Origin of the sequence: Streptomyces sp. GQFP, assembly GCF_021545335.1 — a bacterium.
In the GTDB taxonomy this organism is placed as follows: Bacteria; Actinomycetota; Actinomycetes; order Streptomycetales; family Streptomycetaceae; genus Streptomyces.
This window is the reverse complement of the sequence record NZ_CP089312.1, coordinates 8,232,082-8,288,992: the sequence shown is the minus strand read 5'-3', so window position 1 is coordinate 8,288,992 and position 56,911 is coordinate 8,232,082. Positions and strand designations below refer to the sequence as shown.

Genomic DNA, 56,911 nt, shown 5'->3' with positions numbered 1-56,911 from the left:
GACTCGCTCGCCGATCTGCTCGACGACTTCGACGACGAGATCGACGGGGACGGCGAGGAGCTGGGCTACGCGGCCGACGAGGCGTACGAGCAGCTCACCGGCACCGTCACCCCGGACCTGGGTATTCCGCCCGCGCCCGCGGAGCCCGAGGGCACGCCGATCGACCTGGCGGACGAAGGGGCGCTCGCCGACCGGTTCCCCAAGCTGTGGCAGCGCTTCAAGGGCGGCTGACCCGCCCACGGGCCCCGTTCGTCATACGGCCGTGCGCCTACGGGTCAGGTCCGACGGGATGTACGCCTGCTGCGTCTGGTCGGCCCGTACCGCGTGGTGCATGGGGGCCGCGTTGGCCTGGTCGAGGGCGGAGGCCGTGACCGCCGCCGGGCCCAGGACGACCGTCGCCACCGCGCAGAGCACGGTCCACGGACCCCGCGCTCCCCCGGTCCAGCCGCCGGAAGACCTCTTGCCGTCGGCCCGCTCCAGCGGGTTCGTACGACTGCTGCTGCTCATGATCCCCACCTCCAGTCAGTGCGTACGACGAAGGTAGGACCGGGAGTTGGGGCGCCCCGTTGAGTGCGCTGTGACGTACCTGTGAGCCCGAGCCGGCCCACTTCCGGCTTCCGCCTCAACGCCTGCCCTGCAGTCGCGCCGCCGTCTGTCTGATCGCCGGGAGGCGGGCCGTGAGGGCGGCGCCGGGGCAGCTCGTCATGTAGCCCTCCGTGTGGCCCGCCAGGGCGGGCAGGGAGACCTTGGTGCCAGAGCGGTACCGGCTCAGGCTGTTGCTGGAGACCAGAGGTACGCGGGTGCGCGGGTCGGTGCCCGAGAGGCCGAGTTTCCAGGCGGCGAGGGCGGCGATCGCGTCGGTCATGGCCTGCGGTACCGGCACGCCCGCCGTGAAGGTGCCGAGGGCGGCGATGCCGGTGGTTCGGTGGTTGAAGCCCTGGGTGTGGGCGCCGGTGACGGGGCGGTCTACGCCTCCCGCGCGGCCCTCGTAGATCGTGCCGCAGCGGTCGACGACGAAGTTGTAGCCGATGTCGTCCCAGTCCCGGCTGCCGGTCTGGCCCGCGTACAGGTAGCGGATGATGCGGGGCGCGTCGGCGCAGTCGTAGCCGTTGGGCGAGTCGGTGTGGTGGATGAACACGGCGACGACCCGGTCGTCGTAGCGCGGCGGCGGCTGGCTGCGTTCGGCGTCCGCGATCCAGGCGGTACGGGGCACGATGCGCGGCTTGGCGGCGGGGTGGGCGACGGCCGGGCGGGCCGCGACGGGGTGGGCGGGGCGCGCGGTCGTCCGGTCGATGCCCGCCGCGCAGAGGACCAGGCCGACGGCGGCGGCGATTCCGGGCAGGCAGGCGAGCACCGCGCGGGCGGCGCCCGGCACGCGGCGGACACGCGAGTCACCCATGGACCCCTTGGAACCCATGGGCCCAACTGTGGGTCGGTTCCGTTCCGCCCGCGATGTGTGGTGTGCCACTTGGTGGAACCAACGTCCCGGTCCGGGACGTTTTTAGAGGTCCGGGGATCTGAAGCGCCTGTGGGAGTGAGCGGCGGCTGATCACCGGACCCGTCCCGCGCGTACTACCGCATGCAAACCGCATGTACAGGGGGACCAAGGGGTCCAGGAGAAAGGCGGCCGGAGTGGACCTGCTCGACATCCTGCTGTTGCTGGTGATCCTCGGCTATGCCGCGTCCGGTTACCGGCGTGGTCTGGTGGCGGGCTGTGTCTCACTGGCCGGGTTCGTGGGCGGCGCCGTCATCGGGGTGTGGGTGCTGCCGTGGATCATGGAGCTGGTCGAGGCCGGGACGCCCGGCGCCACGGTGACGGCCGTGCTCACGGTGCTGGTGCCGGCCGTGGTGGGTCATGAGCTGATGGGCAGACTCGCGCTGAAGCTGCGCCGCGAGCTGGACCAGGGGCCGCTGCGGGTCGCCGACGGGGTCGGCGGGGCCGCGGCCAACGCGGTCGCCGTGCTGCTGGTGGCCTGGGTGGCCGCGAGCGTCCTGGGCGCCTCCTCCTCGCCGCTGGTCACGACGGCGATCCGGGACTCGGCGCTGCTGGGCGCGGTGCAGAACGCGATGCCGGAGACCACCCCGACCTGGTTCTCCCGGGCCACGTCCGCGCTCACCCAGGCGGGCTTCCCGCAGGTCTTCAACCCCTTCGAGAACGAACCGGCGACGAGTGTCGCCAAGCCCACCGGGGACAGCGTCACGGCGAGCGCGACGAACGCGGCCAAGATGAGCACGGTCAAGGTCGAGGGCGTCGCGGGCAACCAGGGCCGCGAGGGCAGCGGCTTCGTCTACTCCGCCCGCCATGTGATGACCAACGCCCATGTGGTGGCGGGCATCGACGAGCCGACCGTCCGGGTGGGCGGCGTCGGGACGGCGTACGAGGCGCGGGTGGTGCTCTTCGACCCCGACAAGGACGTGGCGGTGCTGTACGTCCCGGATCTGCGCGCCCCTGTCCTGCGCTTCGACGACAGCGCGAAGCGGGGCGACTCGGCGGTGGTCGCGGGCTATCCGCAGGACGGCGACCTGAATCTGCAGGCGGCGACGGTCGCCGACAAGGTGCGGGCGCGGGGCCAGAACATCTACAACGACGAGACGGTGACCCGCGAGATCTACTCGATCCGCTCGACCGTCCGCCCCGGCAACTCCGGCGGCCCGCTCCTCACCACGGACGGCAAGGTGTACGGCGTGGTCTTCGCCCGCTCCACGTCCGACGACGAGACGGGCTACGTCCTGACGGTGGACGAGGTCTCCGGCGACGCCGAACGCGCGGCGGCCTCGACGACACCGGTGGACACGGGCGACCTGGTCACGTCGTAAGCGTCCTGGCGGCTCCTTGGTGCCTCCTTGGCGCCTCCTTGGTGACTACAGCTCCCGGCCCATGAGTACGTCGTCCACGAACTCCCCGTCCAGCAGGAACTCCCGGGGCTGTATGCCCTCGACGACGAAGCCCTCCGACTCGTACAGCCTGCGGGCCGGGGTGTTGTGTCCGAGGACGCGCAGCGAGAGGCGCAGGGCGCCCCGGCTGCGGGCCTCGGCCACGGCGGCCCGGATCAGCAGCCGCCCCACGCCCATGCCGCGTGCCTCGTCGGCGACGGCGAGCCCCTGGATCTGCCGGACATGCGCGTTCGACGCGAGCGGGGTGGGCCGGGCGAGCCGCACATAGCCCACTGTCCGGCCGTCCCCGGTCACGGCGACCAGATGGTCGCGCGGGTCGGAGTTCTCCTGGAAGAAGGGCGTGTACGGCGGTCTGGCCCGGGGTGTGACGGAGTGCAGGGTGGACCAGGTGGCGCGGTCGAGCCGGCCGAGGACGTCCTCGTCGTCGGGCAGGGCGAGGCGCACGAACGGCTCGCCGCTCTCGTACGCGTCGTTCCGCTGGTGTGATCGCTGTGAGTCGGGCGGCATGGAGATCACTGTAGAGCGGGGGTACGACAACGGGTCAGGGGCCGGTGGCGCAGGATAGGACCATGGAACGCTCGCGAATCGTGGTGGCCGGTGCGTCCGGTCTCATCGGTACGGCGCTGGTGCGGTCCCTGACCGCCGACGGGCACGAGGTGCGCCGGCTGGTACGGCGTGCGCCCCGGACGAAGGACGAGGTCCGCTGGGACCCCGCAGGACGGACGGTCGACCCGGCCGGGCTCGTGGGCTGCGACGCCGTGGTGAACCTGGCCGGGGCGGGGGTCGGGGACCGGCGCTGGACGGACTCGTACAAGCGGACGATCCGGGAGAGCCGCCTCCTGGGGACGGCGACGCTCGCCGAGGCGGTCGCCTCGCTGGACGAGCCGCCGCGGGTCTTCGTGAACGGCAGCGCGATGGGCTACTACGGGGAGACCGGCGAGCGGTCCGTGGACGAGGACGCCCCCGCGGGGGACGGTTTCCTGCCGTCGCTGTGCGTGGAGTGGGAGGCGGCCACGGGCCCGGCCCAGGAGGCGGGCGTCCGGACGGCCTTCGCGCGGACCGGGCTGGTGGTGGCGCGCGGGGGCGGGGCCTGGGGAAAGCTGTTCCCCCTGTTCAAGGCGGGCCTCGGCGGGCGGATGGGCGACGGACGACAGTACTGGTCGTTCGTCTCGCTGCACGACGAGGTGGCCGCGATCCGGCATCTCATCGACACCGACGGGCTGTCCGGACCGTTCAACCTGACGGCACCCCAGCCGCTCACCAATCGCGAGATCACGGCGGCGATGGGGCGTGTGCTGCACCGGCCGACGCTCTTCACGGTGCCGTCGCCCGTGCTGCGGCTGGTGCTGGGCGAGATGTCCGGGGATGTGCTCGGCAGCGCGCGCGTGCTGCCGAAGCGGCTCCTTGAGTCCGGGTTCACGTTCGCGTTCCCGGAGATCGACGACGCGATCCGGGCGGCACTGGCCTGATCCCTGCCTGATCCCCCCTCCGCGCCCCGGGACCACACCCGGTTGACCGTGTGCGACCGCATGCGACCGCTGTGCGACCGTGCCCTGTTCATGCGCGACTTCCGCCTGCCGCGAGCCGCCCTACTCTCGGTCCGAACGGTCCGAACGACCGAACTCGCTTATCCCGTAAGCCTGTTGGGGCAGCGGAGCCCCGGCCGGCCGCGTCACACCGCGATCGAGGGAGGGCACGTGCTTGAGCCCACGTACCAGGCGGACGTCGTCATCGTGGGGGCCGGGGTCGCCGGACTCGCGGCCGCCCATCGGCTGACCAGCGCAGGAGTAACGACCGCTGTCCTGGAGGCCGCCCCTTACGTCGGGGGCCGGATGGCGACCGAGAAGGTCGACGGTTTCCGGCTCGACCGGATCGGGCAGCTGCTGTCCACGTCGTATCCCGAACTGCGGCTGACCCCGGGCCTCGACGCGCTCGTCCTGCGTCCCTTCGCACCCGGTGTCCTGGTGCACAGCGACGGACGCAGGCACCGCGCGGGCGCTCCGCTGAGCGGCGGGGGCGCACGGGGCGCACTCGGTGCGGTACGCGCCCTGGCAGGCGCCCCCAGGCCGGCGCGGGCGGCCAGGTCCCCCCGGCCGGTGGCATCGGTGGGGGCGCGCACCGGCGCACCGCTCGCCGGTGCGGTCGGCGGCGCGGTCGACCAGGCCCGGCTGGGCGCCGCACTGGGCCGGCTCGCCGCCGTCCCCGTACAGCGCCTGCTGGCCCGCCCCGAGCTGCCGGCCGCCCGCGCCCTGGCCAACCGCGGCCTGCCCGCACGGACGATCGAGGGCTTCCTGCGCCCGCTGCTCGCCGCGCTGCTCTGCGACCCCGAGCTGACCACGTCGAGCCGGTGCGCGGATCTCGCGCTGCGGGCGTTCGCGAGCGGCCGGCTGTGCGTGCCGGAGGGCGGCGCGGAGACCCTGCCGGAGCTGCTGGCGCGGACACTGCCGCCAGGCACGGTGCACACCGGGGTGCGGGTCACGTCCATCGCCACGAACCTCGTGACCACCGCCGACCACGGCGAACTGCGCTGCCGTGCCCTCCTGGTGGCGACCGACGCCCGCGCCGCCGCCGACCTGCTGCCCGGCCTGCGCGTACCCGACTTCCACCCGGTGACCGTCGTCCACCACACGACCGACGAGCCCCCGGAGACCGGCGCGTTCCTGCTCCTGGACGCGGACCGCCGGGGCCCGGTCGCACACACGTCGGTGATCAGCCGCGTGGACCCGTCCCGCTCCCCCGCAGGCCGCCCGCTGATCTCGTCAACGGTGCTGGGCACTCCTCCACAGGACGTGGACAAGGCGGCACGAGCCCACCTGTCCCGCCTCTACGGCATGTCGACCACCCACTGGGAGACCCTCGCCGTCCACCACACCACCGAGGCGGTACCGGCAATGCGCCCACCCCACGACCTACGCCGCCCGGTACGCCTCCTGGCAGGCCTGTACGTATGCGGCGACCACCGCGACACCAGCACAGTCCAGGGCGCCCTGCACTCGGGCCACCGAGCCGCGTCCGCCATCCTGACGGACCTGGGCGCGGAGCCAGTACACGCACCTGAGCCGTTGCCGACGTGCACGCCGGCAACGGCGGAGGCGGCGTAGCGGGGCCCAGACGGGCGTGAGCGTGATAGCGACGGTTCGACCGCGCCCCTTCAGGGGCGCGGGGAACTGCGCGACCAGCCACAACGGCGCAGCACCGAACCGACGACACCAAGCGGCACCCCCGCCTACCCGAGCGCAGCAACCTTGTCCCGGTACCCCCTGACAGGCGCCGCATCCCGATACGGCTCCAACCGCCGTTCAAAGTCCCGCACATACTCCGTCGCCCGCACAGACCGCATCTCCGCCGCCGCCCCCGCCGCCTCGGCCCCCAACTGACAGGCCTGGTCCAACTCGCCCAGTCCCAGCCGGGCCGAGGCAAGCACAACCCGGCAGAAGAGCCGACTGCGCGCGAACGCAGGCGCGCGCAACTGCAGCGAACGCTCCGCATGCTGGGCAGCGGCCCGGAACTGCTGCAGATCGCGATGACAGTGCCCGAACTCGTCGGCAAGCTGCGCCTCGTCGAAGAACCGCGCCCAGTGCGGCACCTCGTCACCGGGCCGCGCCGCTTCGAGCGCGCGTTCGGCCCGTACGAGCGAGGCTGTACAGGCCCGAACCTCACCGAGCACCCCGTGGGCGCGCGCCTCGCACGCGTGCAGCAGCGACTGCACGACGGGCGGCGCGGTCGTACCGACACCCTGCTGGGCCACCCGCGCGAGCTGCACGGCCTCCCGCCCGTGCCCGAGGTAGACGGCCTGCCGGCTCATGGTGGCCAGCACGTACGAGCCGTACGCCCGGTCCCCCGCCGCCTGCGCGAGCCGCAGCGCCTGCACGAAGTAGCGCTGGGCGAGTCCGTGCGCGGCGATGTCGTACGACGTCCAGCCCGCGAGCCGGGTGAGATCGGAGGCCGCCGCGAACAGGCGGCGGCCCGTCTGCTCGCCGTACGTGCCGCGCAGCATGGGCTCGGTCTCGTGTTCGAGGTAGCGGACGAGCGCCTGTCTGGCGTGGCCGCCGCCATAGGCGTCGTCGAGGGTGCGGAACAGCTCGCCGACCGAACGGAGGGCGGCGATGTCGCCTCCGGTGACCTTCTGCCCGGGCCCGCGCTCGGCCTGCCCGCGCTGCCGGGGCACGCCGGGCCGCCCCTGCACGGGCACCCGGACGGCGGCCGACTGCTCACCACGCCCCACCCGGTCGTCGGGCCGTCCGATCAACCAGTCCCGGCTGGGCACGACGAGCCCCGCCGGGGTGAAGGCGATCTTGCGCAGCTCGGCATGGCTGCCGGAGTCCTTGCGCCACAGCCCGCTGACGATGTCGACGGCCTCCTCGGGGGTGGCCGCGAACTCCAGCCCCGCGTAGACAGGGGCGCAGGCGTCGAGCCCGAGGTCCTGGGCGGTGAGGCGTCGCCCCAGGCGCCGGGTGAACACCTCGGCGATGAGGGCGGGGGTGGTGCCGCGCGGCTGCTGTCCGCGCAGCCATCGGGTCACCGATGTCTTGTCGTATCTGAGATCGAGTCCGTGTTCAAGGCCGAGCTGGTCGACCCGACGGGCCAGACCCGCGTTGGAGAATCCCGCTTCTGCGATGAGCGCGGCGAGCTGTCGATTGGGAGTGCGCTGCGCGGGTCGTTCCGTCATCTGCGGTGCGGTCTCCTGCCTTCGGGCCCTCTGATGTGCCCGGTTTGCTGGTGAGCAGCCCTTATGGCCTGGCGAACGGCGCGAATGTAGCGGAGCGTAAGCAGCCGATCGCACATTTCGCCGTACATTCATCCGATCGTGTGAGGATTGGGCGCCGGACTGACGGGCAGCGGCCGGACGTACAGTGGCTTGGGCGCGTTATGTGCCTGACGGAACCAGGGAGCCAGGTAGCCGGGGAGGCGCTTGCCGTGAGTGAGTTGCGGTTCGTCCGTATGGGGTTCGGTGCGGAGGGCGTCGATGGCACCGATGCCGCCGCCGGCGTCGAGTACGTCGACTACCAGGAGGCCTGGGACGAGCAGCGCCGGGTGCACGCGGCCCGCTTCGCGGACGAGATCCCCGACACGTGCCTGCTTCTCGTGCACCCCCCGGTCTACACGGCCGGACGGCGTACCGACCCGAGCGAGCGCCCCCTCGACGGCACGCCGGTCATCGACGTGGACCGCGGCGGCAAGATCACCTGGCACGGGCCCGGCCAGCTGGTGGGCTACCCCATCCAGAAGCTGCCGCGTCCGGTGGACGTCGTGGCGCATGTGCGGCGGCTGGAGGAGGCGCTGATCCGGACGTGCGCGGAGTTCGGGGTCGAGACGTCTCGGGTGGAGGGACGGAGTGGGGTGTGGGTGCTGGGCGACCCGGTGGAGTCCCGCCCCGCGGCAACGCTCGGCGGCCTCTCCCTGGACCTGGACCCGCGTCTGACGGACGACGAGTTCGACCCTCGGCTGAACGGGCCCGAGTACGCGCCGTCCAACGCCGGGCAGCGCCGCGAGGACCGGAAGCTGGCGGCGATCGGGATCCGGGTGGCGAAGGGGGTCACGATGCACGGCTTCTCGTTGAACGTGAACCCGGACAACGTGTGGTTCGACCGGATCATCCCGTGCGGGATTCGCGATGCGGGGGTTACGTCGCTCGCGAACGAGTTGGGGCGGGATGTGACGGTGGGGGAGGTGCTGCCGGTGGTGGAGCGGCGGTTGCGGGAGGTTTTGGAGGGGGCGGAGTTGCGGGCGCGGGTTGTGGAGGGCGCGTCGGCGTAAGGGCTTTTCTTCGCCCCCGCCGCCCCTACCCGTCCCATCCCTCGGGGGCTCCGCCCCCGAACCCCCTTGTCCTCAAACGCCGGACGGGCTGACAAACCAGCCCGTCCGGCGTTTGAGGACGAGGCCGTTCAGGCCGACAGCGGGGGTCTGGGGGCGCAGCCCCCAGGGATGGGACGGGTAGGGGCGGCGGGGGCGAGAAAAACCGCCCCCGGGAATGCACCCCCCGTCCCGAAGGTTGCCCGTCTCGTAGGGCGGGAAGCGCACGGGCGTACCCTGGTGTACGCCGAAGAATCGAAGCTACAGGGAGCCATCGTGTCCGCAGTCGCACCCGACGGACGCAAGATGCTGCGCCTGGAGGTCCGGAACGCCCAGACCCCCATCGAGCGCAAGCCCGAGTGGATCAAGACCCGGGCGAAAATGGGTCCCGAGTACACGAAGATGCAGAACCTCGTGAAGAGCGAGGGCCTGCACACCGTCTGCCAGGAAGCCGGCTGCCCCAACATCTACGAGTGCTGGGAGGACCGCGAGGCGACCTTCCTCATCGGCGGCGACCAGTGCACCCGCCGCTGCGACTTCTGCCAGATCGACACCGGCAAGCCCGAGGCCCTCGACCGCGACGAACCCCGCCGCGTCGGGGAGTCCGTGGTGACGATGGATCTGAACTACGCCACCATCACCGGCGTCGCCCGCGACGACCTCGAAGACGGCGGGGCATGGCTGTACGCCGAGACCGTCCGCCAGATCCACGAGCAGACGGCGGCCCGCGAGGCCGGCCGGACCAAGGTCGAGCTGCTCGCGCCCGACTTCAACGCCGTACCGGAGCTGCTGGCCGAGGTCTTCTCCTCCCGCCCCGAGGTCTTCGCGCACAACGTCGAGACGGTCCCCCGCATCTTCAAGCGCATCCGCCCCGGCTTCCGCTACGACCGTTCGCTCAAGGTCATCACCGACGCCCGCGACTACGGTCTGGTCACGAAGTCCAACCTCATCCTCGGCATGGGCGAGACCCGCGAGGAGGTCAGCGAGTCGCTCCGGCAGTTGCACGAGGCCGGGTGCGAGCTGATCACCATCACGCAGTACCTGCGTCCGACCGTCCGGCACCACCCCGTCGAACGCTGGGTGAAGCCGCACGAGTTCGTCGAGCTGAAGGAGGAGGCCGAGCAGATCGGCTTCTCCGGGGTCATGTCCGGCCCGCTGGTGCGTTCCTCGTACCGCGCCGGCCGCCTCTACCAGATGGCGATCGAGAAGCGGGGGGCCTACGTCGCCTCCCAAGCGGTCTGACCCGGCCTGACACACCGTCACCCACCTTGCCCAGCAAGGGCGCAGCAGACGTGTGAATTCGCGCACAAGTAACTACCCGCCAGTAACGGCCGATTCCATGCGGTCCTGACCGTCCTCCCAGTTGAGGGCATACGTCAGGGCCGCATCGGCGTTTTCGCCTTCCGTATCAAGGCTTCATCGGTGTTTGACCGGCAGGTCACGCCCTGGTAACACCAATCAGTGACCCTGTCTTTACACGATGTGCACCCTTACCCAGAGCCGTTCCGAGGGGGGACCACCACCATGCAGGCCGCGCCCGTCCGCGCCACACCCATTCCGTCGTTCACCGACGCACTGCGTGCCGTCGAGTCGCTGCTGATGAGCAGCGGCCAGCGCACCGCCCGGCAGAACGCCTGGACCTCCGTCCTGGAGGACCGCCGTCGCGCCAAGGACCGGGTCGAGGCGCAGCGCGTCCTCGAACAGGCCCTGGCCACCCGTCACTGAGCACCGCTCCCCCGCCTCCCGACGGCACCGCCGTCGTCGGCGCTTCCAAGGCCACGTAGACTTCACGGCATGGCGAGGAAGGAAACTGCGGCGGACGCCGCGAACCCCGGGCGACTCAAGCAGATCGCTCTGACGTACAAGATGACCCGCAAGGCCGACAAGAAGATCGGTCTTGTACTCGCGGCTGTCGGAATCTTCACCTTCGGTGTCTTCCTCGCGATCGGCTTCCTGATCGGTCACCCGATCTATCTCGGAATTCTCGGGCTCCTGCTCGCCTTCCTCGCGACGGCGATCGTGTTCGGGCGCCGGGCCGAGCGGGCCGCGTTCGGACAGATGGAGGGTCAGCCGGGTGCCGCGGCAGCCGTGCTGGACAACATCGGCCGGGGCTGGACGACAACTCCGGCGGTGGCGATGAACCGCAGCCAGGACGTGGTGCACCGCGCGGTCGGCAAGGCCGGCATCGTGCTGGTCGCCGAGGGCAACCCGAACCGGGTGAAGGGCCTGCTGGCCGCCGAGAAGAAGAAGATGGCCCGCATCGTCGCGGACGTGCCGGTGCACGACCTGCTGGTCGGCACGGGCGAGGGCCAGATCGAGCTGAAGAAGCTCCGTACGACGATGCTCAAGCTGCCGCGCGTTCTCGCCGGCCCCCAGGTGACCGCCACCAACGACCGGCTGCGGGCGATGGGCGACCTGATGAGCAACATGCCACTGCCCAAGGGCCCGATGCCCAAGGGGATGCGCATGCCGCGCGGCGGCAAGATGCGCTGACGCCGACATTCCCGTTGTACGACGATGGGGCGCCCGGAGCAATCTGCTCCGGGCGCCCCATCGTCGTACCGCACGGAAGCGCTAGATCCGTACTTCCACCGTGCGCGCCAGGCGGTCGTGCAGTCCTCGGCCGTCGCGGTCCCAGATCAGGGGCGGGAGGGCGAGGAAGAACAGGATCGTCCGGAGTGCGGCGCGCAGCGGGCTGACGCGGCCGGTGTCCAGGGCGACGACCCGCAGGCCGAAGAGCCGCTTGCCCGGGGTGAAGCCGAGTGTGCCCAGGGTGAGCAGGAGCAGGGCGAGGAGGATGAGTGGCGCCCAGACCTGCGCGGCCTCGTTATAGCTGTCCGTGACCAGGCCGTATGCGATCAAGAGGCACAGGCCCCAGTCGACGGCCAGGGCGCCGAGGCGGCGGCCCGGGCGGGCGATCGAGCCGGGGCCCTCCTCGGGCAGACCGAGCTGTTCGCCCCGGTATCCGAAGTCGACACCGGCTTCCTCCGCGGCTGCGCGCGGTCCGGAGAGCCACGAGCCGATTGCGTCCCTGTTGTCCACCCGACCACCGTACTGCGCCCGATTTTCGATACCTACAGGTGGGTCGCCCGGCCGGAGTCCGGTTAACTTGGTCGAAACAAATGGGTCATGCCTGAGAAATCACCTGTCCCTAAGGTCGGATCCAACGTGTGCCACCGCACTGGCCGCACGAACGAACTACCACCCCGGCACGGACGGCCGGGAGTAGGAGGAGCTGGATGTTCCAGAACGCCGACGAGGCCAAGAAGTTCATCGCGGACGAGGACGTCAAGTTCGTCGACGTCCGATTCTGCGATCTGCCGGGTGTGATGCAGCACTTCACGCTGCCGGCGACGGCCTTCGACCCGGACGAGGAACTTGCCTTCGACGGCTCCTCGATCCGCGGCTTCCAGGCCATCCACGAGTCCGACATGGCGCTCCGCGCCGACCTGTCCACCGCACGTGTCGACCCGTTCCGCAAGGACAAGACGGTCAACATCAACTTCTTCATCCACGACCCGATCACGGGTGAGCAGTACTCCCGTGACCCGCGGAACGTGGCGAAGAAGGCGGAGGCGTACCTGGCGTCGACAGGCATCGCCGACACTGCGTACTTCGGCCCTGAGGCGGAGTTCTACGTCTTCGACTCCGTCCGCTTCGCGACCCGCGAGAACGAGTCCTTCTACCACATCGACTCCGAGGCGGGCGCCTGGAACACCGGTGCGCTGGAGGACAACCGCGGCTACAAGGTCCGCTACAAGGGCGGTTACTTCCCGACCCCGCCGGTCGACCACTTCGCCGACCTGCGTGCGGAGATCTCCCTGGAGCTGGCCAACTCCGGCCTCCAGGTCGAGCGCCAGCACCACGAGGTGGGCACCGCCGGCCAGGCCGAGATCAACTACAAGTTCAACACGCTGCTCGCCGCGGCCGACGACCTCCAGCTCTTCAAGTACATCGTGAAGAACGTGGCGTGGCGCAACGGCAAGACCGCGACCTTCATGCCGAAGCCGATCTTCGGCGACAACGGCTCGGGTATGCACGTCCACCAGTCCCTGTGGACCGGCGGCCAGCCGCTCTTCTACGACGAGGCCGGCTACGCGGGCCTGTCGGACACCGCCCGCTACTACATCGGCGGCATCCTCAAGCACGCCCCGTCGCTGCTCGCGTTCACCAACCCGACGGTGAACTCGTACCACCGCCTGGTGCCCGGCTTCGAGGCCCCGGTCAACCTGGTGTACTCGCAGCGCAACCGCTCCGCCGCGATGCGTATCCCGATCACGGGCTCCAACCCGAAGGCCAAGCGCGTCGAGTTCCGCGCGCCCGACTCCTCCGGCAACCCGTACCTCGCCTTCTCGGCGCTGCTCCTTGCGGGCCTGGACGGCATCAAGAACAAGATCGAGCCGGCCGAGCCGATCGACAAGGACCTCTACGAGCTGGCTCCCGAGGAGCACGCGGGCGTCTCCCAGGTCCCGACCTCCCTCCCGGCCGTCCTCGACTCCCTGGAGCGCGACCACGAGTTCCTCCTCCAGGGCGACGTGTTCACGCCGGACCTGATCGAGACGTGGATCGACTTCAAGCGCACGAACGAGATCGCGCCGCTGCAGCTGCGTCCGCACCCGCACGAGTTCGAGCTCTACTTCGACGTGTGAGTCGGCCGGCGCCGCCAGGCGCCCGGTAACGGTGTACGTCAGCGCCCTCGCCCCGGTTTCGGTGGCGGGGGCGCTGTCATACGTACGGACTATGCTGAAAAGACCTCGCACAGGAATCGAACCGGGCGGGATGAGAGAGGCGACGGGGATGACGGGGATGTCCGAACAGGACGACAGCGAGCGGGAGTTCGACATCAAGTGGGCGGACAACGCCGAGCTGAAGGAGCCCTCCGCTCGGGCGCGGATGCTGGCCGCTCGGTGGAAGGAGAATCCTCCGGAAGCGGTGCCGTTCCGGGGTGAGCCCGAGGGGGCGGGGCCGCGCAGATCGTCCTGGATATCGACGGTCGTGGTGCTTGGCTGTGTCGCCGCGGTCATTCTGGTGCTGGGGTACGTCCAGTTCCGGGCTCCGTACTAGCCGTACCGGCTGTGCCGGCCGTGCTGGCGGTGTCGGCCGTGCTGGTGTGAGTCCTGGCCGTCCTTATATCGCGCGACCTGCGGGTGCCCCCCCGGCCTACGATCACGCGATACGGCGGACGGCACCGGGGGCGGACATGCGCGATGACATCAGGGGTGGCGAAGCAGCGGCTCGGCGGCTGACAGTGGGGGCCGCGCTGTCCGATGTCGTCGACGTCGAGGACCCGCGGGCCTGGCTCGGGCTGGACTCCGGCATTCGGTCCTGGTTCTACTGGCTTCCGCTGCCGCCCACCGAGGTCGCCGCCCTCCGGCACCCCGACGCGCTCCCCGAGTCCCGGCTCGCGCTCGCCCTGTGCCACCCCGACGGGCGGATACGTGAGGCGGCTCTCGGGGCGGCGGCCGGGTATCCCGGACTGTGGCCGCTGGTCGTCGTCCGAACCGCCGACTGGGTGGCGCCCGTGCGGGAGCGGGCCCGGGAGGTGCTGCGGGCAGTCCTCGACGACGTGGACACGGCCGTCGGGCTGGCCCCGCTGATCCTGATGGGCGGTCGACGCGGCCGGGGTGTCTTCGCCGTCGACCTGCTCGACGAGGTGCTGCGCCGGGCGCCGCGTGAGCGTCTCGCGCCGATGTTCACTTCCACCGACCGTGGCGTACGCCGGTTCGCGTACCGGCTGGCCGTCGACGAGGGGGACTTCTCCCCCGCCGTACTCGCCCGGGCCGCCGCCCGCGACCCCGACCCCGTCGTCCAGGACCTGTGCGCCGAGGCCGCCCTGGCCGCCATACGGGAGGGAGGGGCGGAGGGTGACGTGCTCGATGCTCTGCTCGGGGCGCGGGGGCCTCGGGTGCGGTCCGCCGGGGTGACCGCGCTGCGGCGGGCCGGGCAGGGGGAGCGGGCCGAGAGGTTTCTCGCCGACCGGGCGGGGGTGGTGCGGGCCTGTGCTCGGTATGTCGTACGGCAGGTGGGCGGTGACCCGGCTGCCTGGTACCGGGACCAGTGTGCCCGGCCGGACGACCCGGCGCTGTCCCCCGGTGCCGTCGCCGGGCTGGCGGAGTGCGGGGAGCGGGCCGACGCGGAGTTGCTGTGGCCGTTGCTCCGGCATTCCGACCCCAGGGTCCGGGCGCGGGCGGTGGCCGGGCTGCGGGCCCTGGACGTGACGGACGTACGACGGCTGCGGGCACTGCTCGACGACCCGGCGCCCGGAGTGGTCCGGGAGGCGACGCTGGCACTGCTGCCCTTCGCGCGGTCGCTGGACCCCGAGCAGCTGACGGAACGGCTCGGTGACGAGTGGCCTCGGCATGCGCGGGTGGCCGCGTTCCGGCTGCTGGATGCGTGCGGGGGGCTGGTGCGGCTGCGGGCCGCGGCCTCGTTGCTCGACGATCCCGACGTCCGGCTGCGGGAATGGGCCGGAGCGTCCGTACGTGGCTGGCAGGCGACTGCCGATGTGCCGCGCGGGTCGGCGGAGGTGGTCGAGTTGCTTGCCCCCGGGCGGCAGCCGGACAGGGAGCGCCTGCTGAGCGGGGGCGACCGGTCCCAGGTCGGCATCGAAGCCGAGCCCTTACTGGTCCGCGGAGGTGGTCACGCTGCTTGCGCCCGGGCGGCAGCCGGACAGGGAGCGCCTGCTGAGCGGGCGCGACCCGTCCCAGGTCGACATCGGAGCCGAGCCTTTGATGGGCTTCGGAGGTGGTCGCGCTGCTTGCCCAGGGGTGGCAGCTGCCCTGGTAGTGGGTGGTGAGCGGGCGCGACCGGTCCCGGGTCGGTGCCGGGGGCGAGCCTTTGCTGGGCCTAGGGGTGGGCGCGACCGCTTCATGGGACGGGGCGGGTGCACACTGGGCAGTGGGGCGAGTGCCTGACTGCGGGGTGGTACCGATGTCGAACCGAGTGCGGAGCGATCGAGGGCTGACCGTGCGGATGACGGTCACGCTGTTTCTGCTCGGACTGCTGTACCTGACCTTTGTCGCCGCGTTGATCGTGTTGCTGAAGTCCTGGGTGCTGGTCGTGGTGGTCGCGGCGGCGTTCCTCGGTGCGCAGTACTGGTTCTCCGACCGGGTCGCCCTCTTCGCGATGCGCGGGCGGGTCGTGGAGCGGGAGGAGTATCCGCAGCTCCACGGGGTGATCGACCGGCTGTGTGCCGTGGCCGATCTGCCCAAGCCCGTGGTCGCCGTTTCGGATATGGACATGCCGAACGCGTTCGCGACCGGGCGGAACGCCGATCACGCCGTGGTGTGCGTGACCACCGGGCTGCTGCGGCGGCTGGAACCGGCGGAGCTCGAGGGTGTGCTCGCGCACGAGCTGTCCCATGTCGCGCACAAGGACGTCGCCGTGATCACCGTCGCGTCCTTCCTCGGCGTCATCGCCGGGCTCATCGTGCGGTTCGCCTTCTACTCACAGCTGTTCGGCGGGGGCCGGCGGGACCAGAACACCGCTGTCGTCTTCATGGCCGTGATGGGTGTCTCCGCCGCTGTGTACTCGATCAGTTTTCTGCTGATCCGTACCCTGTCCCGGTACCGGGAACTGGCCGCCGACCGCTCCGCCGCGCTGCTCACCGGGCGGCCCTCGGCGCTGGCCTCCGCGCTCACCAAGGTCTCCGGCGACATCGCCAGGATCCCGTCGAAGGACCTGCGGACCGCGCAGGCCTTCAACGCCTTCTACTTCACGCCCGCCCTCGGCAAGGAGCCGGGCCTGGCACGGTACTTCTCCACCCACCCCAGTCTGGAGCAGCGGCTCGACCAACTGGGGCGGATCTCCGGCGAGTTGGGGGAAGCGGCGGCTCCTGGCGGCGGCTCCGGGAAGGTGTGAGGAGGCCTTATGGGGCTGCTGGACATTCTGCTCGGGCGTACCAAGCCCGTCCTGCCCGATCTCGACCGGCTGTTCGGGCTGCCCTCGGCCGCGGTGACCCTCCAGGCCGCGGCCGGCTTCACGCCCACGGGCCGCGGGTCGGTGTGCTTCGCCACCGTGGAGGGCGCGGCCTTCGAAGACGTACGCAAGGAGGTCCAGGAGCTGCTCGACGCGGACACGGAGCGGACCGGGCCGCCGGTCGAGCTGGTCCGGGACGAGTACGGGTACTCGTGGCTGGTGTCCTGGCGTGGGCCCGAGGATCTGCCCGCGCTCGTGGGGGATCTGCACGCGGTCAACAGTGCGTTGGAGGCCAGTGGGTTCGGGCCGCAGTTGTTGTGTTCCGTGGTCGGGTTCGAGCGGGTGGAGGGTGCGGGGAGTGGGGGTGTCGATGAGGGTGGGGCGCGGCTTGGGCTTGTCTATCTCTACAAGCGCGGGACCTTCTATCCCTTCTCTCCGTTGACCGGCGGTGACGGTCACGGTCACGGTCAACGGCGGGACAGTTCCCTGGAGTTGCAGGTGCGGGCCGCGCTCTCCGGGGATCTGCGGATCGAGGAGGACCTGAGCCGGTGGTTCCCGGTTTGGGGTGCCCCCGGTCTGTGAGGTGACAGACCGGGGACACGACCTTCTACTTGCCCTACTGGTCCTACTTGCCCTTGCGGTCCTGGCGGCGGGACTCCAGGGGGCGCTCGCGACGGTAGCGGCGCTCCCACTTGGCCTGCTGGTCCCTGCGCTGACGGTAGGCGCGGTAGCTGGCGGGCGAGGAGCCCGTGGCCGGGGCGCCGCCCCCGGATCCGGACGAGGAGGCCGCTGTGCCGCTCCCCGTACGGCCGTAGCGGAAGTAGACGTAGAGCAGACCTGCGGCGCCGAGCCACAGGATGCTGTTGTCGAAGCCCATGATGATCAGAACGACGGTCGCGGAAATGACCAAGGTGCCCATGACGGGACTCCTTGTGGTGGCGTGGGTGGTTGAGCGGTGATGTGCGTGACGGTGTGCTCCGACGGGGCGCTGGGGGTGGGCGTCCCTCCGTCGGTGCGTAGAGAGTAGCCCCGAGTCCCGTGAGTGACGCCTGTCCGACGAGAAGCGGTGTCTACGGCTTCGCTACGCCTGTCCAGCGTAGGGACGGAGGAGGCGTCGGCGCATCTGCATTTCTCCGCGCACGGCGTGAGTGAATGGCTCATGAGTGAATGGGCTCATGAGTGAGCTGCTTCCCTTCTCGTGCGACTTCGACGGTGAACTACTCAGCGGGGTGTACGGGGGTGACCCGGGCGGGGATCCGGGTGCGGCGACCGTCGTTCTGCTGCACGGCGCCGGCAACGGAAGCAAGGAGCGGCTGCTGCCGCTGCTCGCCGAGTTCGTCGCGCGTGGCTGCCAGGGGCTCGCCTTCGACTTCTCCGGGCACGGTGAAAGTACGGGCGCGCTCGGCGAGTTGAGCCTGCGGCGGCGGTTCGAGCAGGCCGTCGGGGTCATCGGGGCGCGGGTTCCGGTGGACAGTCCGCTCGTGCTGGTGGGGTTCAGCATGAGTGGGCAGACGGTGGCGGATCTCGCGGGGCACTACGGGGAGCGGGTCGCCGCGCTCGGGTTGTGCGCGCCCGCCGTGTACGGGGGCGAGGCGTGGGACGTGCCGTTCGGTGACGGGGACGGCCGCTTCAGCGAGTTGATCCGGACGCCGGGGAGTTGGCGCGGGGCGCCCGCGCTGGAGGTGCTGCGGGCGTACGACGGGCGGGCGGTGCTGGTCGTCCCGGGCGCCGATCATGTCATTCCGGCCGAGGTGACCGATGCGGTGACGGAGTCGCTGGCGGCCCGGGCGCAGTTCACTCGCCTCGAACTCCCCGACGCCGACCACTTCTTGGGGCTCCGGTTCCGCGATCACGCCGACGACCGGCGGGAGTTCGTGGACGCGGTGCTCACCGGTCTTGGCGACCGGGGGTGGACGGCGACGCGGGCCTGGGTGGCCAAGCAGCTGCCGGAGGGGGCTGCCGTGCGTGACTCGCGGACGCTGTACGGCGGTTGGAGCTCCCAGATGCGGCAGCTCACCCTGGACGACGGTGGTGGTGTGGTGCTGCGGTCGTTCGTGAAGCCGTTCTTCCGGCATCACGGGCCGGGGCTGCTGGCCCGGGAGGCGGACGTACTGACGCTGCTGGCGGCGCGGGAGGGTGTGCCCGCGCCTCGGCTGATCGCGGTCGACGCCGATGCCGAACACTGCGACCATCCCTCGCTGTTGATGTCGTTGCTGCCGGGGCGGGTACAGGTCGACGCCTCGGGGGAGGACCTGGAGCGGCGGCTGGAGCTGCTCGCGGGTCAACTCGTACGGATCCATGAGGTCGTACCCGAGAAGCTGCCGCGTGACTACCAGGCCTGGACGTCTCCGGAGCGGGTGCGTACCCCCGGCGGAGCGCTGTGGGAGCGGGCCGTGGAGGTGATCCGGCGGGCGGCTCCCGCGTACGAGGGGTGCTTTCTGCACCGGGACTTTCATCCCGGGAATGTGCTCTTCGAGGGGGAGGGGGAGGGGGACGAGTTGCGGGTCAGTGGGGTCGTGGACTGGGTCGAGACCTCGTGGGGGCCTGCGGATCTCGATGTCGCGCACTGTTCGACGGCGGTCGCGCTGTTGTACGGGGTGGAGTACGGGTTGGGGTTCGGGGAGCGGTATGCGGCGTTGGGTGGGCGGCGGCTGGCGGATGGGCGGGAGCACTTGTACTGGCGGTTGCTGGATGCGTTGGGGTATGCGGCCGATGCGGGGAAACTGGCCGGGCCTTGGAGGGAGTTGGGGCGGGGGGATTTGACCGCTGGGGTGCTTGGGGGGCGGTTGCGGGAGTATGTGGGTGGGTTGTTGGAGCGGTATGCGTGAGGGGTGGGTGGGCTGGTTTCTTTCGCCCCCGCCGCCCCTACCCGTCCCATCCCGTTCCTGGGGGCTGCGCCCCCAGACCCCCCTTTCGGCCTGAACGGCCTCGTCCTCAAACGCCGGACGGGCTGGAGGTGCCGGGCGGGCTGAAAGATCCAGCCCGTCCGGCCTCTCGTTCAGCGGGAGTAACGCATCAGTGCTCGGACCATGTGGCATGTCGTGTCCGACGGGGGGTGGATGCCGACCAGGTTCGCGGCGCTGCGGATTGTTTCGTTGCGGGCCTGGTTCGGCATGTAGACGCCCGAGTCGAGCAGGGCGATCGCCAACCGCATCGCCTTGAGGCGGCGGTTGTGGGTGACGTACCACTCGCGGGGGCGGCCCGGCGGCAGCGGGCGCTTCTCCACGGGGGCGTACGGCAGTTCGAGCGGGACCCCCCTCCTGGCGGTGGACTGGGTGGGCGACGGCTTGAGAGCGGCAGCGGGCACAGGCATCCTCCTGTCGCGGTCAGGGTGGCACCGGAACCCCCGGCGACACCCTCGAACACTCATCCCATTCTACTGCCTGGCACTGACAAAAGGCCCTGGCCACAAGGCCTCTCGCGTACCGTGGGCCCCATGGAAATCTGGATCAACCCGGCCTGTTCCAAGTGCCGCGGAGCGCTGTCGCTGCTCGACGCCGAGGGTGCCGAATACACCGTCCGGCGGTATCTGGAGGAGCTGCCCAGCGAGGGCGAGATTCTCGACGTACTCGAACGGCTCGGGCTCGAACCCTGGGACATCACCCGGACCCAGGAAGCCGTCGCCAAGGAGTTGGGGGTGCGGGAGTGGGGGCGGACAGAGGGGGACCGGGGGCGGTGGGTAGCCGCGCTCGTCTCGCATCCCCGGCTCATCCAGCGGCCCATCATCACCGCCGACGACGGCAGTGCCGTTGTCGCGCGAACTGACGAGGCCGTGCGGGATGCCTTGTCCCGGCGGCCGACCGTGTAACCGTGTGACGTACGTTACTTCGGTGGCTTCCGTAACCGCTGAGTAACACCGTTCGGTATCTCGTACATAGCGGCGTCCGCTCCCCTATCTCTTCAGGAGGCGCGCATGTCGCGTAGGAGAACCGTCGGTACGAAGAAGAAGCTCGCGCTGCTGGTCAGTGCCGTGGCGGTGGCTGGCGGTGGTGCCTTCGCCATGGCGGCCACCTCCAACGCGGCGCAGACCGCCGCCGATTCGACCGTCTGCCAGGGGCTCGCCACCGCCCTCGGCAACAACCAGAGCTTCATCGCGGGGCAGAAGGCCAGTCCTGACGCCCAGTCGGCCGCCCGGATCGCCAACCGTGAAGCGGTCATCGCGCAGATCAAGGTTCAGCAGGAAGCGTCCGGGTGTGTGGTTGGGGAGTCGGCTCAGGACTCCCAGGTCACGCCGCCCGCCGCGCAGCCTGTCACCCAGGACCCGTCTCCGGCTCAGACCGCCTCGCCCGCGGCGCCGGCCGCCCCCGCCGCACCCGCCAGCGGGCAGCAGGTCTGCACCGGGTCCACCGTCACCCTCTCCGGGGAGGGCGGTGCGCCCGCCGCGTCCAGCAACCAGTTCCCCGCCGGGACCACGTTGCGCGTCACCAACCTGGACAACAACAAGTCCACGACGGTGCAGGTCACCTCGGTCTCCGGCAGCTGCGCCCTCCTCAACAACGCGGCCTTCGAGCAGGTCCGCGAGCCCGGCAAGTTCCTGATCCGCCGGACGCTGATCGAGAAGGTGGGGTGAGGTTCCAGCGTCGGCATCTGCTCGGAAATGGGTCCTGTCACTCTCGGCCAGGGGTGGCAGGGCCCTTCCGTGTGCGGGTGCGTCGTCCGTCGGGGTCCTTCTCAACCCCTTCGCATACGAGTGTCCGGCGCCGCTTCCCCTCAGGGGCCCTCGGTTCTCCTCCGCCCCTCCCCCGCCCCTCCCTGTCGTCCTCCGCACGTGAAACGCGCCACAAGAACACCAGGTAACACGGGGTTCACATTCGAGCAATGATCGGGAAATCGCCTGTTGACAGGCTCGCGGGTAACAGGAAGCGGCGCCCCAGTGCCGCAGCGCCGCAGCACCCGCAAGTGCGCCTAGACCCACCCGAAGGATGGTCCCGTGACCTTCAAGGCTGAGTACATTTGGATCGACGGCACCGAGCCGACGGCCAAGCTCCGCTCCAAGACCAAGATCCTGGCCGACGACGCCAAGGGCGCCGAGCTGCCGATCTGGGGCTTCGACGGGTCTTCCACGAACCAGGCCGAGGGGCACTCCTCGGACCGCGTGCTCAAGCCTGTCGCCTCCTTCCCGGACCCGATCCGTGGCGGTGACGACATCCTCGTCATGTGCGAGGTCCTCGACATCGACATGACGCCGCACTCGTCCAACACGCGTGCCGCGCTCGCCGAGGTGGCCACGAAGTACGCCGCTCAGGAGCCGATCTTCGGCATCGAGCAGGAGTACACCTTCTTCGACGGCTCCCGTCCGCTGGGCTTCCCCGAGGGCGGCTTCCCGGCCCCCCAGGGTGGCTACTACTGCGGTGTCGGCGCCGACGAGATCTTCGGTCGCGAGATCGTCGAGGCCCACCTGGAGAACTGCCTCAAGGCCGGTCTCGCCATCTCCGGCATCAACGCCGAGGTCATGCCCGGTCAGTGGGAGTTCCAGGTCGGCCCGGTCTCCCCGCTGGAGGTCTCCGACCACCTGTGGATCGCCCGCTGGCTGCTCTACCGCACCGCCGAGGACTTCGGCGTCTCCGCGACGCTGGACCCGAAGCCGGTGAAGGGCGACTGGAACGGCGCCGGTGCGCACACCAACTTCTCCACCAAGGCGATGCGCGAGGGCTACGACGCGATCATCACCGCGTGCGAGTCCCTCGGTGAGGGCTCGAAGCCGCTCGACCACGTCAAGAACTACGGCGCCGGCATCGACGACCGCCTGACGGGCCTGCACGAGACCGCCCCGTGGAACGAGTACTCGTACGGTGTCTCCAACCGTGGTGCCTCGGTCCGTATCCCGTGGCAGGTCGAGAAGGACGGCAAGGGCTACATCGAGGACCGCCGCCCGAACGCCAACGTCGACCCGTACGTCGTGACGCGGCTGATCGTCGACACCTGCTGCGAGGCCCTGGAGAAGGCCGGTCAGGTCTGATCCCCGGTTTGACCAGACAGTGAGAAGGGGTGTCCACCACACGGTGGACACCCCTTCTCTGCTTCCCCTCCTCTCTGCTTCAATAGGGACCATGACCGGCTTCCAGAAGTACCTCGCGACAGGTCGTCACGACCTCGAGCCCTTCTGGCCTTCCCGTCAGCACCATGACTTCGACCGGGTGTGTTGTCGCGCGATGAACGCGCCGGCCCTCTAACGCCGCACCTCCCGGCCTTCGGCCAGCGCGCAGTCGACGTACGTCAGTCCAGACGACCTCCTCGCGCGAAAGAGCTGACCTCTCATGGCGACCACCACTCGTTCCCTCTCCCCCGTCTCTCCCCTCTCCCCGGCCCCCGCGTCCCCCAACGGCTCCGCACGGCACCGACTGCGTGCCGTCGACCGGGACGAGGTGGTCGACGTCACGGACTTCCTGCCGCCGGGCGCCACCTGGCTGCCGGCTCCCCCGCACACGCTGCCCACACTGCCGGGCCAGCCGCCGATGATCGGCTACCTGGTCCTCGTACCGGCCGACCAGCAGCCTCCCGTACTGCCGTTCGCGCTCCCGGACCCCGAGCCGGCCCTCTCCCCGGAGCAGCCGGGTACCGACGGCGGGCGGCCCCTCGTACGCGTGGACAACGTGGAGCGCACCGCCGAGGTCGACGGGCAGCCGCTGGATCTCACGTATCTGGAGTTCGAGCTGCTCGCCCATCTCGTCGCGCACCCGAACCGGGTGCACACCCGCGACCAGTTGGTGACCACGGTGTGGGGCTACGGGCATGTGGGTGACGGCCGTACCGTCGACGTCCACATCGCGCGGCTGCGCCGGAAGCTCGGTACGGAGCACCGGCAGGCGATCCAGACGGTTCGGCGCGTCGGGTACAAGTACACGCCCCCGACCGCGCGTTGACCCTGTCACCCGTACCCAGGGGTGTGCCTCGCACCACCCCCCGGTACGGGTGTTCGCGTCAGTGACCCCGCAGGCCCGTAACTCATGGCTCGGGGACGTTCGAACGCGGTGATCGCGGGGCATCCTGTCGTCATGGAGCGGGCGATCGGCGAGCACACGTCCAATCATTTTCGCCGAACTCGGACTTGATCGGACTTCAAGTGCCGGACAGCGACAATCGCCATGTCCTGGCGGTACTCGCCTATCTGGACCAGGGGCGTTGAAAGCGCACGAAAGTCGACGATGTCCGTCCCCGTTCGACGATATCCGCCCCCTGGTCGGGCACTTGTTGTAAGAGATCCGCAACTCCCGGTATTGCAGGTGAAGTTGGGGTCGAATTGTCCCGCGAAACTCTCACCAATTTCTGAGGCGGCTGAACACTCCTGGGACGCCCCGCGTATCTGATGGCGCCGCTTCACTCCTGTCGGGCGCCTCGATAGCCCCGCAAGGAAGTCAGAGGAGTTCCATGGGACGCAACACACGTAAACGACGCTCACCATTGGCCGTTCGCGCCGTGGCCGCATCCGCGGCCCTCGCGATCGGTGGTGGTGGACTGGTCTGGGCGAATTTCTACGCCTCGGCAAACGAGGAGACCGGCGCCCAGAGCCAGACGAAGGCCGCCGCCGCGCAGGTCGCGACGATCGACTGCCCGGATGTCGGCCAGAAGCTCACCAAGGTGCCGCGCAAGGCCCGCAAGGCCGTTGCCCTGGAGCTGTCGAAGCTCGACCAGCAGGTCACGGACGCGTACAAGCGTCTCGCTGACACGCGTCAGGCTCAGGCGGGGGACGCCAGCTACGTCAACAACGCCATTCTCAGCCCGCTGAAGTCCAAGCGCGCTGCCACGATCAACCGGATCAACACAAACATCCGGAACGCGGGCGGTCAGGTCGGCCAGGCCGACCAGCTCGCCGGGTGCACGGGTGTGCCGGCCGAGCAGCCGGAGGTCGTCGACGGCAACGGGAACGGCAACCAGAACAACGGTGGTAACCAGAACAACAACGGCGGCAACCAGAACAACGGTGGTCAGGACCAGAACAACGGTGGTCAGGACCAGGGCGGCGACGCCGGTCAGGACCAGGGCGGCGACGCCGGTCAGGACCAGGGCGGCGATGCCGGTCAGGCCGGCAACGGCCCGGTAGCCGCCGACTTCCAGGACATCACTCAGGTTCAGCCGAACGGCGGCCCGCAGGGTGTGAACGGCAACGGTCTCGCGGCGAACGGTGACTCGGGTTCGACGGGCACGTTCAGCACTGCCTGTGGCACCAACGAGAACGAGAACCGCAACTCGGACAACGTGATCGTCGCCCCGGGTGTCAGCAACGGCGCCCAGCACCAGCACGACTACGTCGGCAACCAGGCCAACAACGCTTTCGCGAGCGACGAGGACCTGGCCAACGGCAACACGACCTGCCAGAACCAGGGTGACAAGTCGTCGTACTTCTGGCCGGTACTACGTGTGCAGGACGGTCAGAACGACATCGACGCCAACGCTCCCGGTGGTGGCCAGGACGGCAACGTCGGCACGATCATCCAGGCCAGCCAGGCCGAGCTGAAGTTCGTCGGCAACAAGCAGAGCGATGTCGTCGCCATGCCGACGGCCCTGCGCATCATCACCGGTGACGCCAAGTCCTTCGTGAACGGTCTCGCCAACGCCAACACGAACTGGTCCTGCACCGGCTTCGAGGACCGTCAGCTGACGGACAAGTACCCGATCTGCCCCGAGGGCAGCTCCGTGGTGCGGACGTCCTTCTTCCAGAGCTGCTGGGACGGGCAGAACATCGACAGCGCCAACCACCGGACGCACGTCGACTTCGTCGAGCAGGACGGCAGCTGCTCCAACGGCTTCCAGGCCATCCCGCAGCTCCAGGTCCGTCTGGTCTACGACGTAGCGGCGCCGCAGATCAACAACGGGCAGGTGGTCAAGCCGTTCGCGGTGGACTCCTTCCCGGACCAGCTGCACAAGCCGATCACCGACCACAACGACTTCATCAACTTCTTCGACCAGAACACGATGAACCAGATGGTCCAGTGCATCAACAGCGGTCAGAACTGCCAGTGACCGACTGAGCTAGGCAGCAAGAAGCCGGCGGTGGGATTTCCCACCGCCGGCTTTTCGCTTGCCTTCCCGGGCCCGCCCGGACTTCCTGAGCCGGGCCCGATGCCTTCCGGTCAGCTGCTGTGACCGCTGCTGTTGTGGCTGCCACCGGGATTCATGTGCGCGGATCCCTCCTCCAGGGCCCCGCCGAGCGAGTCCTGCAGCGCCGCGACCGTCTTCTCCGGACCGACGGCGACCCACTTGCGGCCGACGAGGTAGTAGCCGCCGTAGTCCTTCGCCCCGCTGAGCCATTCCGCCTGACCGCGGTCGGTGGCGAACGTCGCGAGGACGAACTTGCCGTCGGAGTTCTTGCAGATGGCCTGGCGGATCGTGTCCGCGTCCGTCTGCATGTTCGGCTTGCAGCCCGCCTCGCTCGCGAGGTGTTCGAGGCTGCCGGTCGCGGCCACCGGCACCGCGTCGGTGGCATCGTGCCCGGACGCGTGCTCGTCACCGCCCCCGCAGGCCGTGAGCGCCAGCCCCAGCACCGCCACGGCTCCGACCGCCGCACTTTTCGGTCGCGTCAACCTCATCTGTCGTTCCTCCGGTCGTTCCGACGCCGAGCCGTTCGGCCCATGCCGCAGAGGGCCCAGGCAAGGGGCCTCTTCTTCGATACGGCTCCCACGCGCCCAACGCTCAATCGGTTCACCTCCACCGCACACCCGGGCCCCCTTTCGGCGCGCCAGGTGACCATCCACCGATTCGCTCGTTCTGCTGAACGTGCAGTCACAGGATGTCGCCTCGAACCCCCACCCCACCACCGGCACCAACGCCAAGGGCCGCCCCGTCGTCGACGTGGAGCAGGCCGAGGCCGCGCTCGTCGAGCACTACCCGCGGCTCGTCCGGCTGGCCTATCTGGTGCTGCCGCCGAGCCTCGGCCGCAACCGGCGCGTCCTGACGGCGCACGCCCTCGTCCAGCGCGCGCTGCCCAGGGGCCGCACCTCCTCGACCGCGATCCCGGCCCAGTCCAAGGGCCGTGCGGGCGACGCCGGTTACGCGCTGGTCCGGCTCCAGGTGCTGCGTACGGCGCTCGCGGCGGGGCAGCCGTGGCGGGGCCGTACGCTGCCGAAGCGGTCGCAACTGCCGCCGCTGCTGCCCCAGGTGTGGGGCCTGCGCCTCTTCCCCCGTTCGGGCGGCGCTGACGAACTCGCCCTGGACCAGCGGCTGTCGGCCCTGTCCGGGCCCGCCCGGGCCGCGTACGTCCTGCGCGGCCTGGAGAAGCTCCCGGACGGCGACGTACGCACCGCCTTGGAGGCCGCCGGGGTGGACCGGCCGACCGAGGCACTCCGTGAGGCGGACGAGGTCCCGGCACAGTACGCGCTGCTCGACTCCGCCGAGTTCGACCCCTGTTCGCTCCACGCCCGCCCGACCGACCTGATGCGGCGCAGGCAGCACCTCAAGGCGGCGCTCGTCGCCGCGGCGGCCGTCGCGGTGTGCGGCACACTGCTCGGCCTGCCCGGCGGCGGCTGGGCCCCGGACGGCGCCGCCGCTCCCGCGTACGCGCAGAACCCGGCCGCCGAAGCCGCCCTGGATCCCGCCCAGTTGACGCTCGTACCGGCCGCCGCGTGGAAGTCCTCCGCGCGCACCGACTTCTCCGTCTGGCCCGCGCGCGGTGACCTCGTCGGCGACAGCGCCCTGCTGCGCCGCGCCCTCGCCGTGTGGGCCCGTCCCGGCGAGACGGTCCAGGTCTCGGCGACCCCGGGCACCCCGTCCGGCGGCCCGGCGGGACCGCCCCAACTCCTGTACGCGGGCACGGTCGACGCGGCTCGCGTGGTGATCCTGTACGACGGTCTGCGCATCGCCCGGTACGCCGAACCGAAGGACGGCACGGCCGGCGCCGCCCTCGACTTCGCCCGGGTCGACGGCGCGAGCGGCGCCGAGGCCGACGCGGTGGTCCTGGACCGGGCCGACGGCAACGTCCGCTATCTGACGGCTCCTTGGGTGCTCAAGGCGGAGATGCGGGACCTGCGCAAGCCGGCGGCGACGCCGATCGACCTGGGGCTGACCGACGGGGTGACCGGGCCGCTGGCCAGCCCGATCGCGCAGAAGGGCGCGTGTCAGTCCTGGAACACGCTCCAGGTGACGGACACCGGGGGTGCGCGTCTGCTGAGCGACCTCGCGGAACTCGTTCCGGCGCATCTGACCGTGGGGCGCCCGGGTGCGCCGCGCGAGGCGTCGGCGCCGGCTGCGCTGGCGACGTGGTCGCCCTTCGCCTGCTCGCTCGCCGCGACGCACTCGCAGGGGGTGCGCACGGTGAATGCCTGGCAGTACGCGGAGCAGCCGCTGCCCGATCGGAGCGGGGCTGCGGACTGGGTGTGCACCCGGGCTGAGACCTGGCGGGGTGGTGGGGCTCGGGTGTTGGCGCAGTTCCATACGCCTGGTGGGCAGTACGGGGCGGTGGCTGCGAAGTCGGAGAGCAGCTCCGCTTGTGGGCCGCGGGATCCGAATGTGCTGGCTGGGGTGTTGTGGAAGTCGGGGGCTGGTGAGTGGTTCATGCTGGCCGCCGGCGCGGAGAACACGGCGTCCATTACGGCTACGGGTGGGGTTGCCTCTACTGTGCGGGGTGCCTTGCTGGCGGCCAGGACTGAGCAGGGGGCTCAGGCTGGGTTGAAGGGGACTTTGAAGGATGGGCGGGGGATTGGGGGGTTGCGTTAGCGGGTGCGGGCCGGTGGGGGCTTGTCGCGCAGTTCCCCGCGCCCCTGAAGGGGCGCGTCGGTGCACCGCGAATTGGGCAGCACCCTCTAGCTGACACTCTTGTCAGCAAGTCCGTGCACGGGGGTTTCCCCGCCCCCTACCCGTCAGTACATTGACGCCATGTCCAATATCAAGGCGCGCAAGGTGTCCTTCTCCTGGGAGGGGACCCCGTTGCACTGGGTGCCCGGGGATCCGTTCACCTCGCACACCATCAATGTGCTGCATCTGCTGCTGCCCGCCGGTGAGCGGTGGTTCGTGCATGTGTACAAGCAGGTGCTGCCCTACATACGGGACGAGCGGCTGCGGGCGGATGTCGTCGGGTTCATCGGGCAGGAGGCCATGCACTCCCAGGCCCACGACGAAGTCCTCCCGCATCTGCGGGAGTTGGGGCTCGATCCGACGCCTTACACCGCGCAGGTGGACTGGCTCTTCGAGAAGCTGCTCGGGGACCGGAGCCCGTTGCCCGGTCGCCGGGGCCGCGAGTGGTGGCTGATGGAGCGGGTCGCCGTCATCGCGGCCATCGAGCACAAGACCGCGTTCCTCGGCGACTGGATACTCAACGCGTCGGAGCTGGACCGGCGCGGCGCCGATCCGACCATGCTGGATCTGCTGCGCTGGCACGGCGCCGAGGAGGTCGAGCACCGGTCGGTCGCCTTCGATCTGTTCACGCATGTCGACGGGGGTTATCGGCGGCGGGCCCGGACCTGGGTGACCGGGGTGCTGGCGATGTTCTTCCTGTGGCAGCGCGGGGTGCGGTTCTTCATGGCGAACGACCCGGCCCCAGGACTCCGCAAGCCGACCTTCCGGGGCTTCTACGTGCGCGGGAAGCGCGGTCTGCTGCCGTCGACCTGGGCCATGGCGAGATCGGTGCCGCGTTATCTCCGCCGTGACTATCACCCCTCCCAGGAGGGGTCCACCGAGCAGGCCGTCGCTTATCTGGCCTCCTCCCCCGCCGCCGTCGCCGCCGACAAGGGCGCCGCCTGATGTCCCGGCCACTGGCTCTCGCGCTCACCGCCGGGGCCGCTCTGCTCGCCCGGCGGGCCATACGGCACCGGATCGAGGGTTCGCCGCTGTGGCCGCTGCCCGCGCTGGCGGAGCCGGTCTCCGGCCGACCGCGTTCCCGGTCCCTGCGACTGACGGTCGCCGCCCATGAGGTGGTTGCCGAGGGAGTCGTACAACTGCGGCTGGAAGGGCGGGAGTTGCCGAGGTGGGAGCCTGGCGCACATCTCGATCTGGTGCTGCCGTCGGGGCTCGTACGGCAGTACTCGTTGTGCGGGGACCCGGCGGACACCTCCGCGTACACCGTCGCCACGCGGCTGGTGCCGGACGGGCGCGGGGGCTCGCGCGAGGTGCACGAGGGGCTGCGGGCAGGCATGACCGTCGAGGTGCGCGGCCCGCGCAACCGCTTCCCGCTCGCTCCGGCTCCGGCGTACGTCTTCGTGGCCGGGGGGATCGGCATCACCGCGATCCTGCCGATGATCCGGGCCATCGACGCCCAACCCGGGCTGGAATGGCGGCTGTTGTACGGGGGACGGAGCCGGGCCTCGATGCCCTACCTCGCCGAGATCGAGAAGCTGGGCTCGGGTGGCGGCTCCGGGCGGGTCACCGTCGTCGCCGAGGACGAGGACGGGCTGCCCGATCTCGACGCGCTGTTCGCGGGTGTGGCGGCGGAGCTGCCCGAGGGCACCGCCGTTCACTGCTGCGGACCTGAGGGGTTGACGGCGGCGGTCGAGGCGCGGATTCCCGAGGGTGCCGTGCTGCGGCTGGAGCGGTTCGCTCCGCGTACGCCGGCTGCGGGCAACCAGGCCTTCGAGGTCGAACTCCGGTGCAGCGGGCGGACGTTGACGGTGGCCGCCGACTCGACCGTGCTGGCCGCCGTACGGAAGGAGTTGCCGGACACCGCCTACTCGTGCGAGCAGGGGTTCTGCGGGACGTGCCGACAACGCGTACTGGCAGGGGAAGTCGACCATCGCGACGAGCTGCTGACCGATGCCGAGCGGGCGGACTCGATGCTGATCTGCGTGTCGCGTGCACGACGTGGTCCACTTGTGCTGGATTTGTGAACACCCTGGGTCGGACCGGTCCGTTGAGGGCCGTAGTCGATCGGTAAGGTGTTCGCATGACAACCGGGGTTCGCCGCAGAATGGGAGTCGAGGAACGCCGGCAGCAGTTGATCGGCGTCGCCCTCGAACTGTTCAGCCGCCGCTCGCCCGACGAGGTCTCCATCGATGAGATCGCGTCGGCCGCGGGCATCTCGCGCCCACTGGTCTACCACTACTTCCCCGGCAAACTCAGCCTGTACGAGGCCGCGTTGAAGCGTGCGTCGGACGATCTGGCGGGCCGGTTCGTGGAGCCGCAGGAGGGTCCGCTCGGAGCGCGGCTGCTGCGCGTGATGCGCCGGTTCTTCGACTTCGTCGACGAACACGGGCCCGGTTTCGCGGCGTTGATGCGCGGCGGTCCCGCGGTGTCGGCGGACGGAGCGCGGGACGGGGTGCGCTCTGCGGCCGGCAACGCCTCGGCGACGAACGCGCTCATCGACGCCGTACGGCAGGCCGCGTACCTCCAGATCCTGTCGCATCTGGAGCTGGACGCCGAACACGCGCCCGCCCGGCTGGAGTTGGTCATCCGGACGTGGATATCGCTCGTCGAGTCGACCGCGCTGATCTGGCTGGACGGGCGGCGCGTGCCGCGTGCCGAGCTGGAAGCGCAGCTCGTGCACGACTTCGCCGCGCTGGCCGCCGTAAGCGCGGCCTATGACGAGGAGATGGCCGCGCTGCTGCGCCGGATGCTCAAACAGGAGCCCACCGACGGCCCGTTCACCGATCTGGTCGGACGGCTCATCTCGCTCGCGTCGTAGCCGAGGGGCGGGTCAGGCGTCGAACTTCCGGTAGGAGTCGTCGAGTTCGCGGACCTCGACCGAGGCGTGCAGGGTGAGGCCCTCGACGGGCTTCACGTGGGTGCGCACCAACTCCAGTACGGCTTCCGTCAGTTGGTTCTTCGTCTCGGTCGTGCGTCCGGTCAGCATGCCGATCCAGACGTGCACGATGGCGTGGCCGTCGGTGTCCGCGCCGACCGTCGCGTCCTCGGTGCGGCGGAACTGCGTCTTGCATGCCTCCGGCGTCGCCTTCGCCGTCGCGACGACCTCCTCGTGCAGCGCGAGCGCGAACGCACGCCGGTCGAAGGCCTCGGTCAGCGGACCCGAGTAGTCGACGGTGATCTGCGGCATGGGTCAAACCCCTGTTCTGCTTCTGCGACTGCTACGGCGAGATGGCAGCTCACCCTAACCGGCGGGCCCCACCGGCCGAACTTGAGCAGCACCCGGGGGGGGTAGGGGCGCGGGGAACTGCGCGACCAGCCCCCACCGCCCCGCGGCCGACGAACCACAGGTCCCTCAGAGCGTTACTCGGCGAGCCGCAGCGCCAGCATCGCGATGTCGTCCTCCCGTTCGTGGCCGAAGCAGACCAGCAGGGTGTCGCAGAGGGCGTCCAGGCCCGGCAGCGCGCCGGTGGCGGCGGCGCGGAGGTGTTCCAGGGAGTCCGCGAGGTCGGTGCCCCGGGTCTCGATCAGGCCGTCGGTGACCATGAGGAGCCGGTCGGTGGGTTCGAGGAAGAGTTCGGTGGGCGGCGGATGGGGCAGGCCCACGCCGAGCAGCGGGCCCTCGGCCTTGGCGTAGTCGGCGCTGCCGGTGTCGCGGATGAGCAGTGGCGGGATGTGGCCCGCGTTGGCGATGAGGGTGCGCCCGGTGCCGGGCTCGACGTGGACCAGGCAGACGGTGGCCGTGACCTCGGGGTGGTAGCGCTGGAGCATCCGGTCGAGGCGCTCGGCGAGCACGGCCGGGTCGCTCTCCTCGACGCTGTAGGCGCGCAGCGCGTGCCGGATCTCGACCATGACGGTGGCCGCGTCCAGCGAGTGCCCGACGACGTCGCCGACCGCCGTGAGCACACCGTCGTCGGTGCGCAGGGCGGCGTAGAAGTCGCCGCCGATCTCGGCGTCCTGCGACGCGGGCACGTACCGGACGACGACGTCGATGCCGGGCAGCTCGGGCAGCCGGTCGGGGCGGGGCAGGAAGCTGTGCTGGAGGGTGAGGGCGACATGCCGCTCGACCTGGTACATGAGGAGCGGTTCGGCGGCGAGCACGGTGGCCTGGGCGAGCCGGGCGATCAGGGACTCGTTCTCGGGGCTGACCCGGCGCACACTGCGGGTGGGGGTGGCCAGGCACACCGCCGCTCTGCCGTCGTGGGTGGGGATCAGCACCAGGCGCGCGTCGTGCTCGACGCCCGGCCGGAAGAACCCTGCGGGCCACAGCGGCGCGGGCACCGTGGTGATCTGCACCCCGCTCTGCCCACGGGAGAGGCGCCGGAGCAGACCCGCCACGACCCGGTGGGCGCCCTCGTCCGGCATAGCGAGCGAGGTGCGGTCGCGGGAGGTCGCGCGGTACAGCTCGTCGTCCGGGCCGAGGAAGAACACGGCGGCGGGCTGGCCGGTGAGGCGCGCGCAGCCGTCGGCGGCGGCGTCGGCGAGTTCCTGGAGGGAGCGCGCCGCCTGGATGGTGAAGATCGTCTCCGACAGCCGGGTCAGCCGCCGGGCCAGCGCCTGGTCGTCGGCCCGCAGCCGGGCCGCGCGCACCGCGGCCCGCAGCACCGCGTCGATCTCCTCGGGCTCGGCGGGCACCGACAGATACGCCTCCCCACCCGCGTCCAGCCCGTCACAGCGGTCCCCCGGGGTGACGGTGCCGGCCGAGAAGTGTACGACGGGCAGGCCGGCCATGTGCGGCCTGGCCTTGAGGCGGCGGCACAGCTCGACCCCGCTCATGTCGGGCAGGTGCACGTCGATGAGGGCCACGTCGGGCAGCATGCCCTTGCGCAGGCGTACGTCGAGTTCAGCGAGCGCCTCGTTGCCGCTGGCGACGGCCACCACCTGGTGACCGGCGCGGCGCAGCAGCGCACCCATGGCGTAGCGGCCGGCCGCCGTGTCGTCCACGACGAGCACGGTGGTGTCCGCCGTGTCTGACCACTTGCCGTTGCCGTCCATCTGGCCGCCCTTGGACACACCGGTGGGGCAGACCGGGGTTCGTGGTCTGCCCCACCAAGATAATGCCGTTGTCAGGAGGTGCGGGAAAATACCGCGACGGTCCTTGCCGGAACGGCGAACGTGCCCGATTCCCGCTCGTACGTGGCCGACTTGACGACGGGGTCAACTCCCGCCCGCAGTACGGGGTGCAGCGCGTACGAGGTCCCGGCGAGCGAGCCGACCCGCTGCTCACCGCGCTCGGGCGTCGCGTTGAACACGACGACAAGATCGCCGAGTTCCATGGTGATGACGCCGGGTGTCTCGTCCTTGCCGGACAGCGGGAAGGAAAGCTTTGCCTGCACCTGGCCCGCCGTGTCGAGGGAGAAGACGCTTTCTGTCGTACGAATTCTCAGCAGGTCCTGGTACGCGGCCGAGGCACCCTCGATCTGAGCGCAGCCGACCCCGACGGTACTGGTCGCCAACAGGGGCTTGGCGTAAGGCCACTTGGAGGCGTTGTCGGCCGCTGCCGGGAGCCCCCGTCCGAATCCGTTGCCGTCGGCGCAGTTCCAGTGGACGGCGTTGAACCAGTCGCCGCTGTCGTAGGAGTTACGGTCGAGGGACTTGGAGCGCAGCAGGTCGGTGCCCGCCTGGGAGAGGGCCGGGCCCTGCGAGAGGGTGGCCGTCGCCATGGCGAGGACCTGCATACGGGCCCGGTCGGCCGCGCTCGTCGTGGCGGGCAGCTTGAAGGCGAGGGCGTCGAACAGCGACTCGTTGTCGTGGGCGTCGGCGTAGGCGAGGGCGTCGCCGGGTGCGTCCGCGTATCCGGCGGGCCGGCCGTTGTAGTCGACCTGGGCGCCGGTGACGTCCTCGCCGTCGGTGCCGGTGAAGCGGTAGGCGGCGAGGTTGCCGGAGAGGCCCACCTTGATGAGGTCCTGGTAGTGCAGGAGGCGGGCCTTCTGCTCCGCCGAAGTGCCGTTGCTGGTCGAGGAGTTGGGGTCGGTGTAGAGGCCGGACGCGAAGCCCTGGACGCCGGGGTCCTCGTCGAAGGGGCCGCCGCCGCGTACGGCGTCCCGGGCCCGGTCGGAGAAGGTCGCGATGCCCGTCCCGGCCATGTTCTTCTGGGTGGCCTGGACGAAGCGGGCGTCGTCGGCGACCTCGCCGAAGTTCCAGCCCTCCCCGTACAGGATGATCTTCTTGCCGTCGACGCCGTCCCTCTTGAGGGTGAGCGCGTCGAGGGCCTTGCGGACGGCCAGGATGTTGGCCTTGGGGTGGTGGCCCATCAGGTCGAAGCGGAAGCCGTCGACCTTGTACTCCTTGGCCCAGGTGACGATCGAGTCGACGACGAGCTTGCCCATCATGGTGTTCTCGGGCGCGGTGTTGGCGCAGCAGGTGGAGTTGGCGACCGTGCCGTCGGCGAGGAGCCGCTGGTAGTAGCCGGGGACGACCTTGTCGAGGACGCTCGTCTTGGCCTGGCCGCTGGCCGGGGTGTGGTTGTAGACGACGTCCATCACGACCCGCAGCCCGTCGCTGTTGAGCGACTTCACCATCTGCCGGAACTCGACCGTGCGCCGCGTCCCGTCCGGGTCGCTCGCGTACGAGCCCTCCGGGACGGTGTAGTGGTACGGGTCGTAGCCCCAGTTGTAGGCGTCCTTCGCGGCGATCTTCGCGACGCACGCCTGCTGCTGGTCGGAGTCGGCGGCGTAGGAGGCGAGGTCGCAGTCGACGGTCGCCTGGTCCGTCTTCTTCTCGGGGATGGTGGCGATGTCGAAGGCGGGCAGGAGGTGGACGTACGAGGTGCCGGCCTTCGCCAGCTCGCGGAGGTGCTTCGAGCCGTCGCTGTCCTTGTCGGTGAAGGCGAGGTAGGTGCCCTTGACCTTGGCGGGCACGGTGTCGTCGGCGACCGAGAAGTCCCGGACGTGGAGTTCCTGGACCTGGGCGTTGGTGAGCGGTACGGCCTTGGGCTTGGTGTACGTCGTCCAGCCGCTGGGGGCAAGGGACTTGTCGTCCAGGTCGACTACGAGGCTGCGCTCGGAGTCGGCGGTCAGGGCGACGGAGTACGGGTCGGTGACCTCGTTGGTGACGATCGCGGAGACGCTGGGCGCCCACACCTTCACGACGTACCGATAGGGCTTGTTCTTCCAGGACTTGCTGCCGGTGACGGACCAGACGCCGGTGGTGTCGTTCCGCTTCATGGCGACCGTGGAGCCGTCGAGGTCGAGCTGCACCGACTGGGCGGTGGGTGCCCAGACGGAGAGGGTGGGGCGACCCTTGCTGAAGGTGGGGCCCAGGTCGGCGTTCGATGCGGTGGAGTAGAGATCGTCCAGTACGCCGGCGACCTGGACGCCCGTCGCCGCCAACACGGCTCCGTTCGCGGCCCGTTGGGAGGCGACGAGCTGGCCGCGCAGGGCCTCGCGGACCCGGTCTCGGTCGCGTGGGTCGACCGTCCAGGCGGTGTACGTGGCGAGGTGCGGGAACTTGGCCTTCTGGGCGTCGGTGAGGGCCGACCTGGTGAGGCGGAGCCAGCGTTCGTCGGTGCTGGTCAGGGTGCCGTCGTTCGCCGTGATCGAGCCGGTGCGGGAGTAGAGCAACTGGGTTGAGGCGGCGGTGTCGTTGCCGTTCCAGGCGAGGGTGTTCCGGTCGATCCAGACCGCCTTGGAGGTGGTCAGGTCGAGGGCGGCCGAGCTGCCCGCCGGCTGCGGGAGCAGGTACTTCTCCTGGCCGTTCAGGAGCCATACCTCGTGGCCGTTGGTCTTGAGGTCGAGGGCCTGGTCGGTGGAGAGGTCCTTCTCGTCGCCCTTGTGGATGATGTAACTGAGGCTGGTGGCATCGGCGTTGAGCGGTACCTCGTAGACGGCGCCGTACGTGTCGGTGCGGACCGGCTCCAGGGGCTTCGCCCAGTCCGTGGGGTTCGCGGCGCCGGACCAGACGTGCAGGCCCCAGCCGTCGTAGTTGCCGTCGGCGCGGTGGTAGTGGAGGACGGCCTTGGTGGTGTCCTGGTCGGGGTAGTCGGCGGTGGGCTTCTCCGTGAGTACGGCTTCCTTGCCCTGCTCGGCCCAGATCTCGCCGGTCTTGGTGACGTCGATCGAGCGGTCGATGGAGACGTCCTTGTTGCCGTCCTTGTCGATGACGAGGTAACTGACGCTGGAGGCACCGGGCTTGAGCTTGACGTAGGCGAAGGCGCCGTAGCTGTCACGGCCGATGAAGTCGTGGCCGTCGGGCCATGTGGTGCCCTCGCCGTCGGCGATGTCGCCCCAGGCGTACAGGCGCCAGTCGGTGTAGTCGCCGTCCGCGCGCTTGTAGTGGACGATCGCGTAGTCGCGCGAGGAGGCCGTGGGGACCTCGGGGGCGGGCGGGGTGCCCGTGGTGGAGGTCGCCGTGGTGCTTGCGGTACGTCCTGTGCTGTCGACCACAACTGCCTTGTAGCGCAAGGCTGTTCCGGGGGCAATGTCCTTGCCGAGGGTCTGGGTGACCCGGTAGGGCGCGTGGTCGGCGGAGCCGAGGGTCTGCCACTTGCCGTTGCCGATCTGGGCGGCGAAGGCGACGCGGTTGAGCGGGTCGGTGCCAGTCCCGCTGCCGCCGCCGACGTCTGCGGTGATGTCGACCGTGCCGGTGGCGCCGGTGGCCGGGGCGGTGAGGGTGAGGGTCGGCTTGGTGGCGGGGGCGGCAAGCTTGGCGGTGGCCTTGAGGACGATGGCGGAACCGGCCGGGACGGTGACGGTGAGCTGGCGGTCGGTGCCGCTGGTCAGCGTGGCGTCGGTGCCGTAGATGCCCTTGAAGGCCATGTCGGCCGAGCCGGTCGCGAAGGTCGCCGTCTTCGGCTCGGCCGCGTTGTTGAAGGCGACGACGTACTCGGTGCCGGACTTGGCGTCGGTGCGGGAGACGGCGTAGACGCCGGCGCCGTCGGCCGCGTAGCGCTCGGTCTGGACGCCGTCGGTGAGGGCGGGGTTGGCCTTGCGGAGGGCCGCGAGAGCACTGATCTGCTTGTAGAGCGGTGCACTCGAGTCGTAGGCGTCGCTCGCGTGGGTGCGGTCGGTGCCGAGTTCGTCGTCGTCGAGGTAGTCGGTGACCTTCGAGGCGAACATGGTCTGGCGGGCGTCCTTGTCGCCGCCCGCGCCGGTGAAGCCCTGCTCGTCGCCGTAGTAGACGACCGGGTTGCCCCGGCTGAGGAACATCAGCTCGTTGGCGAGCCTGTCCTTGGCGAGGAGTTCGGCGTCGGTGGCGGTCGGGTCGTCCTGCTTGAGGAAGTAGCCGATCCGGCCCATGTCGTGGTTGCCGAGGAAGGTGACCTGCTCGTACGCGTTGGCCTTGTCGGTCGTGTACTTGTAGTCGTCGCCGAAGACCGAGGCGAGCTTCTGGGCGCTGCCGCCCTGGGAGGCGTACGAGCGGGCCGCGTCCTGGAAGGGGAAGTCGAGCGTGGAGTCGAGGCGGCCCTGGGTGACGTACGGGGAGGTCACGGACGTGTCGGCGGAGTAGACCTCGCCGAACATGAAGAAGTCGTCGCGGCCCTTCTTGGCGGCGTACGCGTCGAGCGCCGTCGCCCACTGGGTCCAGAACTCCATGTTGACGTGCTTCACGGTGTCGATCCGGAAGCCGTCGATGTCGAAGTCCCGTACCCACTTCTCGTAGATCTTCTCCATGCCGGAGACGACCTCGGGGCGCTCGGTCCACAGGTCGTCCAGGCCGACGAAGTCACCGTACGTGGCGGACTCGCCGGCCCAGGTGGAGTCGCCGCGGTTGTGGTACATCGTCGGGTCGTTGAGCCAGGACGGGACCTTGGTGTTCTTCTTCGCGGCGGGGACGACGGGGGTGCGCGGGAAGGAGTCGGTGTCGACGGACGGGAAGTCGGCCTTGCCGTCCGCGTAGTCGGCGTCGTCGAAGGGCTCACCGTCCTTGGTCAGGTACGGGAAGGCGCCCTTGGAGAGGTAGTCGTAGGACTTCTCGTCGTAGTCGACGACATCGGCGGTGTGGTTGGTGATGACGTCGAAGAAGACCTTCAGGCCCTTGGCGTGCGCCTTGGAGATAAGGGTTTCGAGGTCCTGGTTGGTGCCGAAGTGCGGGTCGACCTGGGTGAAGTCGGTGATCCAGTAACCGTGGTAGCCGGCGGAGGCGTCCGCGCCGGTGCCCTGGACGGGCTCGTTCTTGAAGATCGGGGCCAGCCAGATGGCGGTGGTGCCGAGGCCCTTGATGTAGTCGAGCTTGCCGGTGAGGCCCTTGAGGTCGCCGCCCTGGTAGAAGCCCTTGTCGGTGGGGTCGTAGCCGGTGGCGAGGCGTGAACCGGTGAGTCCGCCCTGGTCGTTGGCCTTGTCCCCGTTGGCGAAACGGTCCGGCAGGACGAAGTAGAACTGCTCTCGGGTGAGGTCGTTGCGGGCGGCGGTCTTCGCCAGCTGCGCGTCGGACGGGGGCGCGGGCGGGGTGGCGGCTCCGGCGGACCCGGCGGCCAGTGGCTGGACGAGGGCCGCGGCGAGCGCGGTCACGGTGAGGGCCGCGATCCGTGCGGCGGACGCGGTACGGCGCGATGAGGGCGCCGTCCATCTCGGTATCACAGGGGCACTCCTTGCGGCGTACGGCTCTTGGGTCCGACCCGGCGCGACCGTATCGCTAACGAAAGGTTTACAGCAAGAGTCTTGAAACCGATCGCAAGTACTTTCACCCAGAGCCTTGACGTGCCCTTCTCAACTGCCCCACTGTCACGACTTGTTGAAGCCTGAAACCACCCCCCGCCCGTCGTTGAAACCTTTCGGAGCCGCACATGACCACCAGACACGGACCCCGGCCCCGGGGTGCGGGTGTCGTCCGACGCACGGCTGCCGCTGCCGCAGCCGCCGCACTGGCCCTCGCCGGGGCGATCGCCCTGCCCGCCACCCCCGCGCAGGCGGACGCCACGACGTCCGGCGACGTGATCGCCAACCTGTGGGAGTACAACTGGGACTCGGTCGCCGCCGAGTGCACGAACGTCCTCGGGCCGAACGGCTACGGCGCGGTGTGGGTCGCGCCGCCCGCCGAGTCGCTGCGGCAGACCAACTACTACTGGTGGGACGTGTACCAGCCGTACTCGTCCAACCTGAGCGGTCGCTTCGGAACGGCGGCCGAGTTCGCGACCATGGTGGACGCCTGCCATGGCGCGGGCGTCAAGGTGTACACGGACGCGGTGATCAACCACACCGCCGCGCAGACCGGCACGGGGTACGCCGGCACGACGATCAGCAACAAGTACGACACCCCGGACTGGGACCCGGACGACTTCCACACGTCGGCGGAGTGCAACGACTCCGACCTGATCATCGACGACTGGTCGAACCTGACCGAGATCCAGAACTGCGAACTGCTGGGCCTGCCCGACCTGGAGACCGAGGACGACGACGTCCGCTCGGGCATCGCGGCCTACCTCAACAAGCAGATCGCGGTGGGCGTCGACGGGTTCCGTATCGACGCGGCGAAGCACATGCCGGTCGCCGACCTGAACGCGATCTGGGCGAAGCTCGACAACACGACGTCCGGGGCCGACCCGTACATCTTCCAGGAGGTGTACCCGGGTTCGACCCCGGCGGCCTCCGACTACTACGCGGCCGGTGACGTCCTGGACTTCACCTACGCGAGCAAGCTGAAGTCGGCGTTCCAGGGGAACGTGAGCGACCTGGAGTCGTTGTCGTCGTCGGGTGTCCTGACCCCCGCCAACTCGGTCTCCTTCGTCACGAACCACGACACCGAGCGCAACGGCCTGCACATGAGCTACAAGGACGGCGACACGTATCGGCTCGCCAACGTCTTCCAGCTCGCCTACAAGTGGTCGACGCCGACGGTGTATTCGGGCTTCGAGTGGTCGTCGTCGGACCAGGCCCCGCCGAACTCCAGCGGCTTCGTGACCGACACCAACTGCTCGAGCGGCTGGTACTGCCTCCAACGGGACACCGCGATCACCGGCATGGTGAAGTGGCACAACGCGGTGGGCTCGGAGGCGGTGTCCAACTGGTCCACCAAGTCGTCGAGCGTCATCGGCTTCGGCCGGGGCACGGGCGGCTACATCGCGATCAACAACGGTTCGGCGGCGGCGACTTACACCTTCGCGACGGGCATGGCCGACGGTACGTACGCCAACGTCATCGACAACGGCGCCACGACGGTCACGGTGTCGGGTGGGAACGCGACGCTGACGGTCCCGGCGAAGGGCGCGATCGCCTTCTACAACGGCGAGTTCACTCCGTGCACGACCTGCGAGGGCGGCGGTGGAGGCGGTACGACCGTCACGGCGACCTTCAACGAGTACGCGGCGACCACGACCGGCCAGGACGTGTACGTCGTCGGCTCGATCGCGGAACTGGGCGGCTGGGACACGTCGAAGGCGGTGAAGCTGTCGTCGACGGGATATCCGGTGTGGTCGGGCGGGGTGAGTGTGCCGACGAACACGTCGTTCGAGTACAAATACGTGAAGAAGGACGCTTCGGGGAACGTCACCTGGGAGTCCAACGCCAACAGGACGGCCGCCACGGCGACTTCGGCGCTGAACCTCAACAACAGCTGGAACGTGGCGAGTTCGAACGCGACGGACGTCACCTTCAACGTCACGGCCACAACCACCCTCGGCACGAACGTCTATGTCGTCGGCTCTGTCGGGTCGTTGGGCTCCTGGAACACGGCGGACGCGATCCCGCTGTCCTCGGCGGCGTACCCGGTCTGGTCCCGGTCGGTCATCGTCCCCAGGAGCACGTCCTTCGAGTACAAGTACATCAAGAAGGACGGCTCCGGGAACGTGACCTGGGAGTCGGGCACCAACCGCTCGTACACGACAGGAAGTTCGAGCGGCTACACGACCGCTGACACGTGGAAGTAGTGGCAGCGACAGCGGCAGTGGCTCAGCAGGTGGTCTTGCCCGCGTAGATCGCCAGAGCCGTGTTGGCGCCCAAGGTGGCCGTGAACTGCCCACTGGAGTTCACGGTCACCGACGTGTTGCTCTGCACATCGCAGTACGTGCCCGCGGCGAGCGAGGTCTGGTAGGTACGACTCAGGCTGCTCGACTCGTGGTTGATGGCGACGTAGCCCTTGGCACCCCGCCCGAACGCAATCGCATCGCCCCCGTTGTCCCACCAGTTGGTGACGGACTCACCGCGCACGGCATTACGGAAGGCGACCATGCGGAGGATCTCCGGCCAGGCGTGCTGACACTTCCACCCGTCCTGCCAACAGGCGGTCACGGAGCCGCTGTTGGGCGGACCGGCGTCCGTGTCGGAGAACTCGTACCCGGAGTTGATGTCGGGCGCACCATACGGATAGGCGAGCATGAAGACGTTGGCGAGGGTGTAGTTGGCGTTGTCCTTGTAGCTGAGCGTGGAGCCGTTGCGCTCGGTGTCGTGGTTGTCGACGAAGACGCCGGCGACGGAGCTGCTCATGTAGCCCCAGCCCTCACCGTAGTTGCTGAGGTAGGCGAGGTTCTCGTTGTTGAAGACACGCTTGAGGTCGTAGGCGTACCGGAACTCCTGGACGTCTCCGTTACCGGTGTACTCGGTGGGCTGGACGGCCTCCCCACTGCCGTAGATGACCTCCTGCTTCCAGTACACGGACGTGTTGCTGAGCCGCGACTTGATGTTGGCGAGGTCGGTGGCCGGGATGTGCTTGGCGGCGTCGATCCGGAAGCCGTCGACTCCGTAGCCGAGCAGGGAGTTCATGTACCCGGCGATGGCGGAACGGACGTACTCCTCGCCGGTGTCCAGGTCGGCGAGCCCGACGAGTTCGCAGTTCTGGACGTTGGTGCGGTTGGTGTAGTCGCTGATGGTGGCCGTGCAGTCGTCGAAGTCGAAGGACGAGTACAGACCGGGGTAGTTGTACTTCGTGTACGACGACCCACCGGTGCCGGTACCACTCCCCGCCGACATGTGGTTGATGACGGTGTCGACGACGACCTTCACCCCGGCCGCGTGACACGTGTTCACCATGCTCTGGAAGGCGGTGGCGTCACCGAGCCGCCCGGCGATCTTGTAGCTGACCGGCTGGTACGACGTCCACCACTGCGAGCCCTGTATGTGCTCGGCGGGTGGCGAGACCTGGACGTAGCCGTACCCGGCGGGCCCGAGGGTGTTGGTGCACTCCTTGGCGACCGAGGCGAAGTTCCACTCGAACAGGACGGCGGTGACGTCCTTGGTACCGGGCGGGGAGGCGTAGGCGGTGCCCGTCGGAACGGCGAGCGCGATGGACGCGCCGGCCGCGAGGGCGAGCGCGCCGGAGAGGGTTCTGCTGGCCATGTCGGGGGTCCTTCTCCGTTGAAGGTCCAAGCAAGATCGTTTGCCGATTCTTGCTGCAAGATGACTGAAAACTTTCAGCCGACCAGAAGGTACGAGTCCACTTGTGGAGCGGTCAACCCTTGGGACACTTCCTCTTCACGGGCGCGAAATCTCTTCACAACGAGGGGCGTTGAGTAAGCGGTGGGCGCTGCCCACGAATCACTGCACGCCGTGGAGTCGGGTTTGTTCCGACGCGATCAGCTCGCCTCGCACGTACGACTCGGGCGCGCCTTGGCAGCGGCAGGAGAGTTGGAGGCGGCCGTGGCTTCCTCGCTAAAGGGATCGGGCAAAGTCGGCGAGCGTGCGGAAGTCGTTCTCGCGCAGTCCGATACGCGGGTTGACGTGGTGCAGAAGCCCAGGCCCGTGGTGGTGGGCCGTCACGTACGCCTGGTCCAGATCGCTCTGTTCGTCGTCCACCCAGGCGAAGGAACGGCCGTTGGCGTAGTCCACCAGGGGACCCGTCTTCCAGTGGACCCCGTCGGGGCGTTCTTGGAGCAAGGCGTCACCGAAGTCGACGAAGGGGAGCTCGGGAAGGCCGAGCACCGGGGCGATCCATCGGTTGGCTTTGTCCATCCATGTGGTGGCCCAGCACAGTTCGTAGCCGAGTTGGAGCAGAGATCGACCATGCTCTGGGTTGAGCCAGACCCGCAGGGGCCGCCGCCGGGCCGAGAGTCCTCTGTGTTCGTCCGGGGTTCCGCTGTCCTGGGGCACTCTGAGTGTGGTGTAGCCGTCGGGGCGCTTCTCCGGCTTGGCCGCATAGGGGTTGAGTGGCCCATCCACGTCCAGGAACAGCAGTGGTCGGTTCACGATCTCCCCCGGGTCTGGCTCTCAGCATCGCCTGCGCCGTGGAAGCGTAGCTGCAGCGATCGTCTCGGCGTCGGGATGGGAGACCACTCCTCGACCCCACGGACGCGCTGTTCCTGAACCGAACGAACCGTTGCGGAGCTCAGGGCCGCCGACCCCGCCAAAGGCAGTCAGATTCGGCGGTTCCGGCATGAACGGATCCGGCCCGTCCGCCGTACCCTTACCCGAATCGAGGCGGGCCGCGAGTACCGCGGCCACGGGGGACGAGAGGCGATCATGGCGGCGACGAGCGATTCGGTGCGAAGAGGCACCGTGCTTCCGGTGGATGCGGCGCGTTGGGCGATGTGGGGTTTTGTCGTCGTCAATGTGGTGATCGTCGAGGCGTTGTTCGTGAGCGCCGGTTCGGGCAAGAACGGCGTGCTCACGGTCGCGAAGTTCTTCGGGCTGCACGCGGCGCTGCTGATGCTGTTCCAGTTGTTGCTGGTGGCGCGGCTGCCGTGGCTGGACCGGCGGATCGGGATGGACCGGCTCACCGTGTGGCACCGCTGGGTCGGCTTCACCCTGCTGTGGACCGTCCTCACCCACGCCACGCTCGTCGTGCTCGGTTACGCGACCCTCGACGACGCGTCCATGGGGAAGACGTTCGTCGCGCTGAGCGGCGTAACGGCCTCCCTGCTGGGCATGCTCGCCGCGGGCATCATTCTCGTCATCGGCGTGATCTCCACCCGGTCCGTGCGGCGGCGGCTGCGGTACGAGGTCTGGCACGGGCTGCATCTGCTGCTGTACGTGGCCCTGGGGCTGGCGTTCGTCCACCAGTTGGAGGAGACCACGACCTTCACGTCCTCCGCGTTCGCCGAGGCCTACTGGTGGCTCCTCTGGCTGTTCTCCTTCGGCGCCCTGCTGACCGGGCGGATCGCCATGCCCCTGTGGCGCAACGCCTACCACCGATTCGAAGTCACGGCCGTGGTCCCGGAGTCGGACAACGTGGTCTCCGTGTACGTCACCGGCCGCCACCTCGACAAACTCCCCGCCCGCGCGGGCCAGTTCTGCATCTGGCGGTTCCCCGGACACAACCACTGGTGGCTGGCCAACCCCTTCTCCCTGTCGGCGGCGCCCGACGGACGGGGGCTGCGCCTCACCGCGAAGGCGGTCGGCAGCACCAGCGCAGGCCTGCGCAACGTCCCGGTCGGCAGCCGCGCCCTCGTCGAGGGGCCGTACGGGGCGTTCACCTCACTGCACCGGAGCCGGCCCGGCGCCCTCCTGATCGCCGGCGGCGTGGGGATCACGCCTGTGCGGGCGATGCTCGAGGAGCAGTCGGCCGGTGACATCGTCGTGCTGTACCGCGTCCGCAGCGAGGCCGACGCCGTACTGCTGAACGAGATCCGCCGGCTGATCGCGCTCCGGGGCGGCCGACTGCACCTGCTCACCGGCAGGACCGCCGAGGGCGCCCCGCCCTTCGGCCCGGACAGCCTGCGGCGGCTGGTCCCCGACGTCACCGACCGCGACGTGTACGTCTGCGGCCCGCCCGCCATGACCGCGGCCGCGCTGGCCGGCCTGCGGGAACTGCGGGTGCCCGCGCGACAGGTGCACGCGGAGAAGTTCGGCCTGGCCTGACCGGGAGCAAGCCGGTGTCCACGAGTGACCGCAGCAGGGCCCGCCGCCCAACCGGGCGGGGCCCCAGGGTTCTGCCCCGTAGCCACCTGCGAGAGTCGGCCTTGTGGGGTTCTCGGACCGTGGTCCACCGCACGGTCGTGACCACCGGCGGCTTCGCCTCCTCGGGCGGCGCGGTACAGCTCCAGGGTGGAGCCGAGCGCACCCGTCTGCACCTCGCGGATCCTCCGCCGACGGCTTGGATCCGGGTCGTCAGCCGTGGTTCCGTTCCGTAAGGGAAGCGAGCCCGTCCTCCAGGCCCTGGCGGAACGCGGACCGCCGGTTCTCCGGCATGTCGAGCAGCAACCGGTCCTCCAGCTTCTGCACCGCCGGTGCGCACGCCGCCAGCAGTTCCGCCCCCTCCCGCGTCAGCCGGGCCTCCATGATCCGCCGGTTCCCCGGGGTATGGGCGCGCTCGATCAGCCCACGCTCCTCCAGCGAGCGCACCATCTCGTGCATCGTCTGGGGTCTGACGAAGGAGCGGCGGGCCAACTGGGCGGAGGAGAGCCCGCCTCGGTGCTGAAGCACGGTCAGGGCCGTGTACTGGAACGTCGTGAGCCCGTACGGGCGCAGGGCCTCGTCCATGAAGGAGCGGATGGCCAGTTCGAGCTGCTTGACGAGATAGATCGTCAGCGGGCCCTTGTGACCCTCGGGGTCCGGATCGGGATCCGCGCCTGGAGGCGGACCCGGAGTCGGGTCCCGATCGGCTGCCTCCGCCATCGTTCGCACCTCTTGGTCGGTCGTCGGTGAGATCGGGCGAGACCGTCGTCGAGGTCAGACGACCGGTGTCCGCACCCGATAGCCGACAGGTAGTAGTTCCAGGTCACGTCGGCGAGCCACGGTACCCCACAGCCCATGGGGCATCCACAGCGTCATCCCGATGGCGAGGGCGCCGAGCCCGATCAGGTACCAGGTGCCTCCGTCGTTCCCGAACCAGTCCTGCACCAGGAAGAACACGATCGCTCCGATGATCGGTCCCTCGAAGGTTCCGAGGCCGCCGATGACCACCATGAAGATCATGTACGCGGACCACTGGACCCCGAAGATGGAGTCCGGCTGCACCCGCAGGGTGCTCGCGAGGGTGAGCCCACCGGCCGCGGCACCGCCCACCGCCGCCAGGACGAAGACCAGCCGTTTCGCCGAGGTGACCCGTACCCCGACGGACGCCGCGCCCACCGGGTCGTCACGGATCGCCTCCAGCGAAGCCCCCAGCCTGCTGCGCAACAGCACGAACACGGCCAGCAGCAGCACACTCATCAGCGCCAGGGCGAGCCAGTACACCTGGGCCTGCCGCACCGCCGGATCGGTGGCCGACAGATCGGTGAGCGAGCGGCCGGAACCGCCGCCCAGCGAAGGCGTGTTCACCACGACCAGCCGGAAGAACTCCGCGATCGCCCACATGCCGATGGCGAACTGACCACCGGTGAGCCGGAACGCGAGCAGCGAGGTGGGGACGGCGACGGCACCCGCGAGCAGGGCCGCCAGGACGACCGCGAGAAAGGGGCTGACGCCGCGGTCGACGAAGAGGAAGACTCCGTACGCGCCGAGGCCGATGAAGCCCTGCTGGCCGACGGAGACCAGACCGGCGTAGCCCGCCAGCGCGTTCCACATGGCCGCGACGATGACGAGGACGAACAGGGTCGTCAGCTTCGCGGTCACCTCGGGCGTGAAGGCGAAGGGGGCGAACGCCAGGGCGAACAGCAGGGCGGTCAGGGCACCGGACGCCGTACGGGAGACGGGGGTCCACCGGTGGATGGTGGCGGTGGCGGTGGCGGTGGCCATCGGTGATGCGGTGGTCATGTGCGGCTCCTTCTCATGCCGAGCAGTCCCTGCGGGCGGAAGGCCAGGACCGCGAGGAACACCGCGTGTCCGGCGACGATGGAGAAGCGCGGATCCACCTGCGCGCCGACCGTCTGGGCGACGCCGAGGACCATGCCCCCGACGAGCGTCCCCCACAGTGAACCGAGCCCTCCGATCACGACGACCTCGAAGGCGAACAGCAGCTGGGTCGGCCCCATGGACGGGCTGAACGACGACCGCATCGCGAAGAACGCTCCCGCCAGACCGGCGGTGGCGACGGCGATGGCGGCGGCCCAGGCGTACACCCGGCGGCTGTCGATCCCGACCAGCTCGGCGGTGTCCGCGTCGGCGGCGGTGGCGCGGATCGCCCGGCCGATGCCCGTACGGGCCAGCAGCAGTTGGAGCCCGCCGAGCAGCGTGACGGCCACCGCCACGGTCAGCACACCGAGGTACGGGATGCTGACCGACGACCCGAGCTGGAGACCGGACGTGGACAGCGAACCGACGTCCAGGGAGCGGGAGTCGGCGCTGAAGATCTCCAGCAGTACGTTCTGCAGCACGATGGCGAGGCCGAAGGTGGCCAGCATCGACGACATCTCGCCGGTGCGCAGCGCCTTGCTGAGGATGCCCCGCTGCAACGCCACTCCGACCAGGCCCATCACGGGCAGGACCAGCAGTACCGCGAAGAACGGGCTGATGCCGACGGCGGCGGCCAGCGCCGCGACGAGGAACGCCCCGAGGACCGCGAGGTCGCCATGGCTCAGGTTGACGGTCCGCATGACGCCGAACATCAGGGACAGGCCGCAGGCGAAGAGCGCGTAGAGGCCGCCGAGCATGACGCCCTGCACGATGGCGTTGATCCAGTTCATACCGGCTCCTCCTGCACGGTTGCGGCTGTGGCACGGCTCAGCCCGAAGTACGCCTCGACGACCTGTTCGCGGGTGACGTCGTCTGCGGGTTCGTCCAGGACGACGCGGCCTTCGAGCATGCACAGCACGCGCCGGGCCACCCCCAGGGCGCGGCCGAGGTCCTGTTCCACCAGCAGCACCGTCGTACCGCCGGAGAGGATCGTGCCGAGCGAGTCGTAGATGGTGTCGACCACGATGGGCGCGAGGCCCAGTGAGACCTCGTCGAGCAGCAGCAGCCGGGGGTTGGTCATCAGCGCCCTGCCGATGGCCACGGCTTGCTGCTCGCCGCCCGACAGGTTGCCGGCGCGCCGCTTCAGCAGTCCGTCGAGCAGCGGGAAGGCGGCCACGACGGCTGGCAGGTCCCACGGTCCTGGGCGCCGTACCCGGGACGCGACCAGCAGGTTCTCCTCCACGGTGAGGTCGGCGAAGAGCCGGCGCCCCTCCGGGACCAGGGCGATCCCGGCCGCGACACGGTCGTGGGCCCGCTGGGCCGTCACATCCACGTCGTCCAGGCCGATACGGCCCTCGGCCGGCTGGTGTGCTCCGGCGACGGCCCGCATGAGGGTGGACTTTCCGGCACCGTTGGCCCCGACCACCGCCACGACCTCGCCCTCGTCCACGGCGAAGGAGACGTCGCGGACGGCGCGCAGCAGGCCGTGCCGTACTTCGAGGTTCTCGACCGACAGCAGAGTCATGCCGCGCTCCCGAGGTAGGCCTCGACGACCCGGGGGTCGGACATGACGGCGTCCGGTTCGCCTTCGGCCAGGACGCGGCCCTGCGCGAGACAGACCAGCCGGTCGATCACCCGCAGAAGCGCGTGGATGACGTGCTCGATCCAGACGATGGCGATGCCGTCGACGCGCAACTGCTGGATGGTGGCGATCAGTTCGTCGGTTTCGGCGTCGGTGAGGCCACCGGCGATCTCGTCCAGCAGCAGCACCTGCGGATCGGTCGCCAGTGCCCGCGCCATTTCGAGCCGCTTGCGTTCCAGCAGGGTGAGCGCGGCGGCGGGCCGGTTGGCCTTGCCGAGCATGCCGCAGCGCTCGAGTACGCCGAGGGCGTGCTGTTGCGCGTCCCGGCGCCGGTGCGAACCGCCCTGCACCGAGGCGACCAGCACGTTCTCGTAGGCCGTCATGCCGGTGAAGGGGCGCGGCACCTGATGGGAGCGCCCGATGCCGCTGCGGCAGCGGCGGTCGACCTTCCAGCGGGTCACGTCCTGACCCTGGAAGGTGACGCTGCCCTCGGACGGGGCCTGGGCCCCGGAGAGGATGTCGAGCAGGGTCGTCTTTCCGGCGCCGTTCGGGCCGACGATGCCCAGGGCCTCGCCGGGGGCGAGGGTGATGTCGATGCCTTCGAGGACGACCAGGCTGCCGAAGCGTCGGTGTATGCCGTTCGCGGCGAGCACCGGCGGGGCCGGGGCGGTCGCCGGGGCGGCCTCCCCTGTCCCCACGGTGTCGGTCACGGGCTCAGCGGAGGGGCTCAAGTTCGCCTCCGAGCGGGATCTCGCGGAAGGCGCCGTTGTCGACGATGACCGGCTCGACGGCGAACTTGCTGCCCCCCGTGGCCTTGCGCCACTGCCCCATGACCAGCGGCTCCGTGGACACGTTCTTCACCGGCCCGGATGTGAAGTCCAGCGGCCCGGCGACGGTGGTGAGCTTGGCCTTGCCGAGGGCGGCCGCCAGTTCCGTCCGGTCCTTGGGGTCGGAGGTCGCCTTCAGGGCGTGGACCGCGGCCTCGAAGAGCGCCATGTTGGACCCGATGACCTGGGTCCACTGCTTGCCCGTCGACTTCTCGTAGTCGTCGGCCAGTTGCCGGGCGGTCTGGTCGGTGAGGGTGGAGGTGAACGGGAACTGGGGCGACCACCAGAAGCCGGCGCTGAGACCGTGTCCGAGCGAGCCGAGCGCCTCGATCTGGGAGGGGAGGAGACCGGTCTTGGCGATGCTCGCGATGCGTGGACGGTAGCCCTGCTGCCGGGCCTGCTTCCAGAACGTGGCGAAGTCGGGCGGCAGCGGGAAGGTGTTGAAGATCTCCGCGTCCGCCTTCTTGAACGCCGCTATCTGCGCCGAGTAGTCGTTCGTCCCGTCCTCGTACGCCCCCGGGTCGACGATGGTGAACCCGCTCTTCTTCAGCTGGGGTCCGAGCCCCTGCCGGATCGCCTTGCCGTCGGGGTCGTTGGGCCACATGACGCCGACCCGCCGGTTGGTCTCCACCCCGCCCTTTGTCCACAGGGAGGTGTACGCGGCATGGAGCTCCGCGACGCCGATGAAGAAGTGGTACGTGTACGTGAACGGCTTCTCGGGCGTGGCGCCGCGGCCGAAGTACCAGGCCTCCCACGGCACGGCGGTCGACAGACACGGGATCTTGGCCGCCTCGCACGCGTCGGCGACGGGGTTGACCGTCTCCGGGGTGGAGGTGACGAGCATCAGATCGATCTTCTCGCTGTTGATCAGGTCGGCCGCGACCTGCGCGGCGGTCTGCGGACTCGACTGGCTGTCGCGGTCGATGATCTCGACGGAGTACTTCTTGCCGCCGATCCGCAGCCCGTCCTTGAAGGTGGTCCGCAGCTTCTTCATCAGGAACGCGTTCGCCTCGCCGAAGCCCGCGGCCGAGCCTGTGCTGGGCGAGACGTAACCGATCCGGAGCACCGAGTCGGTCTGCGCCGAGGACTCCTTGATGCCGCCGCAGGCGGTGAGCAGACCGCCTACGGTGAACAGACCGGCGGCTCCGGCCGTCCCCCGAATAATGGATCTTCGGGACAAATTGCCGTTCGCGGGTGTGCTCATGGGTGTACTCACGAATGCCTCCGGGGCACGTCGAGGGAGCGGAACCGAGGGTGGCGAAGCTGCTCGGGAAGCCGGAACCGGCGGCTGGAGTCGCCGGGGGAAGCCGGGACCGGCAGGGGAAAGCGGGCGGCGGGTTCCTTCGCGTCCCGGTAGGGCCGGACAGTGAGCCCGATATCAGGAACCCTGATGATGACCACGATGATGCACACGGCGACGCCGGATGACAAGGGTGTTGCCGAGACGTATCGGAGTCGCTCCTCGGGCGCCACCCACCCGGCGCCTCGGCGGGGAAAAGTTGCCGCACCGGCCTTGACGGGGCCCACTCGGTGGGCGTAATTCTTTCTCAGGTTTCCTGATATCCGAGCGGGGCGGCCCACACGCGAAGCACGCTTCGGCAGTGCCTTCCGGGGCCGGCCCGATCCACGACTCCGCAAAGTACTCGGGGGGAGCCGAGTGACTCTGCTGGCGCCGGTGTACTGGGCGGTTTCCCGGCGCCACTTCCTGGGCGCCGTGCTCGGCTTCATGGTCGGCGTGGCCATGGTCATGATGGGGAGCCTCGGCGTCACCACCGCCCTTTCCGCTGTGATCGTCCACGCGAAGCGGGAAGGCCCCTCGGCTGTCGCAACGCAGTAGGGCCCGCCGCCCCGAACCGGGCGGCGGGCCCTACGAGTTCGGCCTCAGGCCGTCGTCCACCACACCGTCGTGTCCGCCGGCAGCTTCGCCTCGTCGGCCACCACGGTCACCTCGGCGCTGGCGACCAGCACCTCCCCGTACGCCGGAATCGTGACCGCTTCGCCGCTCGTGTTCGCCGCGCACACGAACTGGCCGCGGCGGAAGGCGAGTACGCCCTGCGGCGCCTTCAGCCACTCCACCGAGTCGCCCGCGCCGAGGCCGGGGTGTTCGCGGCGGGCGGCGAGTGCCGTGCGGTACAGCTCCAAGGTGGAGCCGGGCGCCCCGGTCTGTGCCTCCACGCTCAGCTCGGCCCATTCCTCCGGCTGCGGAAGCCAGCTGCCGCCCGTGCCGAAGCCGTACGACGAGCCCTCTCGCGTCCACGGGATCGGGACCCGGCAGCCGTCGCGGAAGCCGTCCTGGCCCGCGCCGCGGAAGTAGGCCGGGTCCTGACGGACCTCGTCGGGAAGGTCCACGACGTCCGGGAGGCCCAACTCCTCGCCCTGGTAGACGTACGCCGAACCCGGGAGCGCCAGCATCAGCAGACTCGCCGCGCGTGCCCTGCGCAGGCCCAGGGCACGGTCTCCGGCGAGGCGGATCTGGGTGCCGAGGCCGGGCTCGTTGGCGAAGCGGGTGGCGTGGCGGGTCACGTCGTGGTTGGACAGGACCCAGGTGGCGGGGGCGGCTACCGGGCGCATCGCGTCCAAGGTGCGGTCGATGACGTTCTTCAGTTCCGTCGCGTCCCAATAGGTCGCCAGGTACTGGAAGTTGAACGCCTGGTGGAGTTCGTCCGGGCGGACGTAGTTCGCCGTACGCTCGATGGTCGGGGTCCAGGCCTCGGCCACGAAGATGCGCTCGCCCGCGTACTCGTCGAGGATCAGGCGCCATTCGCGGTAGATGGCGTGCACGCCGTCCTGGTCGAAGAACGGCATGACATCGTTGCCCAGAAGCTTGACCTGGTCGTGGGTTCCGAGGTCCGGGAGGCCCTCCGCCTTCACCAGGCCGTGGGCGACGTCGATACGGAATCCGTCGACGCCCATGTCCAGCCAGAAGCGGAGGACGGAGCGGAACTCGTCGCCCACCGCCGGGTGTTCCCAGTTGAAGTCGGGCTGCTCCGGCGCGAAGAGGTGCAGGTACCAGTCCCCCGGGGTGCCGTCCGGTTCCGTGATCCGCGTCCACGCCGGGCCGCCGAAGACGGACTCCCAGTCGTTGGGCGGGAGTTCGCCGTTCTCGCCCTTGCCGGGGCGGAAGTGGTAGCGGTCCCGGAGCGGTGAGCCGCAGCCCTCCGCTACCGCACGCTTGAACCACTCGTGCTGGTCGGAGGAGTGGTTGGGGACCAGGTCGACGATGATCCTGAGGTTCAGTTCGTGGGCGTCGCGGATCAGGGCGTCCGCGTCCAGGAGGTTGCCGAACATCGGGTCCACGGCCCGGTAGTCGGCGACGTCGTAGCCGGCGTCAGCCTGCGGGGAGGCGTAGAAGGGGCTGAGCCACACGGCGTCTACGCCCAGGTCGCGCAGGTACGGCAGGCGGGAGCGTACGCCTTCCAGGTCGCCCATGCCGTCGGCGTTGCTGTCGGCGAAGCTGCGGGGGTAGACCTGGTAGATGACCGCGTCGCGCCACCAGTCGGGGGTGGCGGCGACGTTGGTGGAGGTCGGGGCCGGAGCGGTGGAGTGCTGGCTCATAACGTCCTTGATACGTAACGGAGTTCGGGTCATGGGGTGGTTTCTGCTGGTTCGTCGAGCGACATGGGCGGCCCCCGGTGTCAGCGGGGTCGGATGGACACCGTGGGCCGCCGACCCGTACGGCTGAGCCGTACGGGAGTTGGTGTCAGCCCTTTGTGCCGCCCGCTGTCAGGCCCGCCACCAGGTTTTTCTGGACCAGGTAGAAGAAGGCCGAGACGGGTATCGCGACCAGTACCGCTGTGGCGGCCATCAGGTTGCGCTGGGCGTCGTGTTCGCTCACGAAGCTCTGGAGGCCGACCGCGAAGGTGTACTTCGTGTCCGACAGCATGAACGTCGAGGCGAAGGCGACCTCGCCGAACGCGGTGATGAAGCTGTAGAACGCGGCGACCGCCAGGCCCGGCTTGGCGAGCGGGAGGATCAGTCGCGCGAAGGTGCCGAAGGGGGTCAGCCCGTCGACGCGTCCCGCCTCGTCGATCTCGAAGGGGATCGTGTCGAAGTATCCCTTGAGCAGCCAGGCGCAGTACGGCACGGCCGTCGAGCAGTAGACCAGGATCAGCCCGAAGTAGTTGTCAATCAACTGGAGGTCGGACAGGATCTGGTACATCGGGACGATCAGTACGGCGATCGGGAACATCTGGGTCACCAGGAGCACCCACATGAACTTGCGGTAGCCGGGGAAGCGCATCCGGGACACCGCGTACCCCGTGGTCGCCGCGACCATCACCCCGATGACCGTCGTCCCCAGCGAGACGATCAGCGAACTCTTCATCCAGTCGAAGAAGTTGGTGTGCTGGAGGACGAACGAGTAGTTGTCGAGCGTCATCTTGTCCCAGATGCGCCCGGGGTGGAGATAGTCGTCCTTGTCCGGGCCGAGGGACAGGAAGAACAGCCAGGCGATCGGGAACAGCGCGATCAGGCTCGCGACGGTCAGGATGCCGTGGGAGGCGAGGGTCGTGACGAGGCCGCGCCGGCCGCGTCCCCCGGGCTGCGGGGTCACAGACGCTTCGGCCGGGTTCGTCGGCTCGGACTTCTGGGCTGTCATGGCACTCATGGGTACGGAAGCTCCTGCCTCAGTTCGCGAGCTGCTGCTCATTGCGGTTCAGCCAGCGGCGGTAGAAGGAGGTGAAGACGACGAGGATGGCCAGCAGCAGCATGCCGTAGGCCGCCGACTGCGCGAAGTCGCGCGGCTGTTGGCCGAAGCCGAGGTAGTAGGCCCAGGTCACGAGGATCTGCGCGTCGGGCGCGGTGGTGCCGAACAGCAGGAAGATCACGGCGAACTGGTTGAACGTCCAGATGATGCCGAGGAGTACGACCGTCGAGCTGACGGAGCGCAGGCCCGGCAGAGTGACGTACCAGAACTTCTGCCAGGCGCTCGCGCCGTCCATGTCCGCGGCCTCGTACAGGCTGGAGTCGATGGACTGGAGGCCGCCAAGGAGCGAGACCATCATGAACGGCACACCGCACCACGTGTTGACCATGATCGCGGCGAACCGCTGCCAGAAGGTGTCCTCCAGCCACAGCGGTGTCGGCAGGTGCACCGCGTCGAGCATCGAGTTGATGATGCCGCCGTCGGCGAGCATGAACCGCCAGCCGAAGACGGTGACGAAGGTGGGCACGGCCCACGGCAGGACCAGGATCAGCCGGTAGAAGGTGCGACCGCGCAGCTTCTGGTTGAGGAGGAGGGCGAGGCCCAGGCCGATGCAGTAGTGCAGGGTCACGCAGAGCGCGGTCCAGACGATCGTCCAGATGAAGTGCGACCAGAAGCGGTCGTACGCGGTGTCGCCCCACAGGATGTCGGCGTAGTTGTCGAGGCCGATGAACTTGTAGGTGGCGTCGATGTGGTTGACGCCGATCGTGCGGGCCGAGTTGAGGCTGTTGGCGTCCGTGAGCGTCAGATAGAAGCCGCGCACGAGCGGGTACAGCACGAGTCCGCCGAGCACGACGACCACGGGGGCGATCATCGCGTACGCGTACCAGTACCGCTGGTAGGCGTGCTTGAGACGATCGAGCCGTCCGGGCCGCTGCCCGGGCTCACCGCGGCGCTTGCCGGTCGCGCGGTCGATGGCGACTGTCATGGTTCGACACCTTCTGGAAGATCAGGGGGCTGCGGCACACACCGGTGGCCGTCGGAACCGGTCGGTTCCGACGGCCACGCGGGGTCACTTGCTGAAGTCCGGGACCAGCTTGGCGATCGCGGTCTCCGCGTTGCTCAGGCCCTTGTCCAGGGACTCCTTGCCGGCCGCGATCTGGGGCAGCTCGGTGTCGAGCGGGCCCCAGAGGGAGCTGTACTCGGGCAGGGCCGGGCGGGGCTGCGCGGCCGAGAGGACGCTCTGGTAACCGGCGATGCCCGGGTCGGCCTTGACCTCGGCGGTGTAGGCGTCGTCGCGGGTGGGCAGCGTGGAGTTCTTCAGGGCGATGGTCTCCTGGGACTTCGCCGAGGTCATGAAGTTGAGGAACTTCAGCGCGGCCTTCTGGTGCGCGGAGTCCGAACCGGCGTACACGGAGAGGTTGTGGCCGCCGGTCGGGGCGCCCGCCTTGCCGGTGGAGCCGGCCGGGACGGTGGCGATGCCGAGGTTGGCCTTGTCCTTGAACGCGGTGCCCTTGTAGAAGTTGGTGATCTCCCACGGGCCCTGGACGATCGCGGCGACCTTGCCGTTGACGAACGCGTCCTGGATGTGGGCGTAGGCGTCCGCGGTGGTGTCGGCCTTGTGCAGGCCCTTGCCGTCGAACAGGCCGAGCCAGGTCTCGTAACCCTTCTTGGCGGCGGCCGAGTTGACGGTGATCTTCTTCGCGGCTGCGTCGACGGTGTCGGTGCCCTCGCCGTAGAGGAAGTTCTGCGCGTAGTAGGCCTGGGTGGAGCCCCAGTAGCCGTCGACGCCGGTCTTGGTCTTGATGGTGGCGGCGGCCGTCTTCAGGTCGGCCCAGGTCTTCGGGGCCTCGGTGATACCGGCCTTCTCGAAGAGTTCCTTGTTGTAGACCAGCGCGAGGGTGTCGGTGACGATCGGGACGCCGTACGTCTTGCCGTCGTACTTGGCCTGCTCGATCAGGCTGGGCTGGAACTTGGCCTCGTCGGCGAGGGCCTCGGTGCCGTCGAGCGGCAGGAAGTAGCCCTTCTTGGCGAAGGCGGGGGTCCAGCCGACCTCGGAGCGCAGCACGTCCGGGGCGCCCGAGGCCGCGGCGGCGGTGTCGAACTTGTTCTGGGCCTGGTCGAAGGGGACGTTGACGTACTTGACCTTGATGTCCTTGTTGGCGGCCTCGAACTCCTTGACCAGGGCCTGGTACGTCGGTGCCTCGTTGGTGGCGTTCGTGGTGTCCCACCAGGTGATGGTGACCGGGCCGTCGGCCTTGTCGCTGCCGCTGTCGTCTCCGCCGCAGGCCGTCGCCGCGAGGGCGATGGACGCCACCAGCGCGGTGGCCGCTATGCCACGCCGCATGAGTTCTCCTTGAGGGTGAAAGCCCGTGTACTGGCGGTAACGGCCCCGTCCGCCGTTTCCACCGATGTGCCGGCCGCTTCGTTGCCGCCGCCGGGCGACGTGAACGTAACAGCCGTGTAAGCGTTACGAAAGACCTTGCAGAAAAAAAGTGCAAGAACCGACGACAGTTACCGTGCCGTGACCCGTCCGACACCGCCCCGAGCTCGCCTCGAACCCCTCCCGTACCCGCCCTGACCCCGCACTGGGCCTGCTCTCTACCGTCGATCAGCACGATCCGGGACTCTTGTGCAAGACTCTGCAAGCTCTTGCCAACCAGGCCCGACCAGAACACCGAGGGAGCGCGATGACGCAGCAACCCCCAGCGGCAGGCGGCCGTTCCGGCCGTCCGGTGGGCCGTCCGACCGCCCGTGCCCGACGGATGTTCGGTGGGCAAGGGGAGGGGCGGCCGGTACAGTCCAGCCCTGTGACCACACGGCTTGCCGACATCGCCGCCCAGGCGGGGGTGAGCGAAGCGACGGTCAGCCGGGTCCTCAACGGGAAGCCGGGCGTCGCCGCCACCACCCGCCAGTCCGTGCTCGCCGCCCTCGACGTACTGGGCTACGAGCG

General features: G+C 69.6%; 50 protein-coding genes and 1 pseudogene (2 of these 51 running past the window's edge). 28 read left to right on the top strand and 23 right to left on the bottom strand.

The window, feature by feature from the left end:
- Window positions 1-231: the 3' end of a DUF4240 domain-containing protein gene (locus LUX31_RS37320; protein WP_235480195.1), read on the top strand. 294 nt of this gene lie to the left of the window's left edge; only the last 231 of its 525 coding nucleotides appear in the window; its start codon lies beyond the left edge, outside the window; the stop codon is at window positions 229-231.
- A 21-nt stretch (window positions 232-252) separates the two neighbouring features.
- On the opposite strand, the gene LUX31_RS37315 is transcribed toward LUX31_RS37320, so the two are convergent.
- Together LUX31_RS37315 and LUX31_RS37310 are read right to left on the bottom strand one after the other, a co-directional pair.
- Window positions 253-507 carry a hypothetical protein gene (locus LUX31_RS37315; protein WP_235479724.1) on the bottom strand — a complete coding sequence of 85 codons (255 nt, stop codon included), beginning with the start codon at window positions 505-507 and terminating at the stop codon, window positions 253-255.
- A gap of 115 nt (window positions 508-622) precedes the next feature.
- Window positions 623-1,399, bottom strand: coding sequence for a peptidoglycan recognition protein family protein (locus tag LUX31_RS37310; RefSeq protein ID WP_235480194.1), 777 nt, complete (start codon window positions 1,397-1,399; stop codon window positions 623-625).
- 233 nt (window positions 1,400-1,632) lie between these two features.
- On the opposite strand from LUX31_RS37310, the gene LUX31_RS37305 reads away from it, so the two are divergent.
- On the top strand, window positions 1,633-2,817 hold the full coding sequence (locus tag LUX31_RS37305; protein ID WP_235479723.1) for a MarP family serine protease: 1,185 nt from the start codon (window positions 1,633-1,635) through the stop codon (window positions 2,815-2,817).
- A 45-nt stretch (window positions 2,818-2,862) separates the two neighbouring features.
- On the opposite strand, the gene LUX31_RS37300 is transcribed toward LUX31_RS37305, so the two are convergent.
- The gene (locus LUX31_RS37300; protein WP_235479722.1) at window positions 2,863-3,402 is read right to left on the bottom strand and encodes a GNAT family N-acetyltransferase; all 540 of its coding nucleotides are present in this window, start codon (window positions 3,400-3,402) and stop codon (window positions 2,863-2,865) included.
- A 62-nt stretch (window positions 3,403-3,464) separates the two neighbouring features.
- Here LUX31_RS37300 and LUX31_RS37295 point away from each other — a divergent pair, with 62 nt between their 5' ends.
- Both LUX31_RS37295 and LUX31_RS37290 read left to right on the top strand, forming a co-directional pair.
- On the top strand, window positions 3,465-4,364 hold the full coding sequence (locus LUX31_RS37295) for a TIGR01777 family oxidoreductase (RefSeq protein ID WP_235479721.1): 900 nt from the start codon (window positions 3,465-3,467) through the stop codon (window positions 4,362-4,364).
- Window positions 4,365-4,592: 228 nt separating this feature from the next.
- A complete protein-coding gene (locus LUX31_RS37290; RefSeq protein WP_235479720.1) occupies window positions 4,593-5,996 on the top strand; it encodes an NAD(P)/FAD-dependent oxidoreductase in 1,404 nt (467 codons plus the stop codon).
- A 125-nt stretch (window positions 5,997-6,121) separates the two neighbouring features.
- Here LUX31_RS37290 and LUX31_RS37285 read toward each other — a convergent pair whose 3' ends face one another.
- Window positions 6,122-7,564, bottom strand: a complete 1,443-nt coding sequence (locus tag LUX31_RS37285; protein WP_235479719.1) for a regulator — start codon at window positions 7,562-7,564, stop codon at window positions 6,122-6,124.
- Window positions 7,565-7,812: 248 nt separating this feature from the next.
- Here LUX31_RS37285 and lipB point away from each other — a divergent pair, with 248 nt between their 5' ends.
- From lipB to LUX31_RS37260, 4 genes are all read left to right on the top strand, one after another.
- Window positions 7,813-8,652, top strand: coding sequence for a lipoyl(octanoyl) transferase LipB (gene lipB, locus LUX31_RS37280; protein WP_235479718.1), 840 nt, complete (start codon window positions 7,813-7,815; stop codon window positions 8,650-8,652).
- Window positions 8,653-8,964: 312 nt separating this feature from the next.
- On the top strand, window positions 8,965-9,930 hold the full coding sequence (gene lipA / locus LUX31_RS37270; protein WP_235479717.1) for a lipoyl synthase: 966 nt from the start codon (window positions 8,965-8,967) through the stop codon (window positions 9,928-9,930).
- 282 nt (window positions 9,931-10,212) lie between these two features.
- Window positions 10,213-10,413: an SCO2195 family GlnR-regulated protein gene (locus LUX31_RS37265; protein ID WP_235479716.1), complete on the top strand. Its 201-nt coding sequence runs from the start codon at window positions 10,213-10,215 to the stop codon at window positions 10,411-10,413.
- Window positions 10,414-10,482: 69 nt separating this feature from the next.
- The gene (locus tag LUX31_RS37260; RefSeq protein WP_235479715.1) at window positions 10,483-11,181 is read left to right on the top strand and encodes a DUF4191 domain-containing protein; all 699 of its coding nucleotides are present in this window, start codon (window positions 10,483-10,485) and stop codon (window positions 11,179-11,181) included.
- Between the two features lie 81 nt (window positions 11,182-11,262).
- On the opposite strand, the gene LUX31_RS37255 is transcribed toward LUX31_RS37260, so the two are convergent.
- Window positions 11,263-11,730 carry an RDD family protein gene (locus LUX31_RS37255; protein WP_235479714.1) on the bottom strand — a complete coding sequence of 156 codons (468 nt, stop codon included), beginning with the start codon at window positions 11,728-11,730 and terminating at the stop codon, window positions 11,263-11,265.
- Between the two features lie 197 nt (window positions 11,731-11,927).
- Here LUX31_RS37255 and glnA point away from each other — a divergent pair, with 197 nt between their 5' ends.
- From glnA to pspAB, 5 genes are all read left to right on the top strand, one after another.
- Entirely contained in the window at window positions 11,928-13,337 is a 1,410-nt protein-coding gene (glnA, locus tag LUX31_RS37250) for a type I glutamate--ammonia ligase (RefSeq protein WP_235479713.1), read from the top strand.
- Window positions 13,338-13,494: 157 nt separating this feature from the next.
- Window positions 13,495-13,752 (top strand): SCO2583/SCO2584 N-terminal domain-containing protein, encoded by a 258-nt coding sequence (locus tag LUX31_RS37245; RefSeq protein ID WP_235479712.1) that lies wholly within the window; start codon window positions 13,495-13,497, stop codon window positions 13,750-13,752.
- Between the two features lie 136 nt (window positions 13,753-13,888).
- A complete protein-coding gene (locus LUX31_RS37240; protein WP_328285720.1) occupies window positions 13,889-15,484 on the top strand; it encodes a hypothetical protein in 1,596 nt (531 codons plus the stop codon).
- 134 nt (window positions 15,485-15,618) lie between these two features.
- The gene (htpX, locus tag LUX31_RS37235; protein WP_235479711.1) at window positions 15,619-16,548 is read left to right on the top strand and encodes a zinc metalloprotease HtpX; all 930 of its coding nucleotides are present in this window, start codon (window positions 15,619-15,621) and stop codon (window positions 16,546-16,548) included.
- A gap of 9 nt (window positions 16,549-16,557) precedes the next feature.
- Window positions 16,558-17,187 carry a PspA-associated protein PspAB gene (pspAB, locus tag LUX31_RS37230; protein WP_235479710.1) on the top strand — a complete coding sequence of 210 codons (630 nt, stop codon included), beginning with the start codon at window positions 16,558-16,560 and terminating at the stop codon, window positions 17,185-17,187.
- A 43-nt stretch (window positions 17,188-17,230) separates the two neighbouring features.
- On the opposite strand, the gene LUX31_RS37225 is transcribed toward pspAB, so the two are convergent.
- Window positions 17,231-17,524, bottom strand: coding sequence for a hypothetical protein (locus tag LUX31_RS37225; protein WP_235479709.1), 294 nt, complete (start codon window positions 17,522-17,524; stop codon window positions 17,231-17,233).
- A gap of 256 nt (window positions 17,525-17,780) precedes the next feature.
- Here LUX31_RS37225 and LUX31_RS37220 point away from each other — a divergent pair, with 256 nt between their 5' ends.
- Complete coding sequence (locus LUX31_RS37220) at window positions 17,781-19,433, top strand: alpha/beta fold hydrolase (RefSeq protein WP_235479708.1); 1,653 nt, start codon at window positions 17,781-17,783, stop codon at window positions 19,431-19,433.
- A 170-nt stretch (window positions 19,434-19,603) separates the two neighbouring features.
- Here LUX31_RS37220 and LUX31_RS37215 read toward each other — a convergent pair whose 3' ends face one another.
- Complete coding sequence (locus LUX31_RS37215; RefSeq protein WP_235479707.1) at window positions 19,604-19,912, bottom strand: hypothetical protein; 309 nt, start codon at window positions 19,910-19,912, stop codon at window positions 19,604-19,606.
- A gap of 129 nt (window positions 19,913-20,041) precedes the next feature.
- Between LUX31_RS37215 and LUX31_RS37210 the strand changes: the two genes are divergently transcribed.
- The 6 genes and pseudogenes from LUX31_RS37210 (at window position 20,042) to LUX31_RS37185 (ending at window position 25,566) form a co-directional block, all read left to right on the top strand.
- Complete coding sequence (locus LUX31_RS37210; RefSeq protein ID WP_235479706.1) at window positions 20,042-20,413, top strand: ArsC/Spx/MgsR family protein; 372 nt, start codon at window positions 20,042-20,044, stop codon at window positions 20,411-20,413.
- A gap of 105 nt (window positions 20,414-20,518) precedes the next feature.
- Window positions 20,519-21,175, top strand: a complete 657-nt coding sequence (locus tag LUX31_RS37205; protein ID WP_235479705.1) for a septal ring lytic transglycosylase RlpA family protein — start codon at window positions 20,519-20,521, stop codon at window positions 21,173-21,175.
- Window positions 21,176-21,535: 360 nt separating this feature from the next.
- Window positions 21,536-22,564, top strand: coding sequence for a glutamine synthetase (gene glnII, locus LUX31_RS37200; protein ID WP_235479704.1), 1,029 nt, complete (start codon window positions 21,536-21,538; stop codon window positions 22,562-22,564).
- 298 nt (window positions 22,565-22,862) lie between these two features.
- On the top strand, window positions 22,863-23,468 hold the full coding sequence (locus tag LUX31_RS37195) for a winged helix-turn-helix domain-containing protein (protein WP_235479703.1): 606 nt from the start codon (window positions 22,863-22,865) through the stop codon (window positions 23,466-23,468).
- A gap of 81 nt (window positions 23,469-23,549) precedes the next feature.
- A pseudogene (locus tag LUX31_RS37190) lies at window positions 23,550-23,731 on the top strand (DNA-binding response regulator); the annotation flags it as partial.
- Between the two features lie 242 nt (window positions 23,732-23,973).
- On the top strand, window positions 23,974-25,566 hold the full coding sequence (locus LUX31_RS37185; RefSeq protein WP_235479702.1) for a DUF1996 domain-containing protein: 1,593 nt from the start codon (window positions 23,974-23,976) through the stop codon (window positions 25,564-25,566).
- Window positions 25,567-25,676: 110 nt separating this feature from the next.
- Here the strand turns inward: LUX31_RS37185 and LUX31_RS37180 are convergent, their stop codons facing one another.
- Complete coding sequence (locus LUX31_RS37180) at window positions 25,677-26,132, bottom strand: hypothetical protein (protein ID WP_235479701.1); 456 nt, start codon at window positions 26,130-26,132, stop codon at window positions 25,677-25,679.
- 187 nt (window positions 26,133-26,319) lie between these two features.
- On the opposite strand from LUX31_RS37180, the gene LUX31_RS37175 reads away from it, so the two are divergent.
- From LUX31_RS37175 to LUX31_RS37160, 4 genes are all read left to right on the top strand, one after another.
- Window positions 26,320-28,254, top strand: coding sequence for a hypothetical protein (locus tag LUX31_RS37175; RefSeq protein ID WP_235479700.1), 1,935 nt, complete (start codon window positions 26,320-26,322; stop codon window positions 28,252-28,254).
- A gap of 159 nt (window positions 28,255-28,413) precedes the next feature.
- A complete protein-coding gene (locus LUX31_RS37170; RefSeq protein ID WP_235479699.1) occupies window positions 28,414-29,277 on the top strand; it encodes a metal-dependent hydrolase in 864 nt (287 codons plus the stop codon).
- The gene (locus LUX31_RS37165; RefSeq protein WP_235479698.1) at window positions 29,277-30,356 is read left to right on the top strand and encodes a PDR/VanB family oxidoreductase; all 1,080 of its coding nucleotides are present in this window, start codon (window positions 29,277-29,279) and stop codon (window positions 30,354-30,356) included. The genes LUX31_RS37170 and LUX31_RS37165 overlap by 1 nt, the downstream gene beginning before the upstream one ends.
- Window positions 30,357-30,412: 56 nt before the next feature.
- The gene (locus LUX31_RS37160) at window positions 30,413-31,150 is read left to right on the top strand and encodes a TetR/AcrR family transcriptional regulator (RefSeq protein WP_235479697.1); all 738 of its coding nucleotides are present in this window, start codon (window positions 30,413-30,415) and stop codon (window positions 31,148-31,150) included.
- A 12-nt stretch (window positions 31,151-31,162) separates the two neighbouring features.
- Here the strand turns inward: LUX31_RS37160 and LUX31_RS37155 are convergent, their stop codons facing one another.
- The 3 genes from LUX31_RS37155 to pulA all read right to left on the bottom strand — a co-directional run bounded on the left by LUX31_RS37155 (window position 31,163) and on the right by pulA (window position 38,846).
- A complete protein-coding gene (locus tag LUX31_RS37155; protein WP_235479696.1) occupies window positions 31,163-31,519 on the bottom strand; it encodes a 5-carboxymethyl-2-hydroxymuconate Delta-isomerase in 357 nt (118 codons plus the stop codon).
- 173 nt (window positions 31,520-31,692) lie between these two features.
- Complete coding sequence (locus LUX31_RS37150; protein ID WP_235480193.1) at window positions 31,693-33,324, bottom strand: SpoIIE family protein phosphatase; 1,632 nt, start codon at window positions 33,322-33,324, stop codon at window positions 31,693-31,695.
- 71 nt (window positions 33,325-33,395) lie between these two features.
- On the bottom strand, window positions 33,396-38,846 hold the full coding sequence (gene pulA, locus LUX31_RS37145; protein WP_235479695.1) for a pullulanase-type alpha-1,6-glucosidase: 5,451 nt from the start codon (window positions 38,844-38,846) through the stop codon (window positions 33,396-33,398).
- A gap of 206 nt (window positions 38,847-39,052) precedes the next feature.
- Between pulA and LUX31_RS37140 the strand changes: the two genes are divergently transcribed.
- Window positions 39,053-41,131, top strand: coding sequence for a carbohydrate-binding module family 20 domain-containing protein (locus LUX31_RS37140; RefSeq protein ID WP_235479694.1), 2,079 nt, complete (start codon window positions 39,053-39,055; stop codon window positions 41,129-41,131).
- A gap of 22 nt (window positions 41,132-41,153) precedes the next feature.
- Here LUX31_RS37140 and LUX31_RS37135 read toward each other — a convergent pair whose 3' ends face one another.
- Together LUX31_RS37135 and LUX31_RS37130 are read right to left on the bottom strand one after the other, a co-directional pair.
- Entirely contained in the window at window positions 41,154-42,536 is a 1,383-nt protein-coding gene (locus LUX31_RS37135) for an alpha-amylase (protein ID WP_235479693.1), read from the bottom strand.
- Window positions 42,537-42,848: 312 nt separating this feature from the next.
- The gene (locus tag LUX31_RS37130; RefSeq protein ID WP_235479692.1) at window positions 42,849-43,382 is read right to left on the bottom strand and encodes a hypothetical protein; all 534 of its coding nucleotides are present in this window, start codon (window positions 43,380-43,382) and stop codon (window positions 42,849-42,851) included.
- A gap of 273 nt (window positions 43,383-43,655) precedes the next feature.
- Between LUX31_RS37130 and LUX31_RS37125 the strand changes: the two genes are divergently transcribed.
- Entirely contained in the window at window positions 43,656-44,993 is a 1,338-nt protein-coding gene (locus tag LUX31_RS37125; RefSeq protein WP_235479691.1) for a ferredoxin reductase family protein, read from the top strand.
- 249 nt (window positions 44,994-45,242) lie between these two features.
- Here LUX31_RS37125 and LUX31_RS37120 read toward each other — a convergent pair whose 3' ends face one another.
- From LUX31_RS37120 to LUX31_RS37095, 6 genes are read right to left on the bottom strand one after another with little or no spacing between them, the layout of a single operon-like run.
- Window positions 45,243-45,749, bottom strand: a complete 507-nt coding sequence (locus tag LUX31_RS37120; RefSeq protein ID WP_235479690.1) for a MarR family winged helix-turn-helix transcriptional regulator — start codon at window positions 45,747-45,749, stop codon at window positions 45,243-45,245.
- Window positions 45,750-45,803: 54 nt separating this feature from the next.
- A complete protein-coding gene (locus tag LUX31_RS37115) occupies window positions 45,804-46,829 on the bottom strand; it encodes a branched-chain amino acid ABC transporter permease (protein WP_235479689.1) in 1,026 nt (341 codons plus the stop codon).
- Window positions 46,826-47,698, bottom strand: coding sequence for a branched-chain amino acid ABC transporter permease (locus tag LUX31_RS37110; RefSeq protein ID WP_235479688.1), 873 nt, complete (start codon window positions 47,696-47,698; stop codon window positions 46,826-46,828). The genes LUX31_RS37115 and LUX31_RS37110 overlap by 4 nt, the downstream gene beginning before the upstream one ends.
- A complete protein-coding gene (locus LUX31_RS37105) occupies window positions 47,695-48,432 on the bottom strand; it encodes an ABC transporter ATP-binding protein (protein WP_235479687.1) in 738 nt (245 codons plus the stop codon). The genes LUX31_RS37110 and LUX31_RS37105 overlap by 4 nt, the downstream gene beginning before the upstream one ends.
- Window positions 48,429-49,199, bottom strand: coding sequence for an ABC transporter ATP-binding protein (locus LUX31_RS37100; protein WP_235479686.1), 771 nt, complete (start codon window positions 49,197-49,199; stop codon window positions 48,429-48,431). The genes LUX31_RS37105 and LUX31_RS37100 overlap by 4 nt, the downstream gene beginning before the upstream one ends.
- A gap of 4 nt (window positions 49,200-49,203) precedes the next feature.
- Window positions 49,204-50,520 carry an ABC transporter substrate-binding protein gene (locus tag LUX31_RS37095; RefSeq protein ID WP_235479685.1) on the bottom strand — a complete coding sequence of 439 codons (1,317 nt, stop codon included), beginning with the start codon at window positions 50,518-50,520 and terminating at the stop codon, window positions 49,204-49,206.
- 453 nt (window positions 50,521-50,973) lie between these two features.
- On the opposite strand from LUX31_RS37095, the gene LUX31_RS37090 reads away from it, so the two are divergent.
- Window positions 50,974-51,153, top strand: a complete 180-nt coding sequence (locus LUX31_RS37090; RefSeq protein ID WP_235479684.1) for a hypothetical protein — start codon at window positions 50,974-50,976, stop codon at window positions 51,151-51,153.
- Window positions 51,154-51,197: 44 nt separating this feature from the next.
- Here the strand turns inward: LUX31_RS37090 and LUX31_RS37085 are convergent, their stop codons facing one another.
- From LUX31_RS37085 to LUX31_RS37070, 4 genes are all read right to left on the bottom strand, one after another.
- Window positions 51,198-52,871, bottom strand: a complete 1,674-nt coding sequence (locus LUX31_RS37085) for a glycoside hydrolase family 13 protein (protein ID WP_235479683.1) — start codon at window positions 52,869-52,871, stop codon at window positions 51,198-51,200.
- Window positions 52,872-53,016: 145 nt separating this feature from the next.
- Entirely contained in the window at window positions 53,017-53,922 is a 906-nt protein-coding gene (locus LUX31_RS37080) for a sugar ABC transporter permease (protein ID WP_443046036.1), read from the bottom strand.
- A gap of 19 nt (window positions 53,923-53,941) precedes the next feature.
- Window positions 53,942-54,946, bottom strand: a complete 1,005-nt coding sequence (locus tag LUX31_RS37075; protein ID WP_235479682.1) for a carbohydrate ABC transporter permease — start codon at window positions 54,944-54,946, stop codon at window positions 53,942-53,944.
- Between the two features lie 84 nt (window positions 54,947-55,030).
- A complete protein-coding gene (locus LUX31_RS37070; RefSeq protein WP_235479681.1) occupies window positions 55,031-56,305 on the bottom strand; it encodes an extracellular solute-binding protein in 1,275 nt (424 codons plus the stop codon).
- 463 nt (window positions 56,306-56,768) lie between these two features.
- On the opposite strand from LUX31_RS37070, the gene LUX31_RS37065 reads away from it, so the two are divergent.
- Window positions 56,769-56,911 carry the start of a LacI family DNA-binding transcriptional regulator gene (locus LUX31_RS37065; RefSeq protein ID WP_268828249.1) on the top strand. The gene runs 892 nt beyond the window's last position, so 143 of the gene's 1,035 nt are visible here — the first part of the coding sequence; the start codon lies at window positions 56,769-56,771; the stop codon falls past the right edge of the window.

Coding starts and splice junctions, on each gene's coding strand:
- LUX31_RS37315 (WP_235479724.1), bottom strand. CDS start 507: ATGAGCAGCAGCAGTCGTACGAACCCGCTGGAGCGGGCCGACGGCAAG.
- LUX31_RS37310 (WP_235480194.1), bottom strand. CDS start 1,399: ATGGGTGACTCGCGTGTCCGCCGCGTGCCGGGCGCCGCCCGCGCGGTG.
- LUX31_RS37300 (WP_235479722.1), bottom strand. CDS start 3,402: ATGCCGCCCGACTCACAGCGATCACACCAGCGGAACGACGCGTACGAG.
- LUX31_RS37295 (WP_235479721.1), top strand. CDS start 3,465: ATGGAACGCTCGCGAATCGTGGTGGCCGGTGCGTCCGGTCTCATCGGT.
- LUX31_RS37285 (WP_235479719.1), bottom strand. CDS start 7,564: ATGACGGAACGACCCGCGCAGCGCACTCCCAATCGACAGCTCGCCGCG.
- LUX31_RS37265 (WP_235479716.1), top strand. CDS start 10,213: ATGCAGGCCGCGCCCGTCCGCGCCACACCCATTCCGTCGTTCACCGAC.
- LUX31_RS37260 (WP_235479715.1), top strand. CDS start 10,483: ATGGCGAGGAAGGAAACTGCGGCGGACGCCGCGAACCCCGGGCGACTC.
- glnA (WP_235479713.1), top strand. CDS start 11,928: ATGTTCCAGAACGCCGACGAGGCCAAGAAGTTCATCGCGGACGAGGAC.
- LUX31_RS37245 (WP_235479712.1), top strand. CDS start 13,495: ATGTCCGAACAGGACGACAGCGAGCGGGAGTTCGACATCAAGTGGGCG.
- LUX31_RS37240 (WP_328285720.1), top strand. CDS start 13,889: ATGCGCGATGACATCAGGGGTGGCGAAGCAGCGGCTCGGCGGCTGACA.
- htpX (WP_235479711.1), top strand. CDS start 15,619: ATGTCGAACCGAGTGCGGAGCGATCGAGGGCTGACCGTGCGGATGACG.
- pspAB (WP_235479710.1), top strand. CDS start 16,558: ATGGGGCTGCTGGACATTCTGCTCGGGCGTACCAAGCCCGTCCTGCCC.
- LUX31_RS37225 (WP_235479709.1), bottom strand. CDS start 17,524: ATGGGCACCTTGGTCATTTCCGCGACCGTCGTTCTGATCATCATGGGC.
- LUX31_RS37220 (WP_235479708.1), top strand. CDS start 17,781: ATGAGTGAGCTGCTTCCCTTCTCGTGCGACTTCGACGGTGAACTACTC.
- LUX31_RS37210 (WP_235479706.1), top strand. CDS start 20,042: ATGGAAATCTGGATCAACCCGGCCTGTTCCAAGTGCCGCGGAGCGCTG.
- LUX31_RS37205 (WP_235479705.1), top strand. CDS start 20,519: ATGTCGCGTAGGAGAACCGTCGGTACGAAGAAGAAGCTCGCGCTGCTG.
- LUX31_RS37195 (WP_235479703.1), top strand. CDS start 22,863: ATGGCGACCACCACTCGTTCCCTCTCCCCCGTCTCTCCCCTCTCCCCG.
- LUX31_RS37185 (WP_235479702.1), top strand. CDS start 23,974: ATGGGACGCAACACACGTAAACGACGCTCACCATTGGCCGTTCGCGCC.
- LUX31_RS37180 (WP_235479701.1), bottom strand. CDS start 26,132: ATGAGGTTGACGCGACCGAAAAGTGCGGCGGTCGGAGCCGTGGCGGTG.
- LUX31_RS37170 (WP_235479699.1), top strand. CDS start 28,414: ATGTCCAATATCAAGGCGCGCAAGGTGTCCTTCTCCTGGGAGGGGACC.
- LUX31_RS37165 (WP_235479698.1), top strand. CDS start 29,277: ATGTCCCGGCCACTGGCTCTCGCGCTCACCGCCGGGGCCGCTCTGCTC.
- LUX31_RS37160 (WP_235479697.1), top strand. CDS start 30,413: ATGACAACCGGGGTTCGCCGCAGAATGGGAGTCGAGGAACGCCGGCAG.
- LUX31_RS37155 (WP_235479696.1), bottom strand. CDS start 31,519: ATGCCGCAGATCACCGTCGACTACTCGGGTCCGCTGACCGAGGCCTTC.
- LUX31_RS37150 (WP_235480193.1), bottom strand. CDS start 33,324: ATGGACGGCAACGGCAAGTGGTCAGACACGGCGGACACCACCGTGCTC.
- LUX31_RS37140 (WP_235479694.1), top strand. CDS start 39,053: ATGACCACCAGACACGGACCCCGGCCCCGGGGTGCGGGTGTCGTCCGA.
- LUX31_RS37135 (WP_235479693.1), bottom strand. CDS start 42,536: ATGGCCAGCAGAACCCTCTCCGGCGCGCTCGCCCTCGCGGCCGGCGCG.
- LUX31_RS37125 (WP_235479691.1), top strand. CDS start 43,656: ATGGCGGCGACGAGCGATTCGGTGCGAAGAGGCACCGTGCTTCCGGTG.
- LUX31_RS37120 (WP_235479690.1), bottom strand. CDS start 45,749: ATGGCGGAGGCAGCCGATCGGGACCCGACTCCGGGTCCGCCTCCAGGC.
- LUX31_RS37115 (WP_235479689.1), bottom strand. CDS start 46,829: ATGACCACCGCATCACCGATGGCCACCGCCACCGCCACCGCCACCATC.
- LUX31_RS37110 (WP_235479688.1), bottom strand. CDS start 47,698: ATGAACTGGATCAACGCCATCGTGCAGGGCGTCATGCTCGGCGGCCTC.
- LUX31_RS37105 (WP_235479687.1), bottom strand. CDS start 48,432: ATGACTCTGCTGTCGGTCGAGAACCTCGAAGTACGGCACGGCCTGCTG.
- LUX31_RS37095 (WP_235479685.1), bottom strand. CDS start 50,520: ATGAGCACACCCGCGAACGGCAATTTGTCCCGAAGATCCATTATTCGG.
- LUX31_RS37085 (WP_235479683.1), bottom strand. CDS start 52,871: ATGAGCCAGCACTCCACCGCTCCGGCCCCGACCTCCACCAACGTCGCC.
- LUX31_RS37080 (WP_443046036.1), bottom strand. CDS start 53,922: ATGAGTGCCATGACAGCCCAGAAGTCCGAGCCGACGAACCCGGCCGAA.
- LUX31_RS37075 (WP_235479682.1), bottom strand. CDS start 54,946: ATGACAGTCGCCATCGACCGCGCGACCGGCAAGCGCCGCGGTGAGCCC.
- LUX31_RS37070 (WP_235479681.1), bottom strand. CDS start 56,305: ATGCGGCGTGGCATAGCGGCCACCGCGCTGGTGGCGTCCATCGCCCTC.